This is a genomic window from Haemophilus sp. UMB1048 (assembly GCF_030218125.1).
In the GTDB taxonomy this organism is placed as follows: domain Bacteria; phylum Pseudomonadota; class Gammaproteobacteria; order Enterobacterales; family Pasteurellaceae; genus Haemophilus_D.
In genome coordinates, this window is record NZ_JASOPB010000004.1 from 171,930 (window position 1) to 223,907 (window position 51,978).

The window sequence follows — 51,978 nt, forward strand, 5'->3', positions numbered from 1 at the left end:
AGAATTGCCGGGTAAAATTACGTTACTAAACTCACAAATTTCCTATAACTTAACAGAAGAACACCTCACGTTCATCGAAGTTCACGGCAATAAGCGCTTTAAAGATGGTTGGTATATGGTAAATCAGCCACCGCACCACATTATGTTCTCGAAAGAACGCGTGATTGAATATGGTGAAAGTTTAAATAAAGTTGTCGCATGGGCTTATTTTAATCGCTTGTTGACGGCTGAAACCCATTTGCACTTAATCAGCCAAAATATCGACCAACTGACTTTACGTAATTTTGTAGCTGATTTGCGATTGTTTTTTCCGCATACAAATAGCCAAGTTCCAACAAATGAGGCACTTTCTTCACAGTGCGAAATCCGTGATTTATTTATTGCGGTGAATTTGGTGAATGACCCAACCGCACAAGTCGAAGAGCTTAAATCAAATATTTCGCCAAGTGATTTATTCAGTTTTGGTCAGTTAGAACAGAGTTTGGTAGGAAGCATTGATTTCACTTACCGTAATGTGTGGAATGAAATTCGAACCTTACATTTTGAAGGACAAAATGCGATTTTGCTTGCCTTAAAAGTGCTTTCTAATAAAATTGATCAAGGGGTGAATCAGCCTCGTTCTGTGCAGGTTTTCTGTTACAGTAAACATTACAACCGCACATTACGAAACTTGGTGAGTGTACTCGTAAACCGTTGTATCAGCATTCAATTAGGGGATAGCCGCCCAACAACTCATTCTCGTCTGCGTGTAGCGGGGAAAAACTGGCAATTCTTTTTTGAAGAAAAAGGGATCAGCTTGCAACCTATTGAAGGCGGAAAAGAAAGTGCGGACAATTTTGAAGACGTTTTACCAACCCAGTTGGAAGAGAAGGAAATTATCCCAGAAGCACGTCGGTATCCACCTGAAATTGATGTGTTTGCCAGTGAAGGTTTTTTACAATTCTTCTTTGAAGATAATGCCGATAATAGCTTTAACGTCTATTTGTTAGATGAGAAGAACCGTCTCGAAATTTATCGCCAATGTGAAGGTTCGAAAGATGATAAAGTACGCGAAATAAATCGTATTTATCAATCGCTAGGCTCAAATGATTGTGAAAATCCGTATAAAATGGTGCAACGGAATTTTAATTATCCGCAATTTTATCAATTGCACTCGACAGAAAGCGGCATGCGTATTATGCCGTTCAAATTTAAAAGCAAAAGGACTTGCGAATAGCGACATCAAAACAAGCATTGTTTGAGATAAATCAAGTTTATCTGCAAATATGCATTGGAAGATAGGTAAAATCCCGATAGAATCCCTCGGTCGAAAATCTATTGAGAAGTAATCTAAGGCAGTGGATGTTTTGCCTTTAGGCAATAGAATAGTGTCCGCTTATCTCTTGGAGAATATTATGCAAGAAAAGTTAAAAGTATTAATTATCGACGATCATCCATTAATGCGTCGTGGTATCAAGCAATTAGTTGAATTAGAAGAGAATTTTGAAGTTGTCGCTGATGTAGGAAGCGGTACAGAAGGCATTTCCATTGCGATTCAAGAATCGCCCGATTTAATCATTTTAGATCTTAATATGAAAGGTCTTTCAGGTTTAGATACTCTTAAAGGCTTGCGTGCAGAAGGTGTTGATGCGCGAATTTTGATCTTAACCGTGTCTGATGCGAAAAATGATATTTTCACACTCATCGATGCGGGTGCTGATGGCTATTTATTGAAAGATACTGAGCCAGATGTGCTGCTTGAGCAAATTAAACGTATTGCACAAGGTGAAGTGATTTTAAGTGATTCGATTAAAAATCTTCTTTTAGAACGCAAACATACTGTTGATCCAATGGATTCACTCACCGATCGTGAAATGGATGTATTACGTTTAATCGCGACTGGTTTATCCAACAAACAAATTGCAGGTCAGCTTTTCATTTCTGAAGAAACGGTTAAAGTACATATTCGTAACTTACTTCGTAAACTTAACGTTCACTCACGCGTTGCCGCAACTGTCTTGTTCTTTGAACGAAATGGTCGATAGGTAAGATTTAGAATATAAAAAAAGTGCGGTTAAAATTGACCGCACTTTTTTATTTCTTTTAGAACAAGAAAAATTAGTTTTTCGCTGCTGCAGCTGCTTTCACGATTACTGCAAACGCAGGCGCTTTAAGTGAAGCACCGCCCACTAATGCACCATCGATATCCGGTTGAGTGAATAATTCTGCTGCATTAGCGTCATTTACTGAACCACCGTATTGAATGATCACTTGATCTGCTACAGATTGTGATTTTGCTGCGATATGACCACGGATAAATGCATGAACAGCTTGTGCTTGTGCTGGGGTCGCTGATTTGCCAGTGCCGATTGCCCAAATTGGTTCGTAAGCAATCACTGCACCATTAAATGCTTCTACACCTAATGCATTGATGACTGCATCAATTTGACGCGCACATACTTCTTCAGTTTTGCCTGCTTCGTTTTCAGCTTCAGTTTCACCTATACATAATACTGGTACTAAGCCTGCTTCTTTTAATGCACCAAATTTTTTCGCTACAAATTCGTCGCTTTCTTTGTGGTAAGTACGACGCTCAGAGTGACCGATAATGATGTATTTAGCACCAAAATCTTTTAACATTTCGCTAGAAATATCACCAGTAAATGCACCTTTCACATTGATATCTACGTTTTGTGCACCTAACTGAATCACACTTTTACCGCCACAGCTACAACCACAACCAGAAAGTGCTGCTTCAGCCGTACCTAAATACATAACAGGTGGGGCAATTGCCACATCACAACCTGTTACATCATGTAATTCTGCTTTTAATCCTTCGATTAATTCTTTGGTAAACGCTTTGGAACCGTTTAATTTCCAGTTACCCATCACTAAAGGACGACGTGCCATTTTTGTTTCTCCATATTGAATAAATAAAAAGTGTGTTTACTATACCAAACTTTGAACAGATTTCTTTGTGCAAAATCACATTTTGAAAATTTTTTTGGGTAAATGATGATTATTTTGTGCTAAAAAGCTACAATCTACGGTACGGAACCGATAAAAAATAAATAATTTTATAAATAAACGGAAAATAGGTCTGGTAACAATGAAAATTTTCAAAGCCGAACAATGGAATATAGAAGTGCTTGCTCCACTCTTTGAAGCCTATCGACTTGCCAACGGAATGAGTGAAAATCCTGACCGCACTTTAACCTTTTTAACGAATCGTATACGTTTTAATGAAAGCATGTTTTTTGTTGCTGTAAACGAAAACTCACAGGCGATTGGTTTTGTTCAACTTTATCCTCGCTTATCCTCTTTACAACTACAACGCTATTGGCAATTAACCGATATTTTTGTAAAAGAAGATAAACATCAAGCCGAGATTTATGCTGCTCTTATTTCTAAAGCGAAAGAGTTTGTCCGTTATACACAATCTAATCGTTTAGTGGCAGAATTAAGCCAAGCCCAACAGAGTATTTTAGAACGCGAAGGATTTAAACTAAACACGAAAAAAAGTTTGTTTGAATTAACTCTCTAATGCATACACTCCTCAATCAATATTGGGATTACTTGCGAATTGAACGCCAAGTAAGCCCACATACGCTCACTAATTATCAACATCAACTGGATGCGATTTTAGCGATTTTGGCTGAAAAAGGTATTCAGCACTGGCAGCAAGTGAATCCTAGTGTGGTTCGTCTTATTTTGGCGGAAAGCCGTAAGCAAGGTTTAAAAGAAAAGAGCTTAGCATTACGTTTATCTGCCCTTCGTCAGTTCTTCAGCTATCTTGTGCAGCAAGGTCAAATGAAAGTGAATCCGGCAACGGGTATTTCAGCGCCGAAACAAGGCAAACATTTACCAAAAAATATTGATGCTGAACAGGTCCAAAAATTGCTTTCAAATGACAGCAAAGATCCTATTGATTTGCGTGATCGTGCGATGATGGAATTGATGTATAGCTCGGGGCTTCGCTTATCTGAATTACAAGGATTAAACCTCAATAGTATTAACACTCGTGTACGTGAAGTGAGAGTGATTGGTAAAGGAAACAAAGAACGTATTGTGCCTTTTGGGCGTTATGCTTCTCACGCAATTCAACAATGGTTGAAAGTACGCCCTTTATTTAATCCTAAAGATGAAGCCCTTTTTGTGAGCCAACAGGGAAATCGCCTCACTCATCGCTCTATTCAAAAACGAATGGAAACCTGGGGCATTCGCCAAGGATTAAATAGTCATCTAAACCCACACAAATTACGTCACTCGTTTGCCACTCACATGCTGGAAGCGAGTTCAGATTTGCGTGCAGTTCAAGAACTTTTAGGACACAGCAATTTGTCCACTACGCAAATTTATACGCATTTGAATTTCCAACATCTTGCAGAAGTGTATGATCAAGCCCATCCTCGAGCAAAACGAAAAAAATAAGCAAAGTGCGGTCAAAAATCGTCGTCTTTTTTAACCGCACTTCTAAACAAAAAGGCTACCTTTCGGTAGCCTTTATTCATTTAACTATAAGCTAAATGCTTGAATATAAGGAAGTTTACCTTTCTTCAGCATGTCTTCAATACCGCTTTGATGGTCATTTTCACCTAAGCCTCGTAATTCAAAGGTAACGCCAACACTGTTATCATAAACCACCTGATCGTTACGTTGATTCTGACGACTCGTCACATAACGTCTCGCTCCTACGCCAACAGACCAACAGCACGAGTTATATTGTACACCCACATATTGCTCAACTGGTTTTTTCAACGCAATATCTTGATAGTATTTTCCGACAAGCGCCCAGTTATCTGAGACTTCCCATGCCGCTACGACACCAACCTGTTTAATATCTTGTTGGTAACGGTTAGCAGACGCACCTAAGTTTTGGTTGATATACTCTTTACTTGCGTAGCGATAATTTAACTGAATCAGATTGCTCTTCATCGGGTTAAATTCCAAACTGCTATTTGCCAATGATGCTTTATCTAGCAACGTATCATATTGGTAGCTACCGCGCCAATTCCATTTATTACTAATTTTCCAGTTAGATTCCAATGCCCAAGAAGAAGAGGATTTTGGTGTACGATTACTTGGATTATCATCGATTCTGGACGCGGTTAAATAATAAATTTGCCCTGCTGAGAAATTAAAACGCTCATCGGCATTTTTATCATAAAAACGGCTTGTTCCCCCCACTGTCACCTGGTTTGCAGATGAAATACGGTCTAAACCACTATAACGACGATCGCGGAATAATGAATAATAATCTTGCTGAACTAAAGCGGAGTCATAACCAAAGCCAAGATAGTCATTAACTAACTTGGAGCCAATATTGCTTTGATCCTTATATGGTCGATATAAGTATTGTGCGTGTGGTTCCAGTGTTTGTGTATAGCCATCAAATAAAGTTTTGTTGGTGGCTAAAACTGTTTGTAAGTCTACTTTTAATTGTGGCAATACACGATTTACGGATTTTTGTACCTCTTCTGCAGCAGAAGAAGAGCCCTTTTTCTGGTTATAATGCGTTGCATAAAGTTTAGTCTCAATATTTAAGCTACCATATTTATTTGACATTGCCGTTGCCAAGCTTGGCTCAACATGAAAACGCCATGCGGTTGGCATCAGGGCGCTATCATTATCAAAACGTACTGCTTGTGAGAATAATTTGAAATCAACCCAGCCGTTTGCCAAATCATTTTTGTAATAATTGAAGTCGATTTGTGGCAGCGCACGATAAGGTCCCACAGAAACCTCATCAAAAATTTGGAATTGACGTGCTGAAATCGCAAAGTTGTAATTTGGTTTATAGTAAGCAATACGTGCATACTGGTTCGCATAACCATCAGTACTGTCACCATAATCAGAATCAAAATCGGTGAAATATTGTTTATCACTGACTTTGGTGTAATCAACGTTTAAACGCCAGTTTTCAAGAAAAGAAGAACTGTGATTCCAATAGAATAAATGACGCTTACGGCTATCGCTGGTGTATTTATCATAACGATCACGTCCTAAATATTCACCTGCAAATTTACCTTCACCAACGGGTGTTAAATAACGGAACTCACCATTTAATTGCCAGCCACGGCGTGACATATATTTGGGTACAATTGTGGCATCATAATTTGGCGCAATGTTCCAATAAATCGGTTGTTTATACCAATAACCATCACGGCTAGAATGACCGACGGTTGGCATTAATAAACCTGAACGACGGCGATCACCAATTGGTAATTGCAAGTAAGGGGTATAGAACACTGGCACGCCTAACACTTTAAAACGTGCATGCCAAAATTCGGCATATTCTTCTTTAATATGCTGACGAATCTCAGAGGCATCTACCGCCCAAGCATTATCATCGGGTAAACAAGAGGTAAATGTCGCATTTTTCATTAAACGGTAATTATCACCTAACTCAATTTCTTGTGCTTTACCGCGACCTTGACGTCCTACAAGTTGGTAGTCTGCATCGGTTACGTTACCGTTTTTATTATCTAAATTAAAACTCGCATCATTACCTAATAGGTTGATTTGATTGTCTTTATAATCAAATCCACCGCGTAAATAAGCCCAACGCTGTGCTTGTTTACCTTCACCGGTTTGTTTGACCTCAACTGAATTTCCGACCAGATGGCGGTTTCCTTGTTTCAAATCCACATTACCTTGATAAATCGCCTGAGTTGGCTGATTAATCTCTGCTTTATCTGCTTCAATATAAACCGGCAAATTATTAACATCACCTTTTACGACTTCCCCAGTAAAATGAGGCACACCGAGTAAGCATTGAGCATGCAGATCTGCCAAACTTTGTTGACTATAAAGTGCGGTCAGAATGGAGATTGAAATTAAGGTATATTTTTTATTCATAATTCAGTTCTTATTCAGATGAAATTAGGGGGATTATACTGGAATATCACTTACAACAACAGCCATTTATATGGTCGTTGACTAACCCCACCGATTGCATAAAGGCATAGCATATCGTTTCGCCAACAAAGACAAAACCACGCTTTTTCAACGCTTTTGACATTGCTTTTGAGGTTTCAGTTCTGGTAGGTACCACAGAAATATCCGGTACATCATTGATAATTGGTTGATGATTTACGAACGACCACACAAAATCACTGAAATTTTCACCGCACTTTTCTATGGCTAAATAGGCTTTGGCATTTTTCACAATGGCTTCCAGTTTTGCTCGATGACGGATAAGTCCGGTATTTTCCATACAACGATCAATATCCTGTTCGGTCATTTGCGCGATTTTGGCAGGATCAAATTGATGGAACGCAGCCCGATAGGCTTCACGTTTTTTCAATACAGTAATCCAGGAAAGCCCTGCCTGTTGTCCTTCTAAACAGATTTTCTCAAACAGTTTTTGGCTGTCAAATTGTGGCTTGCCCCATTCCTTATCGTGATAGTCTATGTAAATCGGAAGTTTGCCCACCCAAGGGCATCTCGTATTTGTACTCATACCATATCCTTTTTGAATTGTTCATAGATAGCAACAAAATCAGGCATTACTCCGCGCCACAAATGGAATGAATGGGCAGCTTGCGCCACCAACATACCAAAGCCATCGCTGACATTATTCAGACCTAAGGATTTACAGTAGGCAATAAAAGGCGTGTCGCTGCCTTTGGCATATTGCATGTCATAACAAGCGCGAGCCAATGATAAGATAGAGCCGTTAACGGCAGCGGTATGCCCACTTAATCCAGCCGAAGTCGCATTGATCACTAAATCATAGGTTTGCGCGGGAATTGCATCCATCGCGACAGCTTCAATTGTGCCGTAAGGCTTGAACTTATCTGCCAGTTGTTGCCCTTTTTCTAGCGTGCGATTAGCCAAGACAATCTGCTGCTGTGCTTCCAACAAAGGCAGTAATACCCCTTTGGTTGCTCCACCGGCACCTAAAATCAAAATACGTTGTTGAGGCTGAATCCAACCTAAGCGTTGTAAATCCGTCACCAAACCAATGCCATCGGTGTTGTCTGCATAAAGTTTGCCGTTAGCCAATTTTTTTAATGTATTACAGGCTTCTGCCAGTTTCGCCCGTTCGCTATGTTCCTCAGCGAGTGCATAGGCGCGTTCTTTAAATGGTGCAGTGATATTGCAACCTTGCGCTCCTTCAGCAAAAAAAGCCTGTAATTGCTGCTCAAAATCCTCAAGATCACCTAATTTGGCAACATATTCCATCGTTTGCTGGGTTTGTGTGGCAAATAAGCGATGAATTAACGGGGATTTACTTTGAGCAATTGGATTGCCCCAAACGGCATAGTGCTGCATGTTTTATCCTTGTCTGAAAAGTTGGTCTGTGAGCAAATCGCGAATTTCCGATGGATTTTGTGCTTGACCAACAGCTTCATCAAGTACGGGAAAATCTGCCCCAAATTGGGAACGCACGGCATCTGCGCTGCGACAAGGTGATTGACCGGTTAAGTTCGCGCTGGTCGAGGTGAGGGCAAAGCCTGTTTTTTCGCACAAGGCTTTGACGGCAGGATGAGTACATAAACGCACCGCAATGCTATTAAATTGCCCCGTCAGGAAATGTGGAACCTCTTTCTTAGCCGGCACCACCCAGGTGATCGGATGTTCATATTGTGCCTGTAAGCGCGCAAGTTGTTCGTCTGATAAATGGGAAAAATCGATAAATGGCTGTAAAAAATACAAGCTAGGTGAGACTAAAATGAGACCTTTTTCAATCGGACGTTGTTTTAAATTAAGTAATTTTCTGACCGCACTTTCACTCAGCGGATTACAGCCCAAACCGAATACCGCCTCAGTAGGATAGGCAACCACTTCATCTTGCATTAAATGGGTAGCAATTTGTTGTACATTCATTTTTCGTTCTCAAAAATATGTCGACAGCTTTTATTTGCACATTGCCACACTTGGTGTTCGGCATTTTCATTTTTTAATAGTGCTAGTGGAAAATGGCATTGTGGACAAGGGATGGCATAGGGTTTTGCTGGTAAGGAAAATTTGCAATGGGGAAAGTTATCGCAACCATAAAAGATTTTCCCTTGTCGTCCACGGCGAGCAACTAAATGCCCTTTATGGCATTCCGGGCAGTCAATAGATTGCTCTTCATCCTGTTGCTCATGCACCACAAAATCACAATCGGGATAATGGCTGCAACCGATGAACATACCAAAGGCACCTTGTTTGAGTTGGAGTGGGTTGCCACATTGCGGACAGGTTTCATCAAGCTCTTTCAACACCTTATGTTCCACCTTATGTAAGGGACGCAAATAATCACAGGCTGGATATGCCGAACAACCTAAAAACAGTCCTTTTTTACCCTGTTTCATTTGCAAAGGTGCGCCGCATTGTGGGCAGTATTCTTCGTGTTTTTTGTGTTGGAAAAGACTTTGACTCATACGCTGTCCCTATGCTTGTAGCATCGCTTCCAATTCTTCCTGGGCCGCTAACCAATCCATTTCGACTTCTTCCAATGCTTTCTTCACCTCTACTTGCTGTGCCAGAAGTGCGGTCAATTTTTCTTTATTTTCCGCGCTGTATAGTTCGGAATCAGCCAATTGGTTTTCAATCTCCGCAAGTTTGGAGGCATGCTTATTCATTTTTTCCTCCAATTGAGAGATTTGTTTGCGAAGAGGTGCAGTTTGTTGGCGAAGTTCGGCCTCACGACGTTTTTGTTCCTTGCGATTTTGCATGGAATTTTCATTGTCGTCATTTTTCTCCGAGGATTTATTTTCTGATGCACTGTTTTGTTCATTCAGCCATTTTTGATAATCCTCTAAATCGCCTTTGAATTCTTCCACTTTTTTATCGTGTACCAAATAGAATTCTTCCACGGTATTACGTAGTAGGTGACGATCATGGGAAACCACCACCAAAGAGCCTTCGTAATCCACTAGCGCTTCAGTTAATGCCTGACGCATATCCAAATCCAAATGGTTAGTTGGTTCGTCGAGCAGTAATAAGTTTGGACGTTGCCAAACAATCAGTGCAAGCACCAAACGAGCTTTTTCTCCACCGGAAAAGGCTTTCACCGCTTGGTTAACTTTGTCGCCATGGAACGCAAAACTCCCGAGATAATCCCGTACCTGTTGCTCCGTTTGCTCTGGTGCGAGTTTCTGCATGTGCCAGAGAGCGGATTCGTCTGCACGTAAGGTATCAAGCTGATGTTGAGCAAAATAACCGAGTTGCACGCCTTTAGCTAATTGCACTGTACCAGAAAGGGCTGTGAGCTCGCCGGCTAACAATTTAATTAAGGTTGATTTACCTGCACCATTTTTCCCGAGCAAACCGATGCGCGAACCCGGCACTAAATTCAGTTTAATTTTACTTAAAATTTCTACCGCACTTTCACCACTGTCATAACCTGCGCTCGCCTGCTCAATCATCACTAAAGGATTCGGTAAGGATAGCGGTGGACGGAATTCAAAGGTAAAGGGATTATCCACATAAGCCGGTGCAATCAGTTCCATACGCTCCAATGCCTTCATGCGGCTTTGTGCTTGTTTGGCTTTGGTTGCTTTGGCTTTAAAGCGGTCAATATATTTTTGTAAATGAGAGATCTTTTGTTGTTGCTGACGATACATAGCCGTTTGTTGTGCTAGCTTAGTTGCCCGTTGCACTTCAAAGGAAGAATAATCACCCGTGTATTCGTTGAGCTTCTGATTTTCGATATGAAGGATTTTCGTCACAATCGGATCGAGAAAATCACGGTCATGGGAAATTAATACCAAAGTGCCTTGATATTGTACTAACCAACGTTCTAACCAAATAACCGCATCCAAATCCAAATGGTTGGTCGGCTCATCCAGTAATAATAAGTCCGATGGACAAAGCAAAGCTTGCGCCAAATTTAAACGCATACGCCAACCACCAGAGAAGGATTTCACAGGCTGAGTGATTTCTTCTTGGTTAAACCCTAAACCATGCAATAAGGACGCTGCACGAGATTGAATAGTCCAAGCATCCAAGGTTTCTAATAGCCCGTGAATACGCGCAATCGCATGACCGTCATTACGTTCATTTGCTTGTTCAAGTTCCCGCTGCAAACGGCAATATTCGCGATCCCCTTGAATCACATAATCAATGGCGGGAATATCCAATGCCGGCGTTTCTTGATTCACCCAAGATACCCGCCAGTTGGATGGATAAGTGACCTCGCCCCCCTCTGGCGTTAATTCTTTTTTTAATAGGGCAAAAAGAGAAGATTTACCGCAACCATTTTTCCCCACCAAGCCGACTTTTTGTTTCGGATTAATGGTTGCCGTGGCATTTTCGAGCAATTCGGTTTGCCCGCGCTTTAGGGAAATATTATTAAATACAATCATTTTTTCGAATACATCTGAATTTGTGCCTATTTTGCAATATTTTTCCTTTTCTCGGAACAGTCTATTCTAATTTTATCGATATTTCTGCCAGAAAAAACACGTATAATGACACTCAGCAAATCAATCATGAGGAAATAAAATGAAGCTCTCTATTCTTAATCTCGCCCCTGTTCGAGAAGGGCAAACGTATTTACAAGCCGTTGAGTCAATGGTAAGCCTTGCAAAACATGCTGAGAATATTGGCATTGAGCGCTATTGGATTGCTGAGCACCATAATATGAAAAATTTAGTGAGTTCAGCGACCGCACTTTTAATTCAACATACGCTAGCCAATACAAAAACTTTGCGCGTGGGGTCAGGTGGCGTGATGTTACCGAATCATTCGCCTTATGTGGTGGCCGAGCAATATGGCACACTGGAGACACTTTATCCAAACCGTGTTGAACTCGGTTTAGGCCGTGCGCCAGGAACTGATATGCAAACGGCTGCAGCACTTCGGCGTGGACGAAACAGTCTGGATTTCCCTGCGGAAATCGCGGAACTTCGAGGTTACTTTAAAAATAGCAATCCTGTTTCAGCTTACCCTTCCGCAGGCTTGAATATACCGTTTTATATTTTAGGATCTAGCACTGAAAGTGCCTATCTTGCGGCAGAGCTTGGCTTACCTTATGCCTTTGCTTCACACTTTGCGCCACGCATGATGGAAATGGCAGTGGAGATTTATCGCAAAAACTTCAAACCATCGACCTATCTTGCTGAGCCTTATGTCATCTTAGGTGTGAACGCGATTGTCGCTGAAACCGATAATGAAGCGAGACAACTGGCGACGACACAAACACTATTTTTCTTAAATGTGGTCACTAACGCGCAACAAAATTTACAACCGCCTTTGGCATCAGAGGAAGATGTTTGGAAAGCTCAAATGCACGCTCAAAAGAAACCGCACTTTGGCCCAGTCGATTTCGAGGAAATCTCGATTTACAACCAAGAGCGAGCCGTAGTGGAACAAATGACTGCTTGTTCGCTTATCGGTAGCCCTGAAAGCGTGGATTTTCAACTCAAGCAATTACGCGAACGGGTACATTTTGATGAAATTATGGCAGTGAGCTATATTTTTGATGAGCAAAAACAAGCCCAATCTTACACGATGTTGAAAGCGATTGTGGATAAGCAATAGCGAGACAAAAAGAAAAGTGCGGTAAATTTCACCGCACTTTAAATCAAAAAAATATTAATAAGCCGTTTCTATCGGTAAACCAGCTTTTACCCAACCATCAAATCCACCAATGACGCTAAACACATTTTCATAGCCTTGCTCAACGAGGAAAGTCGCTACATTTCGGCTACTCACGCCATGATAACAACTCACGATAATCGGGGAGTCGAAATCCACCAATTCTTCAAATTGTAAAAAGCTTTGGTTAGTTAAATGAAACGCCCCTTTCGCATGGGAATAGGTGAAACGTTGTGGATCCCGAATATCAGCAAGCATGGCGCCATTTTGCACCATTTCCCAAGCTTGTTCTGGACTAATTTCTTTAAACGACATGGTTTGTTCCCTTTGCGCGCTGTTTATACACGCCATCAAAAATAATCAGGCTCATCGCCAATACTAAACAAATGAATAACGGATAGCTGTCCGCATCCATTTCCTCTCCAATTAAAAATGAAATAATCACCATCAAAATGGTTTCCACATAACCTAAAAGGCCAAGCAAATTCATCGGCAGCATATTGCTGGCAATAACATAAGCAATTAATGCAGCACCACTAATAAGCCCGAGTAATACCAATAATCCCCAAATATTAGGATTCGATTCCTGCACGGTGGCAAAATCAGTTTGAAGGGCAAAGTAAATGCTAACTGGTAATAATGAGATCATTTCTAAGCAAAAGGCACCAAGATCGGTATTTTTTAAGGCTTTTCGTATGGAGAAATAGGTGGTGTAACCCACACAGATAACAATGGCTTCCCAAGATAATTCGCCTTTTAAAATGATGTTAGAAATCACCCCCACTGCTGCAATTAACACAGCAATGAATTTCAATGTTGAAATTCGTTCTTTAAAAATGATCCGCCCTGCGGCCACCATCACAATTGGCAACAATAAATAACCGAAAGAAACACTTAGGGAGCTGCCATTATTGGGTGCCCACAAAAAGAGCCACATTTGATAACCCATTAATGCGCCACAAGTGATATAGGAAAGGGCAAAGAGCGGTTGTTTTTTGATGCGTTTTATATGTTCCACTAATGCCTGTTTCTGCTTAAACATGATGACGGAAAGGGCGACGAAAGGGAATGTAAAAATCATTCGATAGCCGAAAATATCCGTGCCGCTAAGTGGTTTCAGCAGCGTGGAAAAATAATACATATAGCCAAATAAAAATGAGGCTAAAAGTGAAATGAGTACGCCTCTTAACATAATAATCCTTAGGTTAATTCTACTTATTATTCTAGTCTAACATCTCCCAAAATGCACGAATTAAGGGGGTTGCCAAATTTCTTTTTTGCACACAAACGCCCAAATCAAATGCTTCTACCGGATTATCCAAATTTAAACGGGAAACTTCTTTTGCCATTGGACTATTATCAATTACTGCATCGGGTAGCATAGCCAATCCAAAACCGAGCGCTACCATCGGCACGATCCCTTCGTGTCCTGCTACGGTGGCATAGATTTTCGGATGTTTAATGTGTTTGCTACGTAGCCATTGTTCAATACGCTGGCGTGCCATTCCATCTAACGGCAAAATGAAAGGCATTTGCTGCCAATTGATGGGGTCTTCCTGTAGTAATTGTGTGGCTAAACAAGCTACTCGAGGCGCAATTAATGAAAGGGAAATATCATCAATCTTATAAAATTCCAATCCTGTCGGTAGATTGTTAGGTTTTCCCGCCAAAGCGAGATCCACTTGCTCTGATTGGATGAGTTGCACCGCTGAAGCAGGGTCACCAGTTGTCAGTTGAATTTCAACTTTCGGATAACGCGTACGAAACTTGGCTAACACCTGTGGCAAGTGGCTATATGAAGCCGTTACCGAACAAAATAAACGTAACTCTCCACTTAATTCTGCTGAATTATCCCGAAGTTGGCGCTTAAACTGTTGCCAGTTTTGCCATTCCGTTTTCGCAAATTGCAAAAATTTCTCACCTTGTTCGGTTAAACGCACTTGTCGATTATCACGAATAAATAAAGGCTGCTCTAACTCTTCTTCCATTCGTTGAATTTGACGAGAAAGTGTGGACGGCGACATATGATTTTGCGTAGCGGTTTTTGCAAAATTTTGTGTGTCCGCAAGATGAAGAAATATTTGAAGGTCTTGAAAGTTCATATGTATTACTAAAATGCAAATATCGTTGCAAAAAATGCAACACTAAGTGTCAATAATATCACTTTACGCAATAAATAAAAATCTTATAATCCATGACACAACAAAAAACTATATTCAAACACAACCTCATACACATTAATCAACATCATATTAAGGATGAAAAATGGCTAACTATTTCAACACATTAAATTTACGCGAAAAATTAGATCAATTAGGTCGTTGTCGTTTTATGGATCGCAGCGAATTTGCTGACGGTTGCAACTACTTAAAAGGCAAAAAAATCGTTATCGTAGGTTGTGGCGCACAAGGTTTAAACCAAGGTTTAAATATGCGTGATTCTGGCTTAGACATCGCTTATGCATTACGTCCAGAAGCCATTGCAGAAAAACGTGCATCATTCCAACGTGCAACAGAAAACGGCTTTAAAGTGGGCACTTATCAAGAATTAATTCCAACAGCAGACTTAGTGATCAACTTAACACCAGACAAACAACACTCTAAAGTGGTGGCTGATGTGATGCCATTAATGAAAAAAGATTCTGCATTCGGTTACTCACACGGTTTCAACATTGTTGAAGTGGGTGAGCAAATCCGTGAAGACATCACTGTGGTAATGACTGCACCTAAATGCCCGGGTACTGAAGTACGTGAAGAATACAAACGTGGTTTCGGTGTACCAACATTAATCGCGGTTCACCCTGCAAATGACCCACGTGGTGAAGGTATGGCAATTGCGAAAGCATGGGCAGCTGCAACCGGTGGTGACCGTGCAGGCGTATTAGAATCTTCATTTGTCGCAGAAGTAAAATCTGACTTAATGGGTGAACAAACCATTCTTTGCGGTATGTTACAAGCAGGTTCAATCGTATGTTACGACAAACTTGTTGCTGATGGTAAAGATCCAGCATACGCAGGTAAATTGATCCAATACGGTTGGGAAACCATTACCGAAGCCTTAAAACAGGGCGGTATCACATTAATGATGGATCGCTTATCAAACAGCGCAAAATTACGTGCATTTGAACTTGCGGAACAAATCAAAGAAAGCCTTGGTTTCTTATATTACAAACACATGGATGACATCATCAGCGGTCACTTCTCAGCAACTATGATGGCTGACTGGGCGAACGGTGATAAAGACTTATTCGCATGGCGTGAAGCAACTGGCAAAACTGCCTTTGAAAATGCACCAAAAGCAGACGGTATCAAAATCTCTGAACAAGAATACTTTGATAACGGTGTATTAATGGTAGCGATGGTGAAAGCAGGTGTTGAATTAGCCTTTGATGCAATGGTGGCAAGCGGTATCTATGAAGAATCAGCTTACTATGAATCACTTCACGAATTACCGTTAATTGCTAACACTATCGCGCGTAAACGTTTATACGAAATGAACGTAGTAATTTCTGATACTGCAGAATACGGTAACTACTTATTCTCTAACGTTGCGACCCCTATTCTTGCTAAAGAAATCATTCCAACCTTACAAAAAGGTGACTTAGGTGAACCAACACCAGCAGTTGCTATCGACAACATCACTTTACGCGATGTAAACGATGCAATCCGTAACCACCCGGTTGAATTAATCGGTCAAGAGTTACGTGGTTACATGACAGATATGAAACGTATCGCTGTTGCAGGTTAATCATTAAATCGTTAAAATTTAAGCCAGCTTATTCAATAAGTTGGCTTTTTTTATAATCCAAAGGAATTAATATGAAAAACAACAAAATTTTTAACCGCACTTTTAAAGTGAGTTTAATGGCTGCAGCTCTTGGATTGGTAAATTCAGCGCTAGCAGCCGATGTGGCTTGTAATAGTAGTGGCGTGACAATTACTGGACAAAGTGGGGGTGTGTTGAATCAATGTTCGATTAATCCAACCAGTCCAACAAATGATCCTGAATGGGGTTTTCTATCCGCAGTAACAATGACAAACTCAAGCGGACAATTAAATAATGTTAATGCTTCACTATCTATTCCAGCAAATAGACATCATTCTTTTGCGGTAATGAATATCACTAATTCCACAACTGAAATCAATGGTGGAACCTATAGTATTACTAATCCTAACAATGCAGATGCTAATGGTTATTTATTTGAGTTAAATAATTCAACGGTAACCATGCATAACTCAAAAGTCTTGATGGGTGATAACAACCAAGACTCCATATTAGAGGCATTTGCTCTGAATCAGAAGAGTAAATTAACATTAAACAATGTGAATGTAACATCAAACAATGATAGTTCTATTTTTGTATATGAAGCGGAGAATCAAGCTCGGCCAGAATTGATCGTTAATAATTCCAATGTTTCAATTCCTCAAGGTGGAATCATTACTTTAAGATCTGGGGTTGGCGAAGTTATCAACAGTCACTTCTCTGCGACCTTTAATAACTCAACAATAAATGGAGGTATGCTTGCTAGTGGTGAAAATGTTAAATTTAATAATACAGAGAGCATTACAGAAAATATCCAACTAACCTTTAATAATTCTACTGTTTCTGGAGTTACTACTACCGACCGCAATAGCGTGCTCAACTTAAACTTAAATAATAGCAATTGGACAACTAAAGCTTTCACTGATGAAGATGGCGTGGTTCAAACAACAAGCTTAACTAATTTGGCTCTTAATAATGGCGTAGTAAATCTAGCCAATGATAACTACCAAGGTATCATTGTTCGTGGTAATCTCACTGGCTCAGGCACATTCAATCTAAACACGAATATCGCTGAGAACAAAAACGATAAAATCGTTGTTAAAGGCACTGCTGAAGGTAATCATAAAATTGGTGTAACCAACCAAGGTGCAAATATTGCTAACGGAAAAGTGACACTTGTCGAAACCAATGGCGGTAATGCTGCATTTAGCTTAACGAATCCGAATAATCGTGTAGATTTAGGGGCTTACCAATATTTCCTAACAAAAGAAGGAAATAATTGGGTATTAGCGAACTCTAAAAATGAAGTCACCCCAACTCCACCTGTTGCACCAGTTACACCAAGCAAACAAGTGGTGACTCCAAGCAAACCTGCGGTAACGCCTAGCACCCCAGTAGTAACCCCAAGTAATCCAGTAGTACCACCTGCAGTTCTACCAAGCGCACCGTTACTTTCAGACTTAGCAAATGCACAAGTTTCTCTTCGTCAAGCACAATTGCTTTTAGTGGAAGATGATTTAAGTGGCATCCATCAACGTCTAGGTGAAGTGAAAAATGGTGAAAAAGGCAATGTGTGGGTTCGTAATGTGAATTCTCGACAAAAATTAGCCGCACTTTCTACTGGTGAGAGTGAAACTTCTGGCTTTAAACAAAACGTACATAGCTTACAAGTGGGCGCTGATGCTGCTGTAACTGATAACCTCCGTGTTGGTGGATTTGTTGGCCGCAGCCAAGCTAACGTTGATTTTAATGGTCATTACGGTGATGGCAAAGTAAGAAACAATAGCGTGGGCTTATATGCAGCTTACCTTGCAGATAACGGTATTTATGTAGATAACATCGTGAAATACAGCCGTTTACACGCTAACTCAAATCACACTGAAAAACGCCATTACAACGCTTATACTATTTCGAGTGAATTAGGCAAACGCTTTAGCCTTGCGAACGATTGGACAATTACTCCGCAAGCACAAATAGCGTGGACACATATTTCATCACAAGGGAATGAAGATAGCTTATCTTCTGTTTATTCTCGAATTGGTTTACGTGTAGCCAAAGGCTTTGCATTAAGTAATGGTTGGAATTTACAACCTTATGCAGAAGTAAATGCGATTACTAGCAAAAACCGTAGTAGCAAAATTCATTACACAAACAGCGCGCTTGATGTCGCAAGCAGCCGTGGACGTTTTGAAAGTGCGGTCGGTTTAAATGCTGGATTTGCAAATCATCGTTTTGGTTTAGAAGTAAGCCGTGCTGACGGTAAAAACTTCGATAAACCTTATGCAATTCAAGCGGTTTATCGCTATCAATGGTAATATAAAAGGGCGGAGTAAAATCCGCCCTTTTTTCTCTTTTTACTAAATAAATAATATGTCGAAATCTTTCCCTTCTCGCTCATTTACAACCAAACGAACGGCAAAACCTACTCGTTCATTTAAGCCTAAAGCGAAGCTACTCACACTAGAACAAACAATCGTTGTTTTATTTAACAAACCTTTTGATGTGCTAACACAATTCACCGATGAAAATGGCCGATCTACGTTAAAAGATTTTATTAATATTCCGAATGTGTATGCGGCAGGACGATTGGATCGTGATAGCGAAGGGCTGCTGATTTTAACAAATAATGGTGAAGTCCAACATCGTTTGGCAGATCCAAAGTTTAAAACAGAAAAAACGTATTTTGTGCAAGTGGAAGGTATTCCTGAAGAGGCTGATTTAGACAAGCTTCGTCAAGGTGTTGAATTGAAAGATGGAATGACGAAGCCGGCAAAAGTGCGGTTGATTTCTGAACCAGATTTTCTCTGGCCTCGCAATCCACCTATTCGTGAACGTCAAAGTATTCCAACGAGCTGGTTGGAAATCAAAATTAGTGAAGGGCGTAATCGACAAGTGCGTCGAATGACAGCACATATCGGCTTTCCGACATTACGTCTCATCCGTTATCAAATTAGCCATTTAACGCTTGATGGGTTAGGTAATGGTGAATATCACCGTTTGAATGAAGAAGAAATGCGTGCGTTATTCAAACAACTTCATTTAAATAACGCACGTTAAGATTAGAAACGTTGAGCAGGTTGTGCGTTTTCAACTTGCACGAAAAAGCCTTTATCATTCAAGATAATGCTGTAATCGGTAACATATTTAACGCCGTTGGTTTCCACTATCGCATTACAGCTGCGAATGCCTTGTTGTGGATAAGATTGCGTTTCACGGGCTTGCGTGATTTGTTTCACTGTCATTTGGGTGTTAGTGGCGGCACCTTGTTTTTTAAAGGCATCAGATAATACCGCAAAGACTTTTGAATCATTACATCTTGGTACGACGACGGATTTTGTCACCATACTCGCTGTTTTTTGTGCGACAGTATCTACTTTCTTTTCAGTCACTTTTTCAACGGATTTTGGTTCCGATTTCTTCACTTCGGTTTTAACCGCTGGTGTTTTTTTAGCAATCACTTTTTCAGGTTTAGCTGATTCTTTAACGGCACTTTGTTTGCTTTTCGCTACCGTCTTTTTGTCTTTTACTGCAGTTTGCTTAGTTTTTTCTACTGGCTGTTTGCCTTTCGTTTTTGTCGGCTCTGTTTTGTCGGCTTTATTTGTCGTTTTATTTTTTATTTTTTCTTTTTTCGTTACCGCTTTTTTCGCTTCGACAATTTTAGCTGGCTTTTTCGCTTCTGCTTTTTTTGCATCTGCTTTCTTTTTCGCTGTTTTAGCTACGGTTTTAGGCGTAGTGGCTTTCTTGGCTTCCACTTTTTTAACTGCCGTTTTCACTGACTTGGTTTGAGTTGATTTTGCCGTATGATTTGGCGATGCTGCAAAGGCCAAAACAGGTAACAAGGCAAAAATCACCGCGAGTAATTTTTTCATCCGTTATTCTCCTTAAACAAAAAGTGCGGTCAAAATTAACCGCACTTTGAAATCATTTATAAATTAAAGATAGTAGTGTTCTACGTAGTTTAATTTATCGTCAAGTTTTAACACTAATGGTTGGCCAGTTGGGATTTCAAAATCCATGATTTCCGCATCAGAAATACCGATGATGTGTTTTGCTAATGCACGAAGTGAGTTACCGTGCGCCACCACTAAAACACGTTTACCAGAAAGCATTGCTGGTGCAATTTGATCTTCCCAGAATGGTAATGCGCGTTCTAAGGTTAATTTTAAGTTTTCTGCGTTTGGTACCACATCAGATGGAATGTTCGCATAACGACGGTCGTTATGGGCAGAGTTTGGATCTTTCGGGTCTAAATCTGGAGGAGAAATGTCATAAGAACGGCGCCAGATATGAACTTGTTCGTCACCGTATTGTTCTGCGGTTGCTTTTTTATCTAAGCCTTGTAATGCACCGTAGTGACGCTCATTTAAACGCCAGTTTTTCACTTGAGGAATCCATAATTGGTGAGATTCTTCTAACACGATGTTACAGGTTTTGATTGCACGAGTTAAAACAGAAGTGAAGGCAATATCAAATTCATAGCCTTTCTCGAACAATTTTTTACCCGCTGCTTTTGCTTCTTCTACACCGCGCTCGGTTAAATTCACATCACGCCAACCGGTGAATAAATTTTTTGCGTTCCACTCACTGAAACCGTGACGAATGAATACTAATTCCATAAGGATCTCCTAAGTATTAATAAAAAAATGAATGGCTCTGTTATAGCAAAAAATCGTTATGTTTAAAAGTAAAAAGGCGGCATTTACTGATCTTTCGCAAAAAATCGCCTGTAAACTTTTAGCCACTCAAAAATAATGCTAGTATTTAAGTTTTATTTGTCCCTTAATTTCTCTCAAGTTTAGATGTATGCAGCAAAGCAATCGTAGAAAAAAAATCTTATCAAAACTGACCGCGCTTTTGGCTTGTGGTCTGCTTGGCTTTTCATCTTTCGCGCAAGGCAACGATCTCAATCAAATTCAAAAACAAATTAAACAACAAGAATCGAAGATCGCCGAGCAAAAACGCACACAAGCCAAACTCCAAGCCAGTCTTAAAGATCAAGAAAGCAAAATTAATAGCGTTGTCGGTGAATTACGTGAAACAGAATTAAGCTTAAAAGAAATCCGCAAGCAAATGGCGGAAACCGAAAAGCAAATCAAGCAATTAGAAAAGCAAGAGCGTGTGCAAAAAGCGAAGCTCGCAAAGCAAGTAGATGCCATCTATCGTTCAGGTGTAAATCCTTCTACCTTGGAAAGAATGCTTTCAGAAGATGCCAAAAAAGCGGAACGCATGAAAGTGTATTATCAGCACTTAAATCAAGTTCGCATTGATATGATTAACAATCTGAAAGCGACACAAGAGAGTTTAGCGAAACAGCGCGAGGCGATTTCAGGGCAACAAAAAAATCATCGCGATCAACTTTCTACACAAAAGAAACAGCAGCAAGAATTACAAAAAGCGCAACAAAAACGCCAATCTACGTTAAATGAACTCAACAAAAACTTAACGAAAGATCAGAATAAGCTGGAAACGTTGAAAGCGAATGAAAATGCCCTTCGCCAAGAAATTCAACGTGCAGAACAAGCCGCTCGCCAACAAGAACAACGTGAGCGTGAAGCCCTTGCGCAGAAAAAACAAGCGGAAGAAAAACGGACATCAAAACCTTATCAACCAACAGATCAAGAGCGTAAGTTGATTAACAGCACCAGTGGTTTAGGTACCGCAGCTCGTCAATACAGTCGCCCTGTTTCCGGTCCGATATTGCATTCCTTTGGTTCAATCCAAGCAGGCGAAGTGCGCTGGAAAGGTATGGTTATCGGCGCACCAACGGGTACAGCGGTAAAAGCCATTGCAAGTGGTCGTGTCATTTTAGCGGGTCATCTTAATGGCTATGGTTATATGGTAATTGTGAAGCACGGCGACAGTGACTTGAGTCTGTATGGTTTCAACCAAGCGGTATTTGTGAAACAAGGTCAGCTGGTGTCTGCGGGACAAACCATTGCACAAGTGGGGAATACAGGTGAACTCTCTAAACCAGCGCTTTACTTTGGTATCAGCCGTAAAGGGGTACCTGTGAATCCAGCTGGGTGGATTAAATAATGGCAACATTCTTTCAAAGTGCGGTCAAAAATACGATTATTTTTTCAACCGCACTTTTCTCTGCTTTTAGTTTTGCACAAGGCAAACTGGCTATTGTGATTGATGACATTGGCTATCATCCAAAAGAAGATGCGGAAATTTTGGCTATGCCAAAGGAAATCTCTGTCGCCATCATTCCTGCTGCACCCTATGCTAAAATCCGTAATCAGCAAGCGAAAGCGCAAAATCACGATATTCTTATTCATATGCCGATGCAACCGGTCAGCAATATTAAAATTGAGGAAGGTGGTTTGACTTTAGGCTTGTCCGAAGCGCAAGTGAATGAGCGAGTAAAAAAAGCTAAATCTATTGTGCCAAATGCCATCGGCATGAATAATCATATGGGCAGTGCAGCCACGGCCGATGCCATATTAATGACTTATTTAATGACCGCACTTCGCGAGCAGCATTTATTCTTTTTAGATAGTCGTACCATTGGAAAATCAGTTGCGGGAAAAATAGCAAAAGAACAAGGCGTACGTGTATTAGAACGCCATGTGTTTTTAGATGACAGTGATAATTTGGCGGATGTTCAACGTCAATTTCAAAGTGCGATTCAATATGCACGTAAACATGGCACAGCCATTGCTATTGGCCACCCTCGTCCAAATACAGTAACCGTATTAAAATCAGGAATAAAAAATTTACCCGATGATATTCAATTAGTCGGTATGGGAAGCTTGTGGCGAAATGAAAAAATCTTGCCACCTAAACCATTTATCTTAATTTTTAATGATATTCCTGCGCCAACCTCGGTTGCGCCGTTTGAGCCAATCCCTTTATTGAGAGGCGTGCCGAGGTAATAATATATAGAAGAAGTGTTGATATATTGTTATATGTAAACTTAAAGAAATTTACGTAAATTTACAAAAATTTTACCTTAAATGTTGATAAAAGGGGTAAGAATATGACATTTCAAGGTTGCAACGTTATTTTCCTTTTGCTAGAATTCGCCCAGAAAGGCTTTTATTAGCCTTTTGTATACAAAAGGTGCTATAACACAAGCGTGTAATAGCATAAGTCTATTGGCTAACCAATTTTATAAGGTTACATACATTATGAAAAACAACAAATTCATTAAATTTAGTTTAACAGTAGCGTGTGCGGCAGTATTAGCTGCATGTGGTTCTAGCGGTGGTAGCAACAACGCTGCAGCTGAAGAAGCAGCTAAACAACAAGCAGCTCAACAAGCAGCTCAACAAGCAGCTCAACAAGCAGCAGCAGAAAAAGCAGCAGCAGAAAAAGCAGCAGCAGAAAAAGCAGCAGCAGAAAAAGCAGCAGCGGCGGCAGAAGCAGCAGTTGCAAAAACAATTGATGTTGGTGCTAAATTTGTTAAGAAAGCTCAATCTAACTTAAACGTTGGTGAAGGTGTAGAAACTAACAGCAAATCTTCTGTTGCTCCAACTAACATGACAGTTGAATTACACCCAAGCTTAGATACTATCGTTGTAGCGGTTCCATTAAACGCTGATGGTTCTGTAAACACTCAAGCAAAACAAGCTTACTTAGAAGATTTTGACTTCCGTGGTAATGATGCTAACACATCTGGTGAGCACGTTTTAAAACACATCTACATGAATGGTACTACAAAAGATACAAGTCGTGGTCGTGTAGATGGTGAATCAGCAACTAAAACAGCGTCTATGGGTGAAAACGATACAGATGGTAAAGCATATGTTTACGAAGAGAATCGTTTAAACTATACTCATAAAGCTGAAGGTAAAAATGTAGTTGATACTAAAGATGCTCGTACGGATGAGCGTTTACGCTCTTCTGTAGCTGAAGTGTATGGTCACAGAACTTTCGTTGCAGGTAACTCTGAAGAGAAAAATATCGCAGATGGTGATACTGTATTAGCGAATGCACCATTCACAGCAAAAGATGCTGATGGTAAATATACCGCAGGTTCTAAATTGAACTATGTTCAATACGGTCGTGTAACCTCTAAATTACACGCAGTACAAGAAGCAGATCTTAAAGATGGTAAAGATGTAGCTCAATACGGTACAAAAGTAGCTAGCTATGGTCTACATGGTCAAGACGGTACAGAAGATAACTACTTCTACCGTGGTGTAAACAACACTCCATACAGCGCAACTTTAGCAAGCGATCTTAAAAATGTTTACTTCGGTTCTGAAGCAGCAGCTGGTAAATTACACTACCAAGGTCACGCAGTTACTTACAACCTAGAAAAAGACTATGAAGATAAATCAGGTCTTCCAAATGCTTTAGGTGCGGAATACGCATTAGTAAGTGGTACCCACGTTGCAGCTGACATTGATTTAGCAAGCAAAAATGTAACTGGTAACCTATACAATGTATGGACAGAAACTAATACTCAACAACAAGTTAAAGAGCACAATGTTGAGTTAGCTAAATTTAATGGTACCTTAGCTAACAACGGTAGCATTTCTGGTAGCGCAACTAAACACAACGGTGATGAAGGTGTGTTAAAAGCTAGCTTATACGGTGCACAAGCACAAGAGTTAGGTGGTGTGATTTCAAGTAATGACACTTCGAACAACTGGGGTGCATCATTCGGTGCTAAAGTACAAAATACTCCATTTGTTGCTCCACCTGTAGTTACTCCAGCTCCAGTTCCAGCTTGGGGTGAAAGTACAGATGCAAATAACGCAAAATAATTTTTTGAGTTATATTTAATATTCAGACAGCCCATGAAAATGGGCTGTTTTTTTCTATCGTTGAGGACTTATGAAAAAATCAACATTATTACTCACTCTTGCAAGTATTGCATTACCGACTTATGCTCAAACTTCTTCCGCTCCCGTACAGGAAAGAGACCCATTGCAAAATGAAGCGAGCATGCCAAATATTAATCAAAAAAATCTAAAGGAAGACTTGCTGAGAAAACAGCGTTTATCTGAGCAAAGTGCGATGGCGCAAGAAAATCAAGGTAATAGTGTTGCTAGATTTACTGGAAAGCAGTTAGCTGAAAATCCAGCCCTGTTAGAACGTTTATTTTTAGAAGCGCTGGTTAATCCAAATAAAGCGGTTCTTCCTGTTTATATCCAAATTTATGAATCTGTTCCTAATGCAGATCGCTCTTTAATTGATTGGGCGAAGGCTATTCTTGAAAGAGAAGAGGATTTGAATAAATCCGTTGCTTCATACCGTAAACTTATTTCTGATTTCCCTGAAAATAATTTTATCCGCTATCAACTTGCTGAAACTTTGTTCTATAATCAAGAATACGAAGCAGCAAAAACACAGTTTGAAAGACTTCGTGCTTCAACTCAAAACTCTCAAGATGTTGCAGTATTTGATAAATTTATTGAAGTCATTGATAGCAAAGAAAACTGGAATTTCTCTTTTTCAACAACTTTTTTAAATGATAAAAACCTAGCAAACTCTGCGAAACAAGGGACTAAGATGGCCGTTGGTAGTGGCGAGGTAACCTATAATACCCCTCGTCAAACAGGTCAAGGTCTTGGTTTGTCTGTTGGTGCGGATAAACGTTGGAGTTTATCTAACGGAAAATACGTTGCTTTTGATAGCAGTATGAGTTCCAGATATTACTGGGATAATAAAAAATATAATGATTTAATCGGACATATTGGCTTAGGATACGGTTATTCTGATGCACGTTTTAATGTGCAAGTGACACCCTATATTAACAAGCGTTGGTATGGTGGTGGTTTAAATGGCGGAGATAGCTTAAAACAATACACTGATACTTATGGCGCAAGTTTATCAATGGGATATTGGTTAAACCAAAACTTTAAATATTCAGCACTTTATAACTTTGGTTATGAACGTTATAGAAAAGAGATCGATAAACGAAATTATAATGGCGCAGTGCACTCTTTAACAAATTCACTAATGTTTATTCCTAGCTCAACCCAATTCTGGTCAATTTCATTAGATTTAACAAAGAAATATGCGGCTGACAGATCAAATGCTTACAATCGAATTGGTACCCGTTTAACTTGGGGACAAGAGTGGCCACTCGGTATTACAACAAGCACAACACTTGGTTATGCAAAACGTCATTATCTTGAACAATCGTTTATAGGTATGAAACAGCGCAATAACGAATATAGTGCTTCTGTTTCTCTTTGGCATAAACAATTCCACTATGCTGGTTTTACTCCAAAAGTAACCTGGTCGTATAGTAAAACGAAAAGTAATATGGCGATTTATTCATACGATAAAAACCAAGTCTTTATCGAAGTGGGTAAAAGTTTCTAAATGTAAAAAAGTTGGATTTCAAAGGAATCCAACTTTTTTATTATCGATAATATTTGAAATAATTTATTTCTGCTCTCTTTCCCACAAATCAGCATACTTCACAAAGGTGGAGTGGGCCGAAAGTACCGCAAGTAGAAAACCTTGTTTTCCATCTAAGAAACCGGCTTTTAAAATGTACATTTTGACAAAGCACCCGATGGCATGACTGACACCTTGCCATAAGGTCGCTTTTTTACCTTTGGCTTGGCGTTGATCTGCCCAGGCTTTGGCGTAGCCCGCAGATTTCACCAGATAGTGATGAATGCTTTTATAGGTGAAATGCTCTAGATCTCCAGTTAATTTCTGTACTTTCGTGTTTTCAGGATAAACCACTTTTTCATGTACGAGTGAATCATTATATCCAGCATAATTTGTGCGATATAAACGCACTACATAATCGGGATACCAACCTGAATGACGAATTTCACGTCCAAATACTTCACTCACACGAGGAATATCATAAACCGTATTTGGCGCATCTTGTTGAACGGCTTGTTGAATGGATTCTCGAAGTTTCGGTGTGACGCGTTCATCGGCATCTAACCACAAAACATAATCACTGGTGACATATTGTTGTGCGCGTTGGCGTTGTTTGCCAAAACCAGGCCAATCAGAATGCGAATAAAATTTTGCACCATATTGTTCCGCGATTTCTTGGGTGTTATCAGTACTGCCTGAATCGACAATAATGATTTCATCTACCCAATCTTTTACCGTATCAAGACATTGAGCAAGATCTGCAGCTTCATTTTTGACAATCATGGCAACGCTAATTGTTGGCATATTTTGATCCTTTTTTTGTTATACTAGCCGAAACTTTTGTAAGTATAACCGAATTTATTTTATGTGGCGTTTTTTTTATACCAGCCTGATGTATCTGATTCAGCCTTTTGTGCTGTTATTCATGTTACTACGAAGTCTCAAAGCTCCGAATTATCGCAAGCGTTTAGGTGAGCGATATGGTATTTATGCGAATCTTGCTAAGCCTACACAAGATGGGATCGTCATTCATGCCGCATCGGTAGGGGAAGTGATTGCCGCTACGCCGCTAGTAAAACGTATTCAGAAGGAATACCCGAATTTACCAATCACGTTTACAACGGTCACGCCAACAGGCTCTGAACGCGTAAAAGCCGCCTTCGGGGAAACTGTGACGCATTGTTATTTGCCCTACGATTTACCTTGTGTCATCAATCGTTTTATTGATTTTATTCAACCTAAAGTATTCATTGTCATTGAAACGGAGCTTTGGCCGAATTTGATTGATTGTTTGGCTCATCGAAATATTCCTTTCATTGTGGCGAATGCTCGCCTTTCTGCACGTTCAGCCAGACGCTATGGCAAAGTCAAACAATACTTGCAGTATATGCTTTCTCAAATTAGCTTGATTGCGCCACAAGATAGCATCAGTGGAAAGCGTTATTTAGAGTTAGGTTATGAGAAAGATCGTCTGCAATTAACCGGCAATATTAAATATGATCTTGTGGTCAGTGATGAATTACTCAAAGACATTGCAATGCTTCATGAGAGTTGGGCGAAAGATCGTCAGATTTGGATTGCGGCGAGTACCCATGAAGGGGAAGAAGAACTCATTTTACAAGCTCATCATTTGTTACTGAAAAAACATCCAAACTTGCTGTTATTGCTGGTACCTCGTCATCCTGAACGTTTTAATCCTGTGGCGGATTTAATTGAAAAAGCCAACTTTAACTTTATTCGTCGTTCAACGGGGGAGATTCCTTCAGAAAATACCCAAGTGATTCTTGGTGATACCATGGGTGAGTTGATGTTGATGTATGGTATTTCAGATATTGCGTTTGTAGGCGGAAGTTTGGTCAAACATGGGGGACATAATCCTCTAGAGCCTTTGGCATTTAAATTACCCGTTGTGAGTGGAAAGCATACCTTCAATTTCCCTGAAGTTTTTACTTCGCTCTTAGAAGTGCAAGGTGTATTGCAAATCAACTCAACAGAAAAAGCATTGTCAGAGATTATTGATAAGTTATTGAATTCGAAAGGGGCACGTCAACGTTTAGGCAATGCAGGCTATGAGGTATTAATCGAAAATCGTGGCGCATTACAGCGTCTTTTAGATTTACTTCATCCTTATTTAACCAATATTTCGGAGAACAATAAATGACAAGCGTAATTTACCCTGGCACGTTTGACCCGATTACCAACGGACATTTAGATATCATTGCGCGAAGTGCGGTCATTTTTCCGAAAGTTTTTGTTGCGGTTGCGAATAGTCCGAGCAAAAAGCCGTTGTTTTCATTGGAAGAACGTGTTGAGCTGGTGCGTCAATCGGTCGCTCATTTGCCCAATGTGGAAGTATTTGGATTCTCTGATTTACTCGCGAATGAAATCAAAGCGAAAAAGATCACCGCCATTATTCGTGGCGTGCGTACAACGACGGACTTCGAATATGAATTACAACTGGCCGCGTTAAACCGTTTATTAACCGATGGTGTGGATAGTTTGTTTTTCCCACCAACAGAAAAATGGGCGTTTGTGTCTTCCACGATTGTACGAGAAATTTATTTGCATCATGGGGATGTGAAAGAACTGGTGCCGGAAGCCGTCTATTTAGCCTTAAAAGCACGTCGTGAATGAAAAAAACACTTCTGATTTTAACCGCACTTTTAGCGTTAACTGGTTGTGGTACGGTGGTGAAATTAATCGATCCATCTGAGAAATACACACCTTACGCAGGTGCGGCTTATGATTTAGAGATGGCACAAAAATGGGGCTTACCTATTTTAGATTTGCCGCTGTCATTTTTATTAGATACCGCATTATTGCCTTATGCGTGGTCAAATTAATTTGCATTAAGATATGAAACTCAATCCTCAACAACAACAGGCTGTCGAATATGTCAGTGGACCTTGCTTGGTGCTGGCTGGTGCTGGCTCGGGCAAAACTCGTGTGATCATCAATAAGATTGCTCATTTGATTGAACACTGTGGTTATTTGCCTAAACAGATCGCCGCCGTGACCTTTACCAACAAAGCCGCTCGTGAAATGAAAGAGCGTGTAGCCCATTCCATTGGTAAAGAAAAATCCAAAGGATTGATTGTTTCCACTTTCCATACCTTAGGTTTCGACATTATCAAACGGGAATACAAAGCTTTAGGCTTTAAATCGAATATGACCTTGTTTGATGAGCACGATCAACTTGCCTTACTCAAAGAACTGACGGCAGATGTGCTGCAGGAAGATAAGGATTTATTGCGAGAGTTAATTTCCGTTATTTCCAATTGGAAGAATGATTTGGTTTCGCCAAAACAGGCTTATGCTTTAGCGAAAGATGCAAAATATCAAACCTTTGCAAAATGTTATGAGCGTTATGCGGCGCAAATCCGTGCTTATAATGCGTTGGATTTTGATGATTTGATTATGTTGCCGACCTTACTCTTCAAACAGAATGAAGAAGTGCGGTCAAAATGGCAGGAGAAAATTCGCTATCTGTTGGTGGATGAATATCAAGATACTAATACCAGCCAATATGAACTTATCAAATTGCTAGTAGGCGAGAGAGCTTGCTTTACGGTGGTGGGGGATGACGACCAATCCATTTATTCTTGGCGAGGTGCGCGTCCACAAAATATGGTGCGCTTACGTGATGATTTTCCGCATTTACGAGTCATCAAATTGGAACAAAATTATCGTTCCACTCATCGTATTTTGCATTGTGCCAACATTTTGATTGATAACAACGAGCACGTATTTGACAAAAAGCTTTTTTCCAACTTGGGTGAAGGTGAAAAACTGCAAGTCATTGAAGCGAAAAATGAAGAACATGAAGCCGAACGGATTGTGGCGGAATTAATCGCTCATCGTTTTAGCCGTAAAACCAAATTTAAGGATTATGCGATTTTATATCGCGGTAACCATCAATCTCGTCTATTGGAAAAAGTGCTGATGCAAAACCGTATTCCGTACAAAATTTCTGGTGGAACGTCTTTTTTCTCTCGTGCTGAAATTAAGGACATGATGGCCTACTTGCGTTTGGTGGTGAATCAAGATGATGATGCAGCCTTTTTACGTATCGTGAATACACCGAAACGGGAAATTGGAACAGCAACTCTACAAAAATTAGGTGAGTTGGCACAGGAAAAACATATTAGCTTATTTGAGGCAATTTTTGAGTTTGAACTGATGCAACGTGTTACACCGAAAGCTTATGATTCCTTGCAAAAATTTGGTCGTTGGATTGTGGAGCTAAACGATCAAAGTTTACGTTCCGAGCCTGAAACGGCTGTGCGTTCTTTACTTTCTTCCTTGCATTACGAAGAATATTTGTATGAATATGCGACCAGCCCTAAAGCCGCCGAAATGCAAAGTAAAAACGTGGCTACTTTATTTAGCTGGGTAGAGGATATGCTCAAAGGCGATGAGGTGAATGAGCCGATGAATTTAAATCAAGTGGTCACTCGTTTAACCTTGCGCGATATGATGGAGCGAGGCGAAGATGGTGACGAGAGTGATCAAGTGCAGTTAATGACATTGCATGCCTCCAAAGGCTTAGAGTTTCCCCATGTGTATTTAATCGGTATGGAAGAGGGGATTTTGCCTCATCAAACCAGTATTGATGAAGATAATGTAGAGGAAGAGCGCCGTCTAGCCTATGTGGGCATTACGCGAGCACAACAAACGCTGACTTTTTCTCTTTGTCGTGAACGACGTCAGTTTGGCGAGTTGATTCGACCAGAGCCTAGCCGTTTCTTGGCAGAATTACCACAAGATGATGTACAATGGGAAAAAGATAAGCCAAAATTAACGGTAGAACAGAAGCAACAACAAACATCGAGTCAGCTCGATCGTTTACGAGCCATTTTAAAGGGCTAGAGATGATTAAAATTAAAGTGCGGTGAGAAATTTGTTTGTTTTTTCAACCGCACTTTATTTATGCAAAATGTAGATAAATCAAGCAACCAAAACGGCTTTTACAAAAAATGATTTGACTTATTTTCAAAAAAACGTATTATACCGCCACACAAACCGATTGTGGTGAGATGGCCGAGTAGGCTGAAGGCGCTCCCCTGCTAAGGGAGTATGGGGTCAAAAACTCCATCGAGGGTTCGAATCCCTCTCTCACCGCCATTTGTTTTTAGTTTTATTATTCTGCACCCGTAGCTCAGCTGGATAGAGTACTCGGCTACGAACCGAGCGGTCAGAGGTTCGAATCCTCTCGGGTGCGCCATTTTAAATCGACTCTATCAGTTAAAATGGTCATGAAGAATAAAACATCACTACGCACCCGTAGCTCAGCTGGATAGAGTACTCGGCTACGAACCGAGCGGTCAAAGGTTCGAATCCTTTCGGGTGCGCCATCTTCTCTCTTCAAACTTTTCTTTTTATCAAAAACAATTAACGCTTTATTTAGTTATTTTTCTCGATCATCAATGGTTTTTAACAAATAATTTCCGTGTATGTCTGTGACACTTCTAAAACCGACATTCGTGATTTTATAAGGGAAATTTGTCTTGTACTCGATGTTATCGTGGTGATGGCCATGGAAAACGTGTCTTACCCCTAATTTTTCTGCGAGTTGATTAATCACACGGAATCCCATTGGATGGGGTTTAGGCGCTTCATGGCAAATTAGAATATCGGCTTGTTCATTTTCAATGGCTTCGATATCAGAAGGGAAAATAGACGTGCGATGACGTAATGGTACACCGCCACGCCAAATTTTTTCTTGCGGGCTATATTGGCAATAGTGGATAGGGTCAAAATACATCGGTTTATTGGGAGGCATCCAGATTTGTCCTCGGAATACGCCACCTAAGCCAGCAATACGTTGACCTTGGATTTCAACAACACGATTATGCAAATTACGCGATTTCCAATGTGTACCCCAAATCGCCTCAAATGCGGCAACGGTTTTGCTATCATGATTGCCATGAATAAACCAAATATCACAATATTTTGCGAGGTTATCTAATTCATCAGGCGAAGAAAGCTGCAAGTCGCCTAAAATAATCAGGGCAACGTTGTCGTTTTCTTGCACGAAAGGATAAAGATGTTCATAACTTCCGTGCGGATCGCCTGCGAATAAAATCATTTTATTTCCCGTTGGTCAATGTGCGTTTAGTATGCTGTAAACCTTCAAGTTCTTCATCATTTAACACTTTTTCCACAACAGATTTCACTTGGTTATAACGGTCTAAATAACTTGGCGATTCAATTTCAATGTAAGGCACTTTGTATTTATCTAACAATTTCTTCAATAATTGTTGGAATTGTTGACGTTGTTTTTGGCTGCCTAGACTACGTAAGCCATCATCCACCCATTTTGTATTGTTTTTCAATAAAATGGTGACATCAAATGGGTATTCTTTGATCATGGAATCGAGGAATGGATGGGCTTTCCCTTCGTATTGAATGCAAAAAGCTTGCGTGGTAATGAAATCGGTATCAATAATCGCTACTTTATGGGCATGACGCACCGCATAATCAATATAGCGTTGGTGACCTAATGCCATTTGTGGATAGTCAGAATATTGCATGGCTTGCTCATCGCCACCTAATTTTTCGAAGACATATTCCCGACCATATTCCCATGCAGAAGTGGTATTAAATACAGCAGCCAGTTTGCTAACTAACACACTTTTACCACTACTTTCACCGCCTAAAATAGCAATGGTTTTCGCAAAGAATGGACGGACTTCTTTCGGAATGAATTTCCAATATTGGAAAGGTGTAGTACGAATTTTCGTTGCGGATACATTAAAGAAAGAGCGGTCAGGATCCACTAAAGAAACTTCGAGTCCTAAGTATTTTTCATATGGCGCTTTATCTTGTGGCTCACTACTAAATACCATTGTCGGGGTAAATTGTTTTTCTTCAAATAGATTTTTTACCGCGTCACTCCAAGCTTGCCAGCCATTTGGGTAACTTGGAATGCCATCTTCAATTAAGTGATGAATGAAAATTTGATTTTTTTGATATTTAAAGATTTGCTGCATCCAGCGAAGGCGATCTTGTACTGTCGGCATGCGTTTCATTTTACTATCATAGAACAGCTTTAAATCGCGTTCGGTATCGCTACAGACAATCACGTGAAGCTCATCCACTTTACTGAATGCTTCATAAATCATATTAATATGGCCGGTGTGAACAGGGTAGAATTTCCCGAAAATTACACCCACTTTTTTATCGTGTTTGTTCGACATAATGTATCCTTCGCTAAATGACCACTGCGAGGTGGCTGAATAGTCCTATTTTATGCAATCTTTGTGCAAATAAAAACATTTTTCATTGAATGATTTTTTACAGTGACATTTTACGTTATACTACGACCTGCATTCTCAGGGCAGGGTGAAATTCCCTACCGGTGGTGACAGCCCACGAGCACTTAAAAGTGCGGTCAATTTTGATTGCGTTTTACAAAATTGTTTCGCTTTGTACTTTTAAGGTTAGCAGATTTGGTGAAATTCCAAAGCCGACAGTATAGTCTGGATGAAAGAGAATAAAACGGATTGGGTTCCCACTTTCGTTCTATTTATTTGCATTTCTCAGCCCTGATTCTGGTTAATTTTAACGTAACAACAAAGGAAATTACGATGAATCAGTCAATTTTATCTGCATTTGGTGCGACCGGCGAAGAACGGGTAATTAACGCATTGAATGCATTCAAACAAGGTAATGGCGTATTAGTATTAGATGATGAAGATCGCGAAAATGAAGGCGATTTAATTTTCCCAGCAGAAACCATTACGCCAGAACAAATGGCAAAACTTATTCGCTATGGCAGTGGTATCGTGTGTTTATGTATTACCGATGAACAATGCAAACAGCTTGATTTGCCACCAATGGTTGAACACAACAATAGCGTGAATAAAACCGCGTTTACCGTGACAATTGAAGCAGCAGAAGGTGTGTCGACAGGTGTATCGGCGCAAGATCGCGTCACCACAATCAAAGCGGCAATTGCAGATCATGCAAAACCGGCAGATCTTCACCGTCCAGGACATGTTTTTCCATTACGTGCTGCAGAAGGTGGTGTTTTAGCACGTCGTGGTCATACTGAAGCGTCCGTTGATTTAGCACGTTTAAGTGGTTTTAAACCGGCAGGTGTGATTTGTGAAATTACGAATGATGATGGCACCATGGCTCGTGCTGCAGAAATTATCGAATTTGCGAAAAAATTTGGTTATGCGGTATTAACAATTGAAGATTTAGTGGCATATCGTCAAAAATACCAGTGCTAATTAAATACTCAGAAAACAAAAGTGCGGTCAGAAAATCTTTTAAATTCTGACCGCACTTTGCGTTTTAGGCTTAATTGGTTTCCACAAAGCTTAATGCCGTTTCGACCACTTCGATTCCTGCGCCTTGCTTAAAGGCATTTTCACTTAAATAGCGTCGCCATTGTCTTGCCCCTTTGCAGTTTTGGAATGCACCGAGCATATGTCGAACGATATGATTTAAATAAACACCTTGGCTTAGTTGTTTTTCAATATAAGGGAACATGGCTTCCACCGCTTGTCTTGGTGTGACGATATCCGCATTGGCATCAAAAAGCATTTGATCAACATAGCCCAACAATGACGGATTTTGATAAGCCTCACGCCCAACCATCACGCCATCAACAAATTGTAAATGATGTTTCATTTCTTCGATGGTTTTAATGCCGCCATTAATAGCAATGGTTAACTGTGGGAAATCTTTCTTTAATTGATAAACACGATCATAATCCAAAGGGGGAATCTCTCGATTCTCTTTTGGGCTTAATCCTGAAAGCCAAGCTTTTCGAGCATGAACAATAAATTCTTGGCAGCCTGCATGATGGACTTTTTCGATAAAGTCGCAGAGAAATTCATAGCTATCCAAATCATCAATGCCAATACGCGTTTTCACGGTGACAGGAATATTCACGACACGTTGCATTTCTGCAATACATTCTGCTACTAAATCCGCTTTTGCCATCAAACAAGCACCAAACATACCATTTTGCACGCGATCGGAAGGGCAGCCGACATTCAGATTAATTTCATGATAGCCTCTTTCTTCGGCTAATTTGGCACAATGTTTAAGCTGTGCGGGATCGCTTCCACCAAGTTGTAGGGCAACTGGGTTTTCTTGCAAATTAAAATCTAAATGATCGTATTTAGCATGAATAATCGCGGGTGCTGTGACCATTTCGGTATAAAGCAACGCATTTTTACTAAATTGACGATGAAAATAGCGACAATGGCGCGTCGTCCAATCTAACATCGGCGCAACGGAAAAGCGGCCACGATAAAAGTGCGGTTGGTTTTCTGACATATTTTATTTCTCTTGAATCTCGTTACGGCGAAGATCTTCTGCTTGTTGTTCCTGCATTCGTTGGCGGAAACGTCCAGCCGCAAAGTGGTAAAAAGGTTTCGGACTAAATTGGCGCGAAATTATGGAGGCAATGATACTGGAAATCAAGAGCCAAATCAGCACAGGTTGAGCCCCCGTCATTTCCATCACCACTACGCTGGCTGTCACCGGCGATTGTGTGCCACCAGCTAAAAAGGCTGCCATACATAAAATGACCAAAAAGCGTTGATCGACCATGCCGTTGCTGATATCCCATAACATGGTGCCGATACCCGCGCCAGTAGTGAGAGATGGCGTAAAAATTCCGCCCGCGATGCCATTCCAATAAGTCGTAACCGTTGCGAAGAGTTTTAGTATCCCCACTTCAGGCGAAACGAGCTGTCCTTCTAATGCTCTTGCGACAACATCATAACCTGTTCCATAGGTTTGTCCTTCGCTGTAGGTGCCCAGAGCAGCCAACACTAAACCAAGTAATAAGGCAATATAAATAGGGTGTTTTCGGATCCAATCACGCCATTTGATTGGAGAAAGTCCTGCTAATCCTTTGGCAAGGAGTCGCCCAAATATACCACCCAGTACACCGCAGACGACGCCACAAATGGCAAGCCAAAGATATAAATAAGGAATAGAGGTCGCACCTTTATAGACAGGAAAGTAAGGGCTATTGCCTTGAATCGCCACTAAAATAAAACCAGCCGCTAATACACCGAGCAATACGCGTCTTTCCCAGCGTAACATTACGCCGCGACCAAGTTCTTCAATGGCAAAAATAACCCCAGCCAAAGGCGCATTAAAGGCGGCAGCAAGACCGCCTGCCGCACCGGTTGCGATGAGTTCATTCGTACTTAAGCCGCGGAAAGCAAAGTTATATTTACGACAAAAATTACCCCAAGCCAGCATGACAGCCGCACCCACTTGAACGGAAGGCCCTTCACGTCCAACCGAAGCACCAATCGCCATAGCAAGGAAAGTCAGAGGGATTTTCCAGATAGTTTGGCGAAATTCAACCAGTTTTGTTTTATAGCCACTGTAAGGAAGATTGATGGATGCAATCACTTGTGGAATGCCGCTACCACCGACATAAGGTGTGTATTTGGCTGTAAACCAGGTAAGAAATGCAAGACCAAGTGGCAAGACGAACCAAACGGCGAGAGGGTATTTAGCAGACCAATAGGCATTAAATTCAAGTCCCATGTCGGCGAGTTTCGCAAATCCAAAGGAAAAAAGTGCAACAAATGTCGCACCGATCAGTAGACATATAAATTCTAAGGTTTTATGAGAGATACGATGGGTTTGTCGAAGTTTTTTATGGTAGAAATAACGTAAATGAAAGATAAGCGAACGTAACATAATGATTGCCAACAAAATAATTCTGTTTGAAATTATAAAACCCTAGCCACTGACAGGCAATTGATTTGGAAAAAGAGAGGTAAAACTAAATGAATTAAATATCTTGAAGAAAATGTATTAAATCTAAAGATGTGATGGAATAAATTATTTTAAAATCATATAATTATAGAAAATTTCTTAAGTTAAGTCGGAATTCACTACACTTAGATCAATAATTATAAGGATTCTATTATGAAAAAAATGCTATTTATCTCTATGTTTAGCTGTTTCCTAACTTGTACTGAAGTACAAGCATCTATAGCAAATTCCACCAGTTCGAGTAGTCAATTTAATCAAATTTCTACTAATTTAAGTAATGAAGAATTTGGTAAGCATATCCTCAAAAAAGTTTATCCGAGAGCTGTATACGATAAATGGAGTAAATCTTGGGAAGATGATGATTTTTTTATTGATTATGATTTAAAAGATATTCAAACCAGTGAAGGAGAAAAGCGTTATTTTGCACTGAATTATGGAACTGCAGGATATAATGAGGAACTGTATTTATACATTTTCAAAAAGTCATTAGATGAATGGGTTTTAGAAAATCAGGAATATATGAATTCTGAAAACTTTGAGCAAAAACCATTATTTAAAAATAAAAATATAGAGCTTCTTGGTAAAGCATCGGTCGTTAAGCTAGGAAAGGATACACTGGGTTTTCAATTAGACGGCCGTGATGGAGGGAGTGGCGGTGAGAAAGGTGATATTAGTTGGATTTACCCCGTAGGTAATAAAATGAAAATGGTGGTTGGGTGTCATTATGAAGAGTGGCGTTTTGGGCCTCTCGGCGTTGAATGCGAGCCTAAAATTAATTCAAGCCTAAAGCCAACAGAGGCATTTTATCCGATCGAATTGAATTATAAGCTTGTGAAATATAAGCTTAATGATAAGGCTCAGAGTGGGTCAGAAGAATGGGATATAAAGAGCATAGGTAATAAGAAAGGTAAGGTAGTCATTTTATTTAATCCACAAACTCAAACTTATGAACTACCAGCAGGCTTTGAAAAAATTAGTACGAATGCGGAACAACTATGGAAGTACTTTAATAAAATAACAGACTCTAAGCAAAAACAAGTGGATTGATTTTTAATCCTCAAGCCTTAACGATATCTAATGAAGGAGGCTGTTAAGCGCAAAGAATGCAATGCTTGACATTTTTCCATGAACTCTTTAAAATTCAGCGTCTATTTCTTCTGTCTATTGGATGGAGAGATAGATTTTGTAACAAACATTCTATTATGAATAACATTTAAACTGGAGCTTTTTTAATGGCAACTATCAACCAGCTAGTACGCAAACCGCGTGTGAAAAAGGTTGTAAAAAGTAACGTTCCTGCATTAGAGGCTTGCCCGCAGAAACGTGGTGTGTGCACTCGTGTATACACAACTACACCTAAAAAACCGAACTCAGCATTACGTAAAGTATGTCGTATTCGTTTAACTAATGGCTTTGAAGTAACTTCTTACATCGGCGGCGAAGGTCACAACCTTCAAGAGCACAGTGTTGTGCTTATCCGTGGTGGTCGTGTTAAAGACTTACCAGGTGTTCGTTACCACACTGTACGCGGCGCATTAGATTGTGCAGGCGTTAAAGATCGTAAACAAGGTCGTTCTAAATACGGCGTTAAACGTCCTAAAGCTTAATGGATCTCCGTTAAGTAAGGCCAAACGTCTAAATTAGTAAAAATTTAAATCAGAAACTCCAGTATCACATTAGCTCACTTTAAAGTGCGGTTAATTTTTATAGAGTTTTGGATATCCTGAAGATTAAATATACGGAGAAATTCGCAATGCCACGTCGTCGTAGTGTTGAACCACGCAAGATTCTTCCAGATCCGAAGTTCGGTTCAGAGTTACTTGCAAAATTTATTAATGTATTAATGGTAGACGGTAAAAAATCCGTTGCTGAAACCATCGTTTACGGTGCGTTAGACAAACTTGCAGAACGCACAGGTAAAGAACCTTTAGAAGCATTTGAAATTGCACTTGAAAACGTTCGCCCAACTGTTGAGGTTAAATCTCGTCGTGTTGGTGGTTCTACTTACCAAGTGCCAGTTGAAGTACGTCCAGTTCGTCGTAACGCATTAGGTATGCGTTGGATCGTTGAAGCTGCACGTAAACGCGGTGATAAATCAATGGCTTTACGTCTTGCAAATGAATTATCTGATGCATCAGATAACAAAGGCGCAGCAGTGAAAAAACGTGAAGATGTTCACCGTATGGCTGAAGCTAACAAAGCATTTGCTCACTTCCGTTGGTAATACGCTTTTAAAATTTAAGGGCTTCATCCTCGATGAAGCCTTACCCTTATATAAACAGATATTAAACTTAACAAGGTTATAATAATGGCTCGTACAACCCCTATTGAAAGATATCGTAATATCGGTATTAGTGCGCACATTGATGCTGGTAAAACTACTACCACTGAACGTATCTTATTCTACACCGGTGTAAGTCACAAAATTGGTGAAGTACACGATGGTGCAGCAACAATGGACTGGATGGAACAGGAACAAGAGCGTGGTATTACCATTACCTCTGCGGCAACTACCGCATTCTGGTCTGGTATGTCACAACAGTTCCCACAACACCGTATCAACGTTATCGATACCCCGGGACACGTAGACTTTACTGTTGAAGTAGAACGTTCTATGCGTGTTCTTGATGGTGCGGTAATGGTTTACTGTGCGGTTGGTGGTGTTCAACCTCAGTCTGAAACTGTATGGCGTCAAGCTAACAAATATCAAGTTCCACGTATTGCGTTCGTAAACAAAATGGACCGTACTGGTGCTAACTTCTTACGTGTTGTTGATCAACTTAAAACTCGTTTAGGTGCGAACGCTGTTCCTCTTCAACTTCCAATCGGTGCAGAAGAAAACTTCACTGGTGTTGTTGATTTGATTAAAATGAAAGCGATCAACTGGAACGAAGCTGACCAAGGTATGACGTTCACTTATGAAGATGTACCTGCTGACATGCAAGCCGCTTGTGAAGAATGGCGTCAAAACCTTGTGGATGCAGCAGCTGAAGCAACTGAAGAATTAATGGAAAAATACCTTGGCGGTGAAGAGTTAACTGAAGAAGAAATCAAAGCTGGTCTTCGTCAACGTGTATTAGCAAATGAAATCATCTTGGTAACTTGTGGTTCTGCGTTCAAAAATAAAGGTGTTCAAGCAATGCTTGACGCAGTTGTTGAATACTTACCAGCACCAACTGATATCCCTGCAATTAAAGGTATCAACCCAGATGAAACTCAAGGTGAGCGTAAAGCAAGCGATGATGAACCGTTCTCTTCATTAGCATTCAAAATTGCAACTGACCCATTCGTAGGTAACTTAACCTTCTTCCGTGTGTACTCAGGTGTAATTAATTCTGGTGATACAGTATTAAACTCAGTACGTCAAAAACGTGAACGTTTTGGTCGTATCGTACAGATGCACGCTAACAAACGTGAAGAAATCAAAGAAGTTCGTGCGGGCGATATCGCTGCAGCAATCGGCTTAAAAGATGTAACTACGGGTGATACATTATGTGCTATCGATGCACCAATCATCCTCGAGCGTATGGAATTCCCAGAGCCAGTAATCTCTGTAGCAGTAGAACCTAAAACAAAAGCTGACCAAGAAAAAATGGGTCTTGCATTAGGTCGTCTTGCTCAAGAAGACCCTTCATTCCGTGTTCACACTGATGAAGAATCTGGTGAAACCATTATTTCTGGTATGGGTGAGTTACACTTAGATATCATCGTTGACCGTATGAAACGTGAGTTCAAAGTGGAAGCTAACATCGGTAAACCACAAGTATCTTACCGTGAAACTATCCGCACTCGTGTTAACGATGTGGAAGGTAAACACGCAAAACAATCTGGTGGTCGCGGTCAATATGGTCACGTTGTTATCGACTTATATCCATTAGATCCAGAAGGTCCTGGTTATGAATTTGTAAACGAAATCAAAGGTGGTGTAATCCCTGGTGAATACATTCCTGCGGTTGATAAAGGTATCCAAGAACAACTTAAATCTGGTCCGTTAGCGGGTTACCCAGTAGTAGATCTTGGTGTACGTTTACACTTCGGTTCATACCATGATGTTGACTCATCTGAATTAGCGTTTAAATTAGCCGCTTCTTTAGCATTTAAAGCAGCGTTTGCTAAAGCAAACCCAGTTCTACTTGAGCCAATCATGAAAGTTGAAGTAGAAACTCCACCTGAGTATGTTGGTGATGTAATCGGTGACTTAAGCCGTCGTCGTGCTATGGTTAACGGTCAAGAAGCGAACGAATTCGTTGTTAAAATCGATGCAGAAGTTCCACTTTCTGAGATGTTCGGTTATGCAACAGACTTACGTTCACAAACTCAAGGTCGTGCATCATACTCAATGGAACCGTTAAAATATGCTGAAGCGCCAACAAGTGTTGCTGCTGCAGTAATTGAAGCGCGTAAAAAATAATTTTTTTGTAACAATCCGCTCTATAAGTCGAATGGCTTATAGAGCATTTTCTAGGAAACTAAACAAATGTCTAAAGAAAAATTTGAACGTACAAAACCGCACGTAAACGTGGGTACAATCGGCCACGTTGACCACGGTAAAACAACTTTAACAGCAGCAATCACAACCGTATTAGCAAAACACTACGGTGGTGCAGCTCGTGCATTCGACCAAATCGATAACGCGCCAGAAGAAAAAGCGCGTGGTATCACCATCAACACTTCACACGTTGAATACGATACTCCAACTCGCCACTACGCACACGTTGACTGCCCAGGACACGCGGACTATGTTAAAAACATGATTACCGGTGCGGCGCAAATGGACGGTGCAATCTTAGTAGTAGCAGCGACAGATGGTCCAATGCCACAAACTCGTGAGCACATCTTATTAGGTCGTCAAGTAGGTGTACCTTACATCATCGTATTCTTAAACAAATGCGACATGGTAGATGACGAAGAGTTATTAGAATTAGTAGAAATGGAAGTTCGTGAACTTCTTTCTCAATATGACTTCCCAGGTGACGATACTCCAATCGTACGTGGTTCTGCATTACAAGCATTAAACGGCGTTGCAGAATGGGAAGAAAAAATCCTTGAGTTAGCAAACCACTTAGATACTTACATTCCTGAGCCAGAGCGTGCAATTGACCAACCGTTCCTTCTTCCAATTGAAGACGTGTTCTCAATTTCAGGTCGTGGTACAGTAGTAACAGGTCGTGTTGAGCGTGGTATCATCCGTACTGGTGATGAAGTTGAAATCGTTGGTATCAAACCAACTACAAAAACAACAGTAACTGGTGTTGAAATGTTCCGTAAATTACTTGACGAAGGTCGTGCAGGTGAGAACATTGGTGCATTATTACGTGGTACCAAACGTGAAGAAATCGAACGTGGTCAAGTATTAGCGAAACCAGGTTCAATCACTCCACACACTGATTTCGAATCAGAAGTTTACGTATTATCAAAAGATGAAGGTGGTCGTCACACTCCATTCTTCAAAGGTTACCGTCCACAGTTCTATTTCCGTACAACTGACGTAACTGGTACAATCGAGTTACCAGAAGGCGTGGAAATGGTAATGCCTGGTGATAACATCAAAATGACAGTAAGCTTAATCCACCCAATCGCGATGGACCAAGGTTTACGTTTCGCAATCCGTGAAGGTGGCCGTACAGTAGGTGCTGGTGTTGTTGCGAAAATCATCAAATAATTGATGTATTAACTGTAACAAGTTAGATTAAGAAGGCGTATCGAAAGATGCGCCTTTTTGTTTGCCTAAAATTCCGCAAAATTATAATGAAAATTCAAATTAAAAAAGTGAATGTTAGGAAGAGAGAAATATTTGTTAGAGGAAAAACGTGGCGGAAGGTCATGGGAGTTGAACCCACCCGGGAACGCTGGCGTCCCCAACAGGATTTGAAGTCCTGCCACCTCACCGGAGATGACGACCTTCCGTTATTGAAATTGCGGTTACTTTAGCGTAAATTAGTTTATAATTCAACGCCATTTTGAAATAGGAATTAAAAATGACCGCACTTTTTCAACAACTTCCTTCGGTAGATAAATTTTTAAAAACACCAGAAGGTGAAATGCTTTTAACTGAATTTGGTCATTCAGCTGTCGTGCGTGAATTGCGCCAATTATTGTCTGAAGGGCGCGAGTTTATCAAACAACATCAAAACTTACCGCACTTTTTTGCCGATCACCTAAGTACATTACATCATTTACAACATCGCTTGGTTCAACAAAATCATGTACAAATTAAATCAGTTCATAATTTAACGGGTACGGTATTACATACAAATTTAGGGCGAGCATTATGGGCTGAAAGTGCACAACAAGCGGCACTTCATGCGATGAAAGGTAATGTTGCGTTAGAATATGATTTGGAAGAAGGCAAACGCAGTCATCGGGATAATTATATTAGTGAACTACTTGCACAACTCACAGGTGCAGAAGCTGCTTGTATCGTTAACAATAATGCTGCAGCCGTACTCTTGATGTTGGCAACCTTTGCAAAAGATAAAGAAGTCATTATTTCTCGCGGGGAATTGATTGAAATTGGCGGAGCATTTCGCATTCCAGATATTATGGCTCAAGCAGGCTGTAAACTTATTGAAGTGGGGACAACAAACCGCACACATTTGAAAGATTATCGTCAAGCAATCAATGAAAATACCGCTTTCTTAATGAAAGTACATTGCAGTAACTATCATATTAGTGGATTTACCGCTTCGGTTTCAGAACAAGAGTTGGTTGATCTTGGACGAGAATTTGATATTCCTGTTATAACGGATCTTGGTAGTGGGGCATTGATTGATCTAAGCCAATATGATTTACCGAATGAGCCAACGGTGCAAGAAAAAGTCGCACAGGGCGTAAACTTGGTGTCATTCTCGGGTGATAAATTATTGGGTGGAACACAAGCTGGTATTATCGTCGGTAAAAAAGAGTGGATAGCTCAGTTACAAGCTCACCCATTAAAGCGCGTATTGCGTTGTGATAAAGTGATTTTAGCCGGGCTTGAGGCAACATTACGTCTTTATCTCCAACCTGAAAAACTTACTGAGACGTTGCCAACTTTGCATTTGCTTACCCAATCAATGGATGTATTAAAAGAAAAAGCTGAACAACTTAAAGCCTGTTTAGCAAATCGTTTAAAAGATTACCAGGTTGAGATTGAAGAAAGCTTTGCTCAAATTGGTAGTGGTTCTCAACCGATGGCGACGATTCCTTCTCTTGCGGTGACGATTGCCGAAAAAACAGAGACAAAATTGACCGCACTTTTGACTACATTTAAGCAATTAGAACAACCGATAATCGGCCGAGTTGAGAAAGGAAAAATCTGGTTAGATTTACGTAGCGTGGCCGACTTTAAGGCACTATTAGATACGGTGGAAAAATTATGATCATAGTAACATCAGGACACGTCGATCATGGTAAAACAGCCCTTTTGCAAGCGCTGACAGGCACGAATACCGCCCATTTACCGGAAGAAAAAAAACGTGGCATGACCATTGATTTGGGGTATGCCTATTTGCCTTTAAAAGAGAAAGTACTCGGGTTTATTGATGTGCCTGGCCATGAAAAGTTTCTCGCCAATATGTTGGCGGGGCTTGGTGGCGTGCATTATGCCATGCTCATTGTCGCTGCAGATGAAGGGATTGCCGCACAAACTAAAGAACACTTAGCGATTTTACGTCAGCTTCAATTTACTGAAATCATGGTGGTGATTACCAAGGCTGACCGAGCAACAGATGATCAAATTGAAACACTAAAAACACAAATTCAGACGGATTATCCATTCTTAGCTGAATCTCATTATTTTATTACATCGGCACAAACAGGCTTAGGTATTGATGCGTTACGCGATTATTTAGCCAATTTACCTGAATTAGCTGAAGTGGATAAACCATTCCGTTATGCCATCGACCGTGTTTTTAGTGTGAAAGGGGCGGGGACAGTGGTAACCGGGACAGCATTTGCGGGAACGGTGGCCATTGATGATGAACTCTTCCTTTCTACGGGACAAAAGGTTCGCGTTAAAAATATCCATGCTCAAAACACACCAAGTGAGAAAGGTGTCGCAGGTCAGCGTTTAGCGCTCAATTTAAACGTTGATTTAGATCGTACTCCAATGCAGCGCGGCGATTGGTTGTTAGCCTCAGAACCACTTGAGCCAACCGATCGTATTACCATTGAAATTACACCTGAAGTGAATTTGAAAGACAGTCAGCCTGTACACATTTATCATGCGGCAAGCCGTACGACGGGTAAGCTCACCTTGCTTGAAAGCAAAAATGCAATGAAAAATGACCGCACTTTGGCGGAGGTAATTTTAGAACAACCATTATTTTTAGCTTTCGGGGATAAATTAATTTTACGTAGTGGTGATGCGAAAGCGTTAATTGGTGGTGCCAAGGTACTCGAAATTCATTCACCAAAACGTTATAAGCGCACAGAAGCTCGTCTAGCGTTCTTGGCTAAACTTAATCAGGCTCAAACCGCCACACAACGTATCGGATTGACCTTACAAAAAGAAGCGATTTCAGCTCAAGCTTTAATGTGGAGTGAGCAACTAACCGAAAATCAATTGGCTGAAGCATTGGCCGAGAACGGCGATATCCGTTTTCAAAATTGGTGTTTTAATCGCGATTATCAACGTGAAAAAACGCAGCAAATTTTGACCGCACTTGCTACCTATCATGAGCAACATAATGATCAGCTAGGTTTGAGTAAGGCCCGCTTATACCGTATTGCGACACTAAACCAACCGGAAAATCTGATTTATCATTTTATTGAAGAAATGCTTGATGAAGGCCAATTGCAGCAGACTCGTGGTTGGTTACATTTGCCTTCACATAAAATTCAATTTTCAGCCGAAGAGCAAAGTTTATGGCAAGCGGTGTTAGTTGAATTTGAAAAAGCACATGGTCAAGCGATTTGGGTGCGTGATATGGCAACAGCCCTGGCGCAAGATGAAAGTGTGATGCGTAATTTTATGTATAAAGCAGGTAAATTGGGCTATCTTACGCCAATTGTAAAAGACCGTTTTTTCCTGACTGAAAGCATTTATGCTTATGCTCGCTTAATTAAGCAAATGGCAGGCGAAGAAGGTAAAGTTGCCGTAAATGAATTACGTGATAAACTGAACTTTGGTCGAAAACTGACCGTGCAATTAATGGAATATTTTGACCGTACCGGCTTTTTACGCCGCAAAGGCAATGATCACATTCTACGTGATAAAGATACATTCGATTTATAGGATAAAACATGAAAAAGACATTCATTTCAGCCTTAATTTTAACCGCACTTTTTACTGTAACAGGTTGTGAAGATAAAGAAGCGAAGGCAACCATTGCGCAACAAACGCAGACAATTGCACAACTGACGGAAGAAAATACGCAATTAAGAGCTGAAAAAGAAAAGGCTGAGAAAATTATCCCTGCAATAATTGCTCAAAATGATGTGATTTTTGATAAAGAGGAGACTATCAAATATCCTAAACCGGTCAAAGAAGATGAATATGCGCCTGTTGAAGGTAAGATTCATTACAGCGTTTCTACACTAAAAACGAATATTGAGTGGTTAGATAAACTACTTTTAGAAGAAATTTCAAAAAATGCTGATGGCAAACCAAGAAGCCGCGAGCAGCTTATTGCAGATTACCAGAAAGCATATGATGAAGCTAAAAAAGAGATGTTGGAATTCCCGATAAGTGGTGTTGATGAAACCTTAGATTTAGCATTTAGTCACCAAAGGGGTAAGCTTGCAGTATTTCTTGTAAACTATTACAGCTATGAAGGTGGGGTTCATGGGGTTGGTGGTTATTACTATCTTAATATTGATTTAGAAACGAAAAAACAACTTTCATTTGATGATGTTTTTAAACCAAACCAACAAACCAAATTAAAAGAATTACTTTGGGAACGTTACACTCGATATGGCGAGGTAAAAGATGAGGAAGTATTTACATCAAAAGATGCTTTTGAAGTGACCGATAATTTCTATTTAGATCATGATGGGATTCATTTTGTGTATAATGTGTATGAAATTGCGTCTTATTCAGAAGGGCCACAGGAGCTGGTGATTGAGTGGTGGAATGCCTCTGCGTTATTGAAGCCTGAATTTCTTCAGAAACAGTATTATCCCGTTTCGAGTAATACGGCAGAATAACAAAGTGCGGTCAATATTGGCCGCATTTTTATTGGCCTTTTTTCACCCAGTATTTAAAAGGTGCATCTTGGGTTTCACTCGCTAAAAGAGTATGTTCCATAAATTGGCAGAAGCTGGGAATATCGCGAGTCGTGGCGGGATCGTCCGCCAAAATAAGCAGCACTTCACCTTCATTCATGTGGCGAATGTTTTTTCTCACGAGCATTACAGGTTCAGGACAACATAAACCAACGGTATCAAGGGTTTTATTGACAGTAATTTCAGTCATATTTATGCTTATGCTCGCTTAATTAAGCAAATGGCAGGCGAAGAAGGTAAAGTTGCCGTAAATGAATTACGTGATAAACTGAACTTTGGTCGAAAACTGACAGTGCAATTAATGGAATATTTTGACCGTACCGGTTTTTTACGCCGCAAAGGCAATGATCACATTCTACGTGATAAAGATACATTCGATTTATAGGATAAAACATGAAAAAGACATTCATTTCAGCCTTAATTTTAACTGCACTTTTTACTGTAACAGGTTGCGAAGATAAAGAAGCGAAAGCAACCATTGAGCAACAAACACAGACAATTGCACAACTAACGGCAGAAAATACACAATTAAAAGCTGAAAAAGAAAAGGCGGAGAAGGTTATTCCTGCTATTTTTGCGGAAAAAGACCCCATTTTTGAAAAAGTAGAAAAAATTAAATATACCCAAGCGCAAGAACGTTGGTTTGAGCGTGATGAGGTAGAAATTGATATTAGTGTATTGGGATTAAAAACGAATATAGATTGGTTAGACGAACTGTTATGGACTGAATTGGTTAAAAATGAATTTGGAGAAAATGCACCTAAAACACGAGATCAGATGCTAAGTAAATACAAAACAATTTGGAATGATGTAAAAGCATCTTTAGAAAAGGAACCTGAGCTAGGTTTCGCTCGTCATGCTTGGATGGTATTTGTTGGTCAAAAAGAAAAATTAGCGACTTTTGCAGTGAGGTATTATAGCTATACTGGAGGACCACACGGTGTAGGTGGTAACGTATATTTAACTGTAGATATGACAACACATAAAGTTCTAACGCTTTCCGATATTATTGATCAGAAAAAGCTCCCTGAAGTTAAAGAATTATTATGGAGGTTTTATACAGACTCTGGTCGCATAAAAGATGAAGATGCGTTTACGAAAAAAACAGATTTTGATGTTTCTAAGAATTTCTATCTTGCACACGATGGTATTCATTTTATTTATGACGAGTATGAAATTGCTTCGTATGCCGAGGGCGAGCAAGATTTAGTGATATCGTGGGGGCAGCTACAACTTGGAAATTTATTAATGCCAGATTTTGTAAAACAGAAGTATTATGACTTCGGATATATAGCACCATACACAATACCAGTAGAAGAGTAATCAAAGTGCGGTCAATAATGGCCGCATTTTTATTGGCCTTTTTTCACCCAGTATTTAAAAGGTGCATCTTGGGTTTCACTCGCTAAAAGAGTATGTTCCATAAATTGGCAGAAACTGGGAATATCGCGAGTCGTGGCAGGATCGTCCGCCAAAATAAGCAGCACTTCACCTTCATTCATGTGGCGAATGTTTTTTCTCACGAGCATCACGGGTTCAGGACAACGTAAACCAACGGTATCAAGGGTTTTATCGACAGTAATTTCAGTCATTGTTATTCATCAGTTTTATTGAAATTGAGCTACATCATACAATAATTATGGGGAAATTTCGATAAATCCGCTATCAATGATAAACTACGCAACAAATTCATTTGAACAATTATTTCATGGCTGAATACCTTATCCCCAAAAGTGCGGTCGTTTTTGAAGAAGAAATTAAGAAAAGTCGATTTATCACGTATTTGCAACATACGGAAGGACTTGAACAAGCCAAAGCTTTTTGGGCAGAAATTAAAGCACAGCACCCTAATGCCCGCCATCATTGTTGGGCAGCAGTGGCAGGCAAGCCAACGGATTCGCAGCAATTAGGCTTTTCTGATGACGGTGAACCAGCAGGCACTGCAGGGAAACCGATGCTATCGGCTTTGCAAGGTAGCCAAGTTGGTGAAATCAGTGCTGTTGTTGTTCGTTATTATGGGGGCATTTTATTAGGCTCGGGCGGTTTAGTTCGTGCTTATGGAAATGGTGTTCAGCAAGCTTTAAAATTATTAGAAACTGAACGAAAAGTTGAACGTCAGTTATTCCAAGTTCATTGTGATTATGCACAATTAAATTGGATCCAAATTTTATGTGAACAACATCAAATTGAAATTTATCAGCAAGATTTTCAAGTGCAGATTACATTGCAGTTAGGCATTAGTGAAGATCAAATTAAACCTTTTGAACAAGCATTAATTGAGCGTTCGGCAGGAACGTTGAAATTAGAAGAAATGAATTAAGCGAGATATTGTGCATATTTTATCCATTATTCGGATTATCGGCATTTTGATCATGTGCTTTTCCGGCACGATGCTGATTCCAGCCTTTGTGGCGCTTATTTATGGCGATGGCGGCGGTAAAGCGTTTATGCAAGCTTTTGCATTAAGCTTAACCGTGGGCATGTTGCTTTGGTGGCCTTGTCATCACCACAAACAAGAATTACGGTCTCGTGATGGTTTTTTAATTGTGGTGGCATTTTGGTTCGTTCTTGGCGGGTTAGCAACCTTACCATTGTTATTATTTGATGCACCTCATTTAACGGTGGCTTCTGCCGTATTTGAGGCGTTTTCCGGGTTAACAACCACGGGCGCCACAGTCATGACTGGGTTAGATAATTTACCGAAAGCCATTCTGTTTTACCGTCAATTTTTACAATGGTTAGGCGGCATGGGGATCATCGTACTTGCGATTGCAATTATTCCTTTATTGGGTATTGGCGGAATGCAGTTATACCGAGCTGAAATGTCTGGTCCAATGAAAGATCAGAAAATTCAGCCGCGGATAGCAGAAACGGCAAAGGCATTGTGGTTTGTTTATTTCTTTTTAACCATGTCTTGTACCTTGGCTTATTGGCTAGCAGGTATGACACCGTTTGATGCACTTACACATAGTTTCTCGACGGTATCCATTGGCGGCTTTTCTACGCATGATGCCAGTATCGGCTATTTTAATAGCTCGGCGATTAATTTTATCACGGTTATTTTCTTGTGGATTTCGGCTTGTAACTTCGCATTGCACTTCAGAGCATTTTCGACTTTAGGACGAGAAAATATTTTGAAGATTTATACAAAAGATCCAGAATTCCGATTCTTTATGAGTATTCAAATTTTGCTTATCGTGGTTTGTACATTGGTGATGATAAGCCATCAATATTTTGATTCCTCATGGCAAGATTTTGAGCAAGTCGTATTCCAAGCCGTATCAATTTCAACCACAACAGGCTACACCACATCGAATTTTGCTGAGTGGCCTTCTTTTGTGCCGATGTTATTAATTATTGCCTCTTTTATTGGTGGTTGTGCAGGCTCAGTCGGTGGCGGTTTGCGGGTTGCGCGGATTTTAGTGTTATATCTTCAAGGTGCAAGAGAACTGAAACGATTTGTACACCCTAATTTAGTGTATCCAATTAAATGGGGTCAAAATGTCCTTGATGAACGAGTGATTGGGAGTATTTGGGCATTTTTCTCAGCGTATCTATTGGTATTCACTATTTGTTTATTAAGTGTGATTGCATGTGGTGTCGAACCTTTTGACGCCTTTAATGCAGTATTAGCAAGTATTAATAACCTTGGACCAGGATTAGGTTCAGTAAGCAGTAATATGACGGCGATGCCAGATAGTGCTAAATGGGTACTCACCATTGCGATGGTATGCGGTCGTTTAGAAATTTTCACATTATTGGCGCTCTTCACACCGGCGTTTTGGAAGGCATAATGAAAACATTAATTTTATATTCAAGCCGTGATGGACAAACTAAAAAGATTGCTGAATTTATGGCTCAGTATCTTGAAGGAGAAGTGATGGTTTCACCGTTAATGGAGGAGCAGGATCTTAAACTTTTTGATCGCGTGATTATTGGGGCATCCGTTCGTTATGGTCACTTTAATAAACAGGTATATCGTTTTGTAGAACGCCATCACGAATTGTTGAATGCAAAAAGTGCGGTCTTTTTTGGTGTAGGTTTAACCGCGAGAAAAGAAGGGAAAGATACGCCAGAGGGAAATGTCTATGTTCGTAAGTTCCTTCAGCGCATAAAATGGACTCCGGCAAAAGTCGGCGTGTTTGCAGGGGCATTGCTATATCCACGCTATAAATGGATTGATCGTGTCATGATCCAATTGATTATGAAAATTACAGGTGGCGAAACGGATTCAACCAAAGAAATTGAATATACCGATTGGGGAAAAGTAAAGGCATTTGCAGAAAGTCTGAATTCGTAGAATAAAACACCATAAAAATTGTGTTTTTTAGACGATTTGATTAAAAGATCTTCAACCAATAAAAAATTTACATTTTTTTACAAAAAGATCTTGCAAAGGCGTCTGAAATGCCTATAATACGCCCCACACAACGACGC

General features: G+C 40.2%; 47 protein-coding genes, 4 tRNA genes, 2 pseudogenes and 1 riboswitch (1 of these 54 cut by a window edge). Of the genes and pseudogenes, 33 read left to right on the forward strand and 20 right to left on the reverse strand.

Features of this window, described 5'->3' with window-relative positions; all coding sequences use genetic code 11:
• Together QP437_RS05195 and QP437_RS05200 are read left to right on the forward strand one after the other, a co-directional pair.
• Nucleotides 1-1,216 carry the 3' portion of a class I adenylate cyclase gene (locus tag QP437_RS05195; protein WP_285267184.1) on the forward strand. It extends 1,289 nt beyond the left edge of the window, so only the last 1,216 of its 2,505 coding nucleotides appear in the window; the start codon falls outside the window, past its left edge; it ends in the stop codon at nt 1,214-1,216.
• Between the two features lie 178 nt (nt 1,217-1,394).
• Entirely contained in the window at nt 1,395-2,024 is a 630-nt protein-coding gene (locus tag QP437_RS05200; protein WP_005694852.1) for a response regulator, read from the forward strand.
• 73 nt (nt 2,025-2,097) lie between these two features.
• Here QP437_RS05200 and tpiA read toward each other — a convergent pair whose 3' ends face one another.
• Entirely contained in the window at nt 2,098-2,889 is a 792-nt protein-coding gene (gene tpiA / locus QP437_RS05205; RefSeq protein ID WP_285267185.1) for a triose-phosphate isomerase, read from the reverse strand.
• Nucleotides 2,890-3,088: 199 nt separating this feature from the next.
• Between tpiA and QP437_RS05210 the strand changes: the two genes are divergently transcribed.
• Both QP437_RS05210 and xerC read left to right on the forward strand, forming a co-directional pair.
• Complete coding sequence (locus QP437_RS05210; RefSeq protein ID WP_197556173.1) at nt 3,089-3,523, forward strand: GNAT family N-acetyltransferase; 435 nt, start codon at nt 3,089-3,091, stop codon at nt 3,521-3,523.
• Entirely contained in the window at nt 3,523-4,410 is an 888-nt protein-coding gene (xerC, locus tag QP437_RS05215) for a tyrosine recombinase XerC (protein ID WP_049366628.1), read from the forward strand. Before QP437_RS05210 ends, xerC begins: the two co-directional genes overlap by 1 nt.
• 84 nt (nt 4,411-4,494) lie before the next feature.
• Here xerC and lptD read toward each other — a convergent pair whose 3' ends face one another.
• From lptD to QP437_RS05245, 6 genes are read right to left on the reverse strand one after another with little or no spacing between them, the layout of a single operon-like run.
• The gene (gene lptD / locus QP437_RS05220; protein WP_285267186.1) at nt 4,495-6,837 is read right to left on the reverse strand and encodes an LPS assembly protein LptD; all 2,343 of its coding nucleotides are present in this window, start codon (nt 6,835-6,837) and stop codon (nt 4,495-4,497) included.
• Nucleotides 6,838-6,883: 46 nt separating this feature from the next.
• The gene (locus tag QP437_RS05225) at nt 6,884-7,441 is read right to left on the reverse strand and encodes a DNA-3-methyladenine glycosylase I (protein WP_285267187.1); all 558 of its coding nucleotides are present in this window, start codon (nt 7,439-7,441) and stop codon (nt 6,884-6,886) included.
• A complete protein-coding gene (gene aroE, locus QP437_RS05230; RefSeq protein WP_285267188.1) occupies nt 7,438-8,256 on the reverse strand; it encodes a shikimate dehydrogenase in 819 nt (272 codons plus the stop codon). Before aroE ends, QP437_RS05225 begins: the two co-directional genes overlap by 4 nt.
• 3 nt (nt 8,257-8,259) lie before the next feature.
• Nucleotides 8,260-8,811 (reverse strand): Sua5/YciO/YrdC/YwlC family protein, encoded by a 552-nt coding sequence (locus QP437_RS05235; protein ID WP_285267189.1) that lies wholly within the window; start codon nt 8,809-8,811, stop codon nt 8,260-8,262.
• On the reverse strand, nt 8,808-9,350 hold the full coding sequence (locus QP437_RS05240) for a type I DNA topoisomerase (protein WP_285267190.1): 543 nt from the start codon (nt 9,348-9,350) through the stop codon (nt 8,808-8,810). Before QP437_RS05240 ends, QP437_RS05235 begins: the two co-directional genes overlap by 4 nt.
• Before the next feature lie 9 nt (nt 9,351-9,359).
• Nucleotides 9,360-11,276 carry an ABC transporter ATP-binding protein gene (locus QP437_RS05245; RefSeq protein WP_285267191.1) on the reverse strand — a complete coding sequence of 639 codons (1,917 nt, stop codon included), beginning with the start codon at nt 11,274-11,276 and terminating at the stop codon, nt 9,360-9,362.
• Nucleotides 11,277-11,415: 139 nt separating this feature from the next.
• Here QP437_RS05245 and QP437_RS05250 point away from each other — a divergent pair, with 139 nt between their 5' ends.
• Complete coding sequence (locus QP437_RS05250; RefSeq protein ID WP_285267192.1) at nt 11,416-12,453, forward strand: LLM class flavin-dependent oxidoreductase; 1,038 nt, start codon at nt 11,416-11,418, stop codon at nt 12,451-12,453.
• A 54-nt stretch (nt 12,454-12,507) separates the two neighbouring features.
• Here QP437_RS05250 and glpE read toward each other — a convergent pair whose 3' ends face one another.
• Genes glpE through ilvY form a run of 3 tightly spaced genes read right to left on the reverse strand, consistent with a single transcriptional unit; the run spans nt 12,508 to nt 14,612 of the window.
• Complete coding sequence (glpE, locus tag QP437_RS05255) at nt 12,508-12,825, reverse strand: thiosulfate sulfurtransferase GlpE (protein WP_005627244.1); 318 nt, start codon at nt 12,823-12,825, stop codon at nt 12,508-12,510.
• On the reverse strand, nt 12,815-13,702 hold the full coding sequence (gene rarD, locus QP437_RS05260) for an EamA family transporter RarD (RefSeq protein WP_111315397.1): 888 nt from the start codon (nt 13,700-13,702) through the stop codon (nt 12,815-12,817). Before rarD ends, glpE begins: the two co-directional genes overlap by 11 nt.
• Nucleotides 13,703-13,733: 31 nt before the next feature.
• Nucleotides 13,734-14,612, reverse strand: coding sequence for an HTH-type transcriptional activator IlvY (gene ilvY / locus QP437_RS05265; protein ID WP_285267193.1), 879 nt, complete (start codon nt 14,610-14,612; stop codon nt 13,734-13,736).
• A gap of 163 nt (nt 14,613-14,775) precedes the next feature.
• On the opposite strand from ilvY, the gene ilvC reads away from it, so the two are divergent.
• The 3 genes and pseudogenes from ilvC to QP437_RS05280 all read left to right on the forward strand — a co-directional run.
• Nucleotides 14,776-16,257: a ketol-acid reductoisomerase gene (gene ilvC / locus QP437_RS05270; RefSeq protein WP_007242784.1), complete on the forward strand. Its 1,482-nt coding sequence runs from the start codon at nt 14,776-14,778 to the stop codon at nt 16,255-16,257.
• A 71-nt stretch (nt 16,258-16,328) separates the two neighbouring features.
• A complete protein-coding gene (locus QP437_RS05275; RefSeq protein ID WP_285267194.1) occupies nt 16,329-18,587 on the forward strand; it encodes an autotransporter outer membrane beta-barrel domain-containing protein in 2,259 nt (752 codons plus the stop codon).
• Between the two features lie 151 nt (nt 18,588-18,738).
• Nucleotides 18,739-19,329: pseudogene (locus tag QP437_RS05280) on the forward strand (rRNA large subunit pseudouridine synthase E); the annotation flags it as partial.
• A gap of 2 nt (nt 19,330-19,331) precedes the next feature.
• Here the strand turns inward: QP437_RS05280 and QP437_RS05285 are convergent.
• Nucleotides 19,332-20,141 carry a hypothetical protein gene (locus tag QP437_RS05285; RefSeq protein ID WP_285267196.1) on the reverse strand — a complete coding sequence of 270 codons (810 nt, stop codon included), beginning with the start codon at nt 20,139-20,141 and terminating at the stop codon, nt 19,332-19,334.
• Nucleotides 20,142-20,204: 63 nt separating this feature from the next.
• Complete coding sequence (locus QP437_RS05290; protein WP_005694847.1) at nt 20,205-20,888, reverse strand: 2,3-diphosphoglycerate-dependent phosphoglycerate mutase; 684 nt, start codon at nt 20,886-20,888, stop codon at nt 20,205-20,207.
• Nucleotides 20,889-21,075: 187 nt separating this feature from the next.
• On the opposite strand from QP437_RS05290, the gene envC reads away from it, so the two are divergent.
• The 4 genes from envC to QP437_RS05310 all read left to right on the forward strand — a co-directional run bounded on the left by envC (nt 21,076) and on the right by QP437_RS05310 (nt 26,556).
• Complete coding sequence (gene envC / locus QP437_RS05295) at nt 21,076-22,308, forward strand: murein hydrolase activator EnvC (protein WP_285267197.1); 1,233 nt, start codon at nt 21,076-21,078, stop codon at nt 22,306-22,308.
• Nucleotides 22,308-23,150 (forward strand): divergent polysaccharide deacetylase family protein, encoded by an 843-nt coding sequence (locus QP437_RS05300; RefSeq protein WP_285267198.1) that lies wholly within the window; start codon nt 22,308-22,310, stop codon nt 23,148-23,150. The genes envC and QP437_RS05300 overlap by 1 nt, the downstream gene beginning before the upstream one ends.
• A gap of 255 nt (nt 23,151-23,405) precedes the next feature.
• A complete protein-coding gene (locus QP437_RS05305) occupies nt 23,406-24,989 on the forward strand; it encodes a transferrin-binding protein-like solute binding protein (RefSeq protein WP_285267199.1) in 1,584 nt (527 codons plus the stop codon).
• A 70-nt stretch (nt 24,990-25,059) separates the two neighbouring features.
• The gene (locus QP437_RS05310; protein WP_285267200.1) at nt 25,060-26,556 is read left to right on the forward strand and encodes a porin family protein; all 1,497 of its coding nucleotides are present in this window, start codon (nt 25,060-25,062) and stop codon (nt 26,554-26,556) included.
• 63 nt (nt 26,557-26,619) lie between these two features.
• Here the strand turns inward: QP437_RS05310 and QP437_RS05315 are convergent, their stop codons facing one another.
• A complete protein-coding gene (locus tag QP437_RS05315; protein ID WP_285267201.1) occupies nt 26,620-27,378 on the reverse strand; it encodes a glycosyltransferase family 2 protein in 759 nt (252 codons plus the stop codon).
• Nucleotides 27,379-27,439: 61 nt separating this feature from the next.
• Between QP437_RS05315 and waaA the strand changes: the two genes are divergently transcribed.
• The 7 genes from waaA (at nt 27,440) to QP437_RS05350 (ending at nt 31,928) form a co-directional block, all read left to right on the forward strand.
• On the forward strand, nt 27,440-28,735 hold the full coding sequence (gene waaA, locus QP437_RS05320; RefSeq protein WP_285267202.1) for a lipid IV(A) 3-deoxy-D-manno-octulosonic acid transferase: 1,296 nt from the start codon (nt 27,440-27,442) through the stop codon (nt 28,733-28,735).
• Nucleotides 28,732-29,208 carry a pantetheine-phosphate adenylyltransferase gene (coaD, locus tag QP437_RS05325; protein WP_014064370.1) on the forward strand — a complete coding sequence of 159 codons (477 nt, stop codon included), beginning with the start codon at nt 28,732-28,734 and terminating at the stop codon, nt 29,206-29,208. Before waaA ends, coaD begins: the two co-directional genes overlap by 4 nt.
• On the forward strand, nt 29,205-29,417 hold the full coding sequence (locus tag QP437_RS05330) for a lipoprotein (protein ID WP_005694824.1): 213 nt from the start codon (nt 29,205-29,207) through the stop codon (nt 29,415-29,417). Before coaD ends, QP437_RS05330 begins: the two co-directional genes overlap by 4 nt.
• Nucleotides 29,418-29,430: 13 nt before the next feature.
• The gene (gene rep, locus QP437_RS05335) at nt 29,431-31,443 is read left to right on the forward strand and encodes a DNA helicase Rep (RefSeq protein ID WP_285267203.1); all 2,013 of its coding nucleotides are present in this window, start codon (nt 29,431-29,433) and stop codon (nt 31,441-31,443) included.
• A 161-nt stretch (nt 31,444-31,604) separates the two neighbouring features.
• Nucleotides 31,605-31,698: transfer RNA gene (locus tag QP437_RS05340), tRNA-Ser, on the forward strand.
• A gap of 23 nt (nt 31,699-31,721) precedes the next feature.
• Nucleotides 31,722-31,798: transfer RNA gene (locus QP437_RS05345), tRNA-Arg, on the forward strand.
• A gap of 53 nt (nt 31,799-31,851) precedes the next feature.
• Nucleotides 31,852-31,928, forward strand: a tRNA-Arg gene (locus tag QP437_RS05350).
• A 53-nt stretch (nt 31,929-31,981) separates the two neighbouring features.
• Here the strand turns inward: QP437_RS05350 and QP437_RS05355 are convergent.
• Nucleotides 31,982-32,662: a metallophosphoesterase gene (locus QP437_RS05355; protein WP_285267204.1), complete on the reverse strand. Its 681-nt coding sequence runs from the start codon at nt 32,660-32,662 to the stop codon at nt 31,982-31,984.
• 1 nt (nt 32,663) lies between these two features.
• Nucleotides 32,664-33,773, reverse strand: coding sequence for a multifunctional transcriptional regulator/nicotinamide-nucleotide adenylyltransferase/ribosylnicotinamide kinase NadR (gene nadR / locus QP437_RS05360; protein ID WP_080351270.1), 1,110 nt, complete (start codon nt 33,771-33,773; stop codon nt 32,664-32,666).
• A 127-nt stretch (nt 33,774-33,900) separates the two neighbouring features.
• Nucleotides 33,901-34,075, forward strand: a riboswitch (FMN riboswitch).
• An 88-nt stretch (nt 34,076-34,163) separates the two neighbouring features.
• On the opposite strand from nadR, the gene ribB reads away from it, so the two are divergent.
• Nucleotides 34,164-34,811, forward strand: a complete 648-nt coding sequence (ribB, locus tag QP437_RS05365; protein ID WP_285267205.1) for a 3,4-dihydroxy-2-butanone-4-phosphate synthase — start codon at nt 34,164-34,166, stop codon at nt 34,809-34,811.
• Between the two features lie 70 nt (nt 34,812-34,881).
• On the opposite strand, the gene dusA is transcribed toward ribB, so the two are convergent.
• Nucleotides 34,882-35,868, reverse strand: a complete 987-nt coding sequence (gene dusA, locus QP437_RS05370; protein WP_285267206.1) for a tRNA dihydrouridine(20/20a) synthase DusA — start codon at nt 35,866-35,868, stop codon at nt 34,882-34,884.
• 3 nt (nt 35,869-35,871) lie between these two features.
• Nucleotides 35,872-37,257 (reverse strand): chloride channel protein, encoded by a 1,386-nt coding sequence (locus QP437_RS05375; RefSeq protein WP_285267207.1) that lies wholly within the window; start codon nt 37,255-37,257, stop codon nt 35,872-35,874.
• A 231-nt stretch (nt 37,258-37,488) separates the two neighbouring features.
• Here QP437_RS05375 and QP437_RS05380 point away from each other — a divergent pair, with 231 nt between their 5' ends.
• The 5 genes from QP437_RS05380 to tuf all read left to right on the forward strand — a co-directional run bounded on the left by QP437_RS05380 (nt 37,489) and on the right by tuf (nt 42,997).
• The gene (locus QP437_RS05380; RefSeq protein ID WP_285267208.1) at nt 37,489-38,382 is read left to right on the forward strand and encodes a hypothetical protein; all 894 of its coding nucleotides are present in this window, start codon (nt 37,489-37,491) and stop codon (nt 38,380-38,382) included.
• A 185-nt stretch (nt 38,383-38,567) separates the two neighbouring features.
• A complete protein-coding gene (gene rpsL / locus QP437_RS05385; protein ID WP_005543325.1) occupies nt 38,568-38,942 on the forward strand; it encodes a 30S ribosomal protein S12 in 375 nt (124 codons plus the stop codon).
• A gap of 146 nt (nt 38,943-39,088) precedes the next feature.
• The gene (gene rpsG, locus QP437_RS05390) at nt 39,089-39,559 is read left to right on the forward strand and encodes a 30S ribosomal protein S7 (protein ID WP_005699184.1); all 471 of its coding nucleotides are present in this window, start codon (nt 39,089-39,091) and stop codon (nt 39,557-39,559) included.
• A gap of 84 nt (nt 39,560-39,643) precedes the next feature.
• Nucleotides 39,644-41,746 (forward strand): elongation factor G, encoded by a 2,103-nt coding sequence (gene fusA / locus QP437_RS05395; RefSeq protein WP_285267209.1) that lies wholly within the window; start codon nt 39,644-39,646, stop codon nt 41,744-41,746.
• 66 nt (nt 41,747-41,812) lie between these two features.
• Complete coding sequence (tuf, locus tag QP437_RS05400; RefSeq protein ID WP_049383876.1) at nt 41,813-42,997, forward strand: elongation factor Tu; 1,185 nt, start codon at nt 41,813-41,815, stop codon at nt 42,995-42,997.
• 149 nt (nt 42,998-43,146) lie between these two features.
• On the opposite strand, the gene QP437_RS05405 is transcribed toward tuf, so the two are convergent.
• Nucleotides 43,147-43,241, reverse strand: a tRNA-Sec gene (locus QP437_RS05405).
• 72 nt (nt 43,242-43,313) lie between these two features.
• Here QP437_RS05405 and selA point away from each other — a divergent pair.
• The 3 genes from selA to QP437_RS05420 are packed head-to-tail and all read left to right on the forward strand — an operon-like array spanning nt 43,314 to nt 47,463.
• Nucleotides 43,314-44,696, forward strand: coding sequence for an L-seryl-tRNA(Sec) selenium transferase (gene selA / locus QP437_RS05410; protein ID WP_285267210.1), 1,383 nt, complete (start codon nt 43,314-43,316; stop codon nt 44,694-44,696).
• Nucleotides 44,693-46,552, forward strand: a complete 1,860-nt coding sequence (gene selB / locus QP437_RS05415; RefSeq protein WP_285267211.1) for a selenocysteine-specific translation elongation factor — start codon at nt 44,693-44,695, stop codon at nt 46,550-46,552. Before selA ends, selB begins: the two co-directional genes overlap by 4 nt.
• 8 nt (nt 46,553-46,560) lie before the next feature.
• A complete protein-coding gene (locus QP437_RS05420; protein WP_285267212.1) occupies nt 46,561-47,463 on the forward strand; it encodes an RsiV family protein in 903 nt (300 codons plus the stop codon).
• Nucleotides 47,464-47,491: 28 nt separating this feature from the next.
• Here the strand turns inward: QP437_RS05420 and tusA (QP437_RS05425) are convergent, their stop codons facing one another.
• Nucleotides 47,492-47,731, reverse strand: coding sequence for a sulfurtransferase TusA (gene tusA / locus QP437_RS05425; RefSeq protein WP_285267213.1), 240 nt, complete (start codon nt 47,729-47,731; stop codon nt 47,492-47,494).
• Here tusA (QP437_RS05425) and QP437_RS05430 point away from each other — a divergent pair.
• Nucleotides 47,732-47,926, forward strand: a pseudogene (locus tag QP437_RS05430) (SelB C-terminal domain-containing protein); the annotation flags it as partial.
• A gap of 8 nt (nt 47,927-47,934) precedes the next feature.
• A complete protein-coding gene (locus QP437_RS05435) occupies nt 47,935-48,864 on the forward strand; it encodes an RsiV family protein (RefSeq protein ID WP_285267214.1) in 930 nt (309 codons plus the stop codon).
• Nucleotides 48,865-48,893: 29 nt separating this feature from the next.
• On the opposite strand, the gene tusA (QP437_RS05440) is transcribed toward QP437_RS05435, so the two are convergent.
• Complete coding sequence (gene tusA / locus QP437_RS05440; protein ID WP_054420424.1) at nt 48,894-49,133, reverse strand: sulfurtransferase TusA; 240 nt, start codon at nt 49,131-49,133, stop codon at nt 48,894-48,896.
• Nucleotides 49,134-49,249: 116 nt separating this feature from the next.
• Here tusA (QP437_RS05440) and QP437_RS05445 point away from each other — a divergent pair, with 116 nt between their 5' ends.
• The 3 genes from QP437_RS05445 to hemG are packed head-to-tail and all read left to right on the forward strand — an operon-like array spanning nt 49,250 to nt 51,841.
• Complete coding sequence (locus QP437_RS05445) at nt 49,250-49,861, forward strand: YigZ family protein (RefSeq protein ID WP_285267215.1); 612 nt, start codon at nt 49,250-49,252, stop codon at nt 49,859-49,861.
• A gap of 10 nt (nt 49,862-49,871) precedes the next feature.
• Complete coding sequence (locus QP437_RS05450) at nt 49,872-51,335, forward strand: TrkH family potassium uptake protein (RefSeq protein ID WP_285267216.1); 1,464 nt, start codon at nt 49,872-49,874, stop codon at nt 51,333-51,335.
• Nucleotides 51,335-51,841, forward strand: coding sequence for a menaquinone-dependent protoporphyrinogen IX dehydrogenase (hemG, locus tag QP437_RS05455; RefSeq protein ID WP_285267217.1), 507 nt, complete (start codon nt 51,335-51,337; stop codon nt 51,839-51,841). The genes QP437_RS05450 and hemG overlap by 1 nt, the downstream gene beginning before the upstream one ends.
• Nucleotides 51,842-51,978 lie beyond the last annotated feature (137 nt).

What these genes read in the sequence shown, in the direction of transcription:
- QP437_RS05420 (WP_285267212.1), top strand. Translation starts at nt 46,561, where the DNA reads ATGAAAAAGACATTCATTTCAGCCTTAATTTTAACCGCACTTTTTACT.
- ilvC (WP_007242784.1), top strand. Translation starts at nt 14,776, where the DNA reads ATGGCTAACTATTTCAACACATTAAATTTACGCGAAAAATTAGATCAA.
- QP437_RS05290 (WP_005694847.1), bottom strand. Translation starts at nt 20,888, where the DNA reads ATGGAATTAGTATTCATTCGTCACGGTTTCAGTGAGTGGAACGCAAAA.
- QP437_RS05300 (WP_285267198.1), top strand. Translation starts at nt 22,308, where the DNA reads ATGGCAACATTCTTTCAAAGTGCGGTCAAAAATACGATTATTTTTTCA.
- QP437_RS05235 (WP_285267189.1), bottom strand. Translation starts at nt 8,811, where the DNA reads ATGAATGTACAACAAATTGCTACCCATTTAATGCAAGATGAAGTGGTT.
- QP437_RS05355 (WP_285267204.1), bottom strand. Translation starts at nt 32,662, where the DNA reads ATGATTTTATTCGCAGGCGATCCGCACGGAAGTTATGAACATCTTTAT.
- QP437_RS05375 (WP_285267207.1), bottom strand. Translation starts at nt 37,257, where the DNA reads ATGTTACGTTCGCTTATCTTTCATTTACGTTATTTCTACCATAAAAAA.
- lptD (WP_285267186.1), bottom strand. Translation starts at nt 6,837, where the DNA reads ATGAATAAAAAATATACCTTAATTTCAATCTCCATTCTGACCGCACTT.
- QP437_RS05330 (WP_005694824.1), top strand. Translation starts at nt 29,205, where the DNA reads ATGAAAAAAACACTTCTGATTTTAACCGCACTTTTAGCGTTAACTGGT.
- rep (WP_285267203.1), top strand. Translation starts at nt 29,431, where the DNA reads ATGAAACTCAATCCTCAACAACAACAGGCTGTCGAATATGTCAGTGGA.
- waaA (WP_285267202.1), top strand. Translation starts at nt 27,440, where the DNA reads ATGTGGCGTTTTTTTTATACCAGCCTGATGTATCTGATTCAGCCTTTT.
- fusA (WP_285267209.1), top strand. Translation starts at nt 39,644, where the DNA reads ATGGCTCGTACAACCCCTATTGAAAGATATCGTAATATCGGTATTAGT.
- QP437_RS05285 (WP_285267196.1), bottom strand. Translation starts at nt 20,141, where the DNA reads ATGAAAAAATTACTCGCGGTGATTTTTGCCTTGTTACCTGTTTTGGCC.
- selB (WP_285267211.1), top strand. Translation starts at nt 44,693, where the DNA reads ATGATCATAGTAACATCAGGACACGTCGATCATGGTAAAACAGCCCTT.
- dusA (WP_285267206.1), bottom strand. Translation starts at nt 35,868, where the DNA reads ATGTCAGAAAACCAACCGCACTTTTATCGTGGCCGCTTTTCCGTTGCG.
- QP437_RS05315 (WP_285267201.1), bottom strand. Translation starts at nt 27,378, where the DNA reads ATGCCAACAATTAGCGTTGCCATGATTGTCAAAAATGAAGCTGCAGAT.
- envC (WP_285267197.1), top strand. Translation starts at nt 21,076, where the DNA reads ATGCAGCAAAGCAATCGTAGAAAAAAAATCTTATCAAAACTGACCGCG.
- coaD (WP_014064370.1), top strand. Translation starts at nt 28,732, where the DNA reads ATGACAAGCGTAATTTACCCTGGCACGTTTGACCCGATTACCAACGGA.
- rarD (WP_111315397.1), bottom strand. Translation starts at nt 13,702, where the DNA reads ATGTTAAGAGGCGTACTCATTTCACTTTTAGCCTCATTTTTATTTGGC.
- tpiA (WP_285267185.1), bottom strand. Translation starts at nt 2,889, where the DNA reads ATGGCACGTCGTCCTTTAGTGATGGGTAACTGGAAATTAAACGGTTCC.
- QP437_RS05435 (WP_285267214.1), top strand. Translation starts at nt 47,935, where the DNA reads ATGAAAAAGACATTCATTTCAGCCTTAATTTTAACTGCACTTTTTACT.
- QP437_RS05310 (WP_285267200.1), top strand. Translation starts at nt 25,060, where the DNA reads ATGAAAAAATCAACATTATTACTCACTCTTGCAAGTATTGCATTACCG.
- QP437_RS05445 (WP_285267215.1), top strand. Translation starts at nt 49,250, where the DNA reads ATGGCTGAATACCTTATCCCCAAAAGTGCGGTCGTTTTTGAAGAAGAA.
- tusA (WP_285267213.1), bottom strand. Translation starts at nt 47,731, where the DNA reads ATGACTGAAATTACTGTCAATAAAACCCTTGATACCGTTGGTTTATGT.
- QP437_RS05225 (WP_285267187.1), bottom strand. Translation starts at nt 7,441, where the DNA reads ATGAGTACAAATACGAGATGCCCTTGGGTGGGCAAACTTCCGATTTAC.
- QP437_RS05305 (WP_285267199.1), top strand. Translation starts at nt 23,406, where the DNA reads ATGAAAAACAACAAATTCATTAAATTTAGTTTAACAGTAGCGTGTGCG.
- xerC (WP_049366628.1), top strand. Translation starts at nt 3,523, where the DNA reads ATGCATACACTCCTCAATCAATATTGGGATTACTTGCGAATTGAACGC.
- QP437_RS05250 (WP_285267192.1), top strand. Translation starts at nt 11,416, where the DNA reads ATGAAGCTCTCTATTCTTAATCTCGCCCCTGTTCGAGAAGGGCAAACG.
- ribB (WP_285267205.1), top strand. Translation starts at nt 34,164, where the DNA reads ATGAATCAGTCAATTTTATCTGCATTTGGTGCGACCGGCGAAGAACGG.
- QP437_RS05380 (WP_285267208.1), top strand. Translation starts at nt 37,489, where the DNA reads ATGAAAAAAATGCTATTTATCTCTATGTTTAGCTGTTTCCTAACTTGT.
- QP437_RS05275 (WP_285267194.1), top strand. Translation starts at nt 16,329, where the DNA reads ATGAAAAACAACAAAATTTTTAACCGCACTTTTAAAGTGAGTTTAATG.
- ilvY (WP_285267193.1), bottom strand. Translation starts at nt 14,612, where the DNA reads ATGAACTTTCAAGACCTTCAAATATTTCTTCATCTTGCGGACACACAA.
- selA (WP_285267210.1), top strand. Translation starts at nt 43,314, where the DNA reads ATGACCGCACTTTTTCAACAACTTCCTTCGGTAGATAAATTTTTAAAA.
- tuf (WP_049383876.1), top strand. Translation starts at nt 41,813, where the DNA reads ATGTCTAAAGAAAAATTTGAACGTACAAAACCGCACGTAAACGTGGGT.
- QP437_RS05210 (WP_197556173.1), top strand. Translation starts at nt 3,089, where the DNA reads ATGAAAATTTTCAAAGCCGAACAATGGAATATAGAAGTGCTTGCTCCA.
- hemG (WP_285267217.1), top strand. Translation starts at nt 51,335, where the DNA reads ATGAAAACATTAATTTTATATTCAAGCCGTGATGGACAAACTAAAAAG.
- tusA (WP_054420424.1), bottom strand. Translation starts at nt 49,133, where the DNA reads ATGACTGAAATTACTGTCGATAAAACCCTTGATACCGTTGGTTTACGT.
- glpE (WP_005627244.1), bottom strand. Translation starts at nt 12,825, where the DNA reads ATGTCGTTTAAAGAAATTAGTCCAGAACAAGCTTGGGAAATGGTGCAA.
- rpsL (WP_005543325.1), top strand. Translation starts at nt 38,568, where the DNA reads ATGGCAACTATCAACCAGCTAGTACGCAAACCGCGTGTGAAAAAGGTT.
- QP437_RS05200 (WP_005694852.1), top strand. Translation starts at nt 1,395, where the DNA reads ATGCAAGAAAAGTTAAAAGTATTAATTATCGACGATCATCCATTAATG.
- QP437_RS05240 (WP_285267190.1), bottom strand. Translation starts at nt 9,350, where the DNA reads ATGAGTCAAAGTCTTTTCCAACACAAAAAACACGAAGAATACTGCCCA.
- rpsG (WP_005699184.1), top strand. Translation starts at nt 39,089, where the DNA reads ATGCCACGTCGTCGTAGTGTTGAACCACGCAAGATTCTTCCAGATCCG.
- nadR (WP_080351270.1), bottom strand. Translation starts at nt 33,773, where the DNA reads ATGTCGAACAAACACGATAAAAAAGTGGGTGTAATTTTCGGGAAATTC.
- QP437_RS05245 (WP_285267191.1), bottom strand. Translation starts at nt 11,276, where the DNA reads ATGATTGTATTTAATAATATTTCCCTAAAGCGCGGGCAAACCGAATTG.
- aroE (WP_285267188.1), bottom strand. Translation starts at nt 8,256, where the DNA reads ATGCAGCACTATGCCGTTTGGGGCAATCCAATTGCTCAAAGTAAATCC.